General features: G+C 53.4%; 50 protein-coding genes (1 of these 50 running past the window's edge). 33 read left to right on the forward strand and 17 right to left on the reverse strand.

The window, feature by feature from the left end; translation table 11 throughout:
- Window positions 1–69 precede the first annotated feature (69 nt).
- The 4 genes from FH603_RS29095 (at window position 70) to FH603_RS11260 (ending at window position 2,504) form a co-directional block, all read left to right on the forward strand.
- Window positions 70–489 carry a class I SAM-dependent methyltransferase gene (locus tag FH603_RS29095; RefSeq protein WP_317171326.1) on the forward strand — a complete coding sequence of 140 codons (420 nt, stop codon included), beginning with the start codon at window positions 70–72 and terminating at the stop codon, window positions 487–489.
- On the forward strand, window positions 461–691 hold the full coding sequence (locus tag FH603_RS29100; protein ID WP_317171325.1) for a hypothetical protein: 231 nt from the start codon (window positions 461–463) through the stop codon (window positions 689–691). The genes FH603_RS29095 and FH603_RS29100 overlap by 29 nt, the downstream gene beginning before the upstream one ends.
- 329 nt (window positions 692–1,020) lie before the next feature.
- The gene (locus FH603_RS11255) at window positions 1,021–1,206 is read left to right on the forward strand and encodes a hypothetical protein (RefSeq protein WP_186737600.1); all 186 of its coding nucleotides are present in this window, start codon (window positions 1,021–1,023) and stop codon (window positions 1,204–1,206) included.
- A 152-nt stretch (window positions 1,207–1,358) separates the two neighbouring features.
- A complete protein-coding gene (locus FH603_RS11260; protein WP_235985589.1) occupies window positions 1,359–2,504 on the forward strand; it encodes a PA14 domain-containing protein in 1,146 nt (381 codons plus the stop codon).
- 26 nt (window positions 2,505–2,530) lie between these two features.
- Here FH603_RS11260 and FH603_RS11265 read toward each other — a convergent pair whose 3' ends face one another.
- Window positions 2,531–3,754 carry an ABC transporter permease gene (locus FH603_RS11265; protein ID WP_186737601.1) on the reverse strand — a complete coding sequence of 408 codons (1,224 nt, stop codon included), beginning with the start codon at window positions 3,752–3,754 and terminating at the stop codon, window positions 2,531–2,533.
- 285 nt (window positions 3,755–4,039) lie between these two features.
- Between FH603_RS11265 and FH603_RS11270 the strand changes: the two genes are divergently transcribed.
- The 3 genes from FH603_RS11270 to FH603_RS11280 all read left to right on the forward strand — a co-directional run bounded on the left by FH603_RS11270 (window position 4,040) and on the right by FH603_RS11280 (window position 11,598).
- Entirely contained in the window at window positions 4,040–6,478 is a 2,439-nt protein-coding gene (locus FH603_RS11270) for an ABC transporter permease (RefSeq protein WP_186737602.1), read from the forward strand.
- A 141-nt stretch (window positions 6,479–6,619) separates the two neighbouring features.
- Entirely contained in the window at window positions 6,620–9,013 is a 2,394-nt protein-coding gene (locus FH603_RS11275) for an ABC transporter permease (protein WP_186737603.1), read from the forward strand.
- Between the two features lie 131 nt (window positions 9,014–9,144).
- Window positions 9,145–11,598 (forward strand): ABC transporter permease, encoded by a 2,454-nt coding sequence (locus tag FH603_RS11280; RefSeq protein WP_186737604.1) that lies wholly within the window; start codon window positions 9,145–9,147, stop codon window positions 11,596–11,598.
- 14 nt (window positions 11,599–11,612) lie between these two features.
- On the opposite strand, the gene FH603_RS11285 is transcribed toward FH603_RS11280, so the two are convergent.
- The gene (locus tag FH603_RS11285) at window positions 11,613–12,377 is read right to left on the reverse strand and encodes an HpcH/HpaI aldolase family protein (RefSeq protein WP_186737605.1); all 765 of its coding nucleotides are present in this window, start codon (window positions 12,375–12,377) and stop codon (window positions 11,613–11,615) included.
- Between the two features lie 54 nt (window positions 12,378–12,431).
- Window positions 12,432–12,983: a sugar O-acetyltransferase gene (locus FH603_RS11290; RefSeq protein WP_186737606.1), complete on the reverse strand. Its 552-nt coding sequence runs from the start codon at window positions 12,981–12,983 to the stop codon at window positions 12,432–12,434.
- A 223-nt stretch (window positions 12,984–13,206) separates the two neighbouring features.
- Between FH603_RS11290 and FH603_RS11295 the strand changes: the two genes are divergently transcribed.
- The 15 genes from FH603_RS11295 (at window position 13,207) to FH603_RS11365 (ending at window position 32,856) form a co-directional block, all read left to right on the forward strand.
- Window positions 13,207–15,582 (forward strand): ABC transporter permease, encoded by a 2,376-nt coding sequence (locus FH603_RS11295; RefSeq protein ID WP_186737607.1) that lies wholly within the window; start codon window positions 13,207–13,209, stop codon window positions 15,580–15,582.
- Between the two features lie 12 nt (window positions 15,583–15,594).
- Window positions 15,595–15,933 (forward strand): hypothetical protein, encoded by a 339-nt coding sequence (locus FH603_RS11300; protein WP_186737608.1) that lies wholly within the window; start codon window positions 15,595–15,597, stop codon window positions 15,931–15,933.
- 225 nt (window positions 15,934–16,158) lie between these two features.
- Window positions 16,159–16,689, forward strand: coding sequence for an RNA polymerase sigma factor (locus tag FH603_RS11305; RefSeq protein ID WP_186737768.1), 531 nt, complete (start codon window positions 16,159–16,161; stop codon window positions 16,687–16,689).
- On the forward strand, window positions 16,673–17,515 hold the full coding sequence (locus tag FH603_RS11310) for a zf-HC2 domain-containing protein (RefSeq protein WP_317171324.1): 843 nt from the start codon (window positions 16,673–16,675) through the stop codon (window positions 17,513–17,515). Before FH603_RS11305 ends, FH603_RS11310 begins: the two co-directional genes overlap by 17 nt.
- A 128-nt stretch (window positions 17,516–17,643) precedes the next feature.
- Complete coding sequence (locus FH603_RS11315; RefSeq protein ID WP_186737609.1) at window positions 17,644–18,507, forward strand: DUF4097 family beta strand repeat-containing protein; 864 nt, start codon at window positions 17,644–17,646, stop codon at window positions 18,505–18,507.
- A 4-nt stretch (window positions 18,508–18,511) separates the two neighbouring features.
- A complete protein-coding gene (locus tag FH603_RS11320; protein ID WP_186737610.1) occupies window positions 18,512–19,333 on the forward strand; it encodes a DUF4097 family beta strand repeat-containing protein in 822 nt (273 codons plus the stop codon).
- 87 nt (window positions 19,334–19,420) lie between these two features.
- Window positions 19,421–21,778, forward strand: coding sequence for an ABC transporter permease (locus FH603_RS11325; RefSeq protein ID WP_186737611.1), 2,358 nt, complete (start codon window positions 19,421–19,423; stop codon window positions 21,776–21,778).
- Between the two features lie 103 nt (window positions 21,779–21,881).
- Window positions 21,882–24,302 (forward strand): ABC transporter permease, encoded by a 2,421-nt coding sequence (locus tag FH603_RS11330; RefSeq protein WP_186737612.1) that lies wholly within the window; start codon window positions 21,882–21,884, stop codon window positions 24,300–24,302.
- A gap of 181 nt (window positions 24,303–24,483) precedes the next feature.
- A complete protein-coding gene (locus FH603_RS11335) occupies window positions 24,484–26,880 on the forward strand; it encodes an ABC transporter permease (protein ID WP_186737613.1) in 2,397 nt (798 codons plus the stop codon).
- Window positions 26,881–27,085: 205 nt separating this feature from the next.
- Window positions 27,086–28,642 carry a sensor histidine kinase gene (locus FH603_RS11340; RefSeq protein WP_186737614.1) on the forward strand — a complete coding sequence of 519 codons (1,557 nt, stop codon included), beginning with the start codon at window positions 27,086–27,088 and terminating at the stop codon, window positions 28,640–28,642.
- A 46-nt stretch (window positions 28,643–28,688) separates the two neighbouring features.
- On the forward strand, window positions 28,689–30,152 hold the full coding sequence (locus tag FH603_RS11345) for a serine hydrolase domain-containing protein (protein ID WP_186737615.1): 1,464 nt from the start codon (window positions 28,689–28,691) through the stop codon (window positions 30,150–30,152).
- Between the two features lie 5 nt (window positions 30,153–30,157).
- A complete protein-coding gene (locus FH603_RS11350; RefSeq protein WP_186737616.1) occupies window positions 30,158–30,850 on the forward strand; it encodes a LytR/AlgR family response regulator transcription factor in 693 nt (230 codons plus the stop codon).
- A gap of 181 nt (window positions 30,851–31,031) precedes the next feature.
- On the forward strand, window positions 31,032–31,442 hold the full coding sequence (locus FH603_RS11355) for a hypothetical protein (protein ID WP_186737617.1): 411 nt from the start codon (window positions 31,032–31,034) through the stop codon (window positions 31,440–31,442).
- Window positions 31,443–31,461: 19 nt separating this feature from the next.
- Window positions 31,462–31,899: a hypothetical protein gene (locus tag FH603_RS11360; protein ID WP_186737618.1), complete on the forward strand. Its 438-nt coding sequence runs from the start codon at window positions 31,462–31,464 to the stop codon at window positions 31,897–31,899.
- Window positions 31,900–31,920: 21 nt separating this feature from the next.
- Entirely contained in the window at window positions 31,921–32,856 is a 936-nt protein-coding gene (locus tag FH603_RS11365; RefSeq protein ID WP_186737619.1) for a winged helix-turn-helix domain-containing protein, read from the forward strand.
- A gap of 155 nt (window positions 32,857–33,011) precedes the next feature.
- Here the strand turns inward: FH603_RS11365 and FH603_RS11370 are convergent, their stop codons facing one another.
- From FH603_RS11370 to FH603_RS11385, 5 genes are all read right to left on the reverse strand, one after another.
- Window positions 33,012–34,028: a hypothetical protein gene (locus FH603_RS11370; RefSeq protein ID WP_186737620.1), complete on the reverse strand. Its 1,017-nt coding sequence runs from the start codon at window positions 34,026–34,028 to the stop codon at window positions 33,012–33,014.
- A 766-nt stretch (window positions 34,029–34,794) separates the two neighbouring features.
- On the reverse strand, window positions 34,795–36,498 hold the full coding sequence (locus tag FH603_RS11375) for a sodium:solute symporter family protein (RefSeq protein ID WP_186737621.1): 1,704 nt from the start codon (window positions 36,496–36,498) through the stop codon (window positions 34,795–34,797).
- Complete coding sequence (locus FH603_RS28950; protein ID WP_262891273.1) at window positions 36,495–36,620, reverse strand: hypothetical protein; 126 nt, start codon at window positions 36,618–36,620, stop codon at window positions 36,495–36,497. Before FH603_RS28950 ends, FH603_RS11375 begins: the two co-directional genes overlap by 4 nt.
- Window positions 36,621–36,698: 78 nt before the next feature.
- Complete coding sequence (locus tag FH603_RS11380) at window positions 36,699–37,598, reverse strand: hypothetical protein (RefSeq protein WP_186737622.1); 900 nt, start codon at window positions 37,596–37,598, stop codon at window positions 36,699–36,701.
- A gap of 16 nt (window positions 37,599–37,614) precedes the next feature.
- The gene (locus FH603_RS11385; RefSeq protein WP_186737623.1) at window positions 37,615–38,781 is read right to left on the reverse strand and encodes a hypothetical protein; all 1,167 of its coding nucleotides are present in this window, start codon (window positions 38,779–38,781) and stop codon (window positions 37,615–37,617) included.
- Window positions 38,782–38,827: 46 nt separating this feature from the next.
- Here FH603_RS11385 and FH603_RS11390 point away from each other — a divergent pair, with 46 nt between their 5' ends.
- Window positions 38,828–40,054: an aspartate aminotransferase family protein gene (locus tag FH603_RS11390; RefSeq protein WP_186737624.1), complete on the forward strand. Its 1,227-nt coding sequence runs from the start codon at window positions 38,828–38,830 to the stop codon at window positions 40,052–40,054.
- A 309-nt stretch (window positions 40,055–40,363) separates the two neighbouring features.
- On the opposite strand, the gene FH603_RS11395 is transcribed toward FH603_RS11390, so the two are convergent.
- The 3 genes from FH603_RS11395 to FH603_RS11405 are packed head-to-tail and all read right to left on the reverse strand — an operon-like array spanning window position 40,364 to window position 42,763.
- Window positions 40,364–40,633, reverse strand: coding sequence for a hypothetical protein (locus FH603_RS11395; RefSeq protein WP_186737625.1), 270 nt, complete (start codon window positions 40,631–40,633; stop codon window positions 40,364–40,366).
- Complete coding sequence (locus tag FH603_RS11400; protein ID WP_186737626.1) at window positions 40,630–41,169, reverse strand: nucleotidyl transferase AbiEii/AbiGii toxin family protein; 540 nt, start codon at window positions 41,167–41,169, stop codon at window positions 40,630–40,632. The genes FH603_RS11395 and FH603_RS11400 overlap by 4 nt, the downstream gene beginning before the upstream one ends.
- Window positions 41,170–41,173: 4 nt before the next feature.
- On the reverse strand, window positions 41,174–42,763 hold the full coding sequence (locus tag FH603_RS11405) for an acyl-CoA carboxylase subunit beta (protein WP_186737627.1): 1,590 nt from the start codon (window positions 42,761–42,763) through the stop codon (window positions 41,174–41,176).
- Between the two features lie 105 nt (window positions 42,764–42,868).
- On the opposite strand from FH603_RS11405, the gene FH603_RS11410 reads away from it, so the two are divergent.
- The 4 genes from FH603_RS11410 to hslU all read left to right on the forward strand — a co-directional run bounded on the left by FH603_RS11410 (window position 42,869) and on the right by hslU (window position 46,817).
- Window positions 42,869–43,597 carry a hypothetical protein gene (locus tag FH603_RS11410; protein ID WP_186737628.1) on the forward strand — a complete coding sequence of 243 codons (729 nt, stop codon included), beginning with the start codon at window positions 42,869–42,871 and terminating at the stop codon, window positions 43,595–43,597.
- Window positions 43,594–44,637 carry a type IX secretion system protein PorQ gene (gene porQ, locus FH603_RS11415; RefSeq protein ID WP_186737629.1) on the forward strand — a complete coding sequence of 348 codons (1,044 nt, stop codon included), beginning with the start codon at window positions 43,594–43,596 and terminating at the stop codon, window positions 44,635–44,637. The genes FH603_RS11410 and porQ overlap by 4 nt, the downstream gene beginning before the upstream one ends.
- A gap of 57 nt (window positions 44,638–44,694) precedes the next feature.
- Entirely contained in the window at window positions 44,695–45,243 is a 549-nt protein-coding gene (locus FH603_RS11420) for a KdsC family phosphatase (RefSeq protein WP_186737630.1), read from the forward strand.
- A 182-nt stretch (window positions 45,244–45,425) separates the two neighbouring features.
- The gene (gene hslU, locus FH603_RS11425) at window positions 45,426–46,817 is read left to right on the forward strand and encodes an ATP-dependent protease ATPase subunit HslU (protein ID WP_186737631.1); all 1,392 of its coding nucleotides are present in this window, start codon (window positions 45,426–45,428) and stop codon (window positions 46,815–46,817) included.
- A 35-nt stretch (window positions 46,818–46,852) separates the two neighbouring features.
- Here the strand turns inward: hslU and FH603_RS11430 are convergent, their stop codons facing one another.
- Complete coding sequence (locus FH603_RS11430) at window positions 46,853–47,266, reverse strand: hypothetical protein (protein WP_186737632.1); 414 nt, start codon at window positions 47,264–47,266, stop codon at window positions 46,853–46,855.
- Between the two features lie 11 nt (window positions 47,267–47,277).
- Entirely contained in the window at window positions 47,278–48,498 is a 1,221-nt protein-coding gene (locus FH603_RS11435) for an MFS transporter (protein ID WP_186737633.1), read from the reverse strand.
- Between the two features lie 335 nt (window positions 48,499–48,833).
- Between FH603_RS11435 and mltG the strand changes: the two genes are divergently transcribed.
- From mltG to FH603_RS11465, 6 genes are all read left to right on the forward strand, one after another.
- Window positions 48,834–49,871, forward strand: coding sequence for an endolytic transglycosylase MltG (gene mltG, locus FH603_RS11440; protein WP_186737634.1), 1,038 nt, complete (start codon window positions 48,834–48,836; stop codon window positions 49,869–49,871).
- 146 nt (window positions 49,872–50,017) lie between these two features.
- Window positions 50,018–50,428 carry an acyl-CoA thioesterase gene (locus FH603_RS11445; protein WP_186737635.1) on the forward strand — a complete coding sequence of 137 codons (411 nt, stop codon included), beginning with the start codon at window positions 50,018–50,020 and terminating at the stop codon, window positions 50,426–50,428.
- 119 nt (window positions 50,429–50,547) lie between these two features.
- On the forward strand, window positions 50,548–51,501 hold the full coding sequence (locus FH603_RS11450; protein ID WP_186737636.1) for a YihY/virulence factor BrkB family protein: 954 nt from the start codon (window positions 50,548–50,550) through the stop codon (window positions 51,499–51,501).
- 258 nt (window positions 51,502–51,759) lie between these two features.
- A complete protein-coding gene (locus FH603_RS11455) occupies window positions 51,760–52,803 on the forward strand; it encodes a glycosyltransferase family 2 protein (RefSeq protein WP_235985404.1) in 1,044 nt (347 codons plus the stop codon).
- Window positions 52,804–52,872: 69 nt separating this feature from the next.
- Complete coding sequence (locus tag FH603_RS11460) at window positions 52,873–53,493, forward strand: L-threonylcarbamoyladenylate synthase (RefSeq protein ID WP_186737637.1); 621 nt, start codon at window positions 52,873–52,875, stop codon at window positions 53,491–53,493.
- A 98-nt stretch (window positions 53,494–53,591) separates the two neighbouring features.
- Window positions 53,592–54,632: a hypothetical protein gene (locus tag FH603_RS11465; RefSeq protein WP_186737638.1), complete on the forward strand. Its 1,041-nt coding sequence runs from the start codon at window positions 53,592–53,594 to the stop codon at window positions 54,630–54,632.
- 89 nt (window positions 54,633–54,721) lie between these two features.
- Here the strand turns inward: FH603_RS11465 and FH603_RS11470 are convergent, their stop codons facing one another.
- The 4 genes in view from FH603_RS11470 to FH603_RS11485 are tightly spaced (at most 11 nt apart) and all read right to left on the reverse strand, a layout consistent with a single transcriptional unit that may run on beyond the window.
- Entirely contained in the window at window positions 54,722–55,678 is a 957-nt protein-coding gene (locus FH603_RS11470) for a phosphatase PAP2 family protein (RefSeq protein WP_186737639.1), read from the reverse strand.
- Window positions 55,659–56,267, reverse strand: coding sequence for a DUF4833 domain-containing protein (locus FH603_RS11475; protein ID WP_186737640.1), 609 nt, complete (start codon window positions 56,265–56,267; stop codon window positions 55,659–55,661). Before FH603_RS11475 ends, FH603_RS11470 begins: the two co-directional genes overlap by 20 nt.
- Before the next feature lie 8 nt (window positions 56,268–56,275).
- Complete coding sequence (locus FH603_RS11480; protein ID WP_186737641.1) at window positions 56,276–56,965, reverse strand: CDP-alcohol phosphatidyltransferase family protein; 690 nt, start codon at window positions 56,963–56,965, stop codon at window positions 56,276–56,278.
- Between the two features lie 11 nt (window positions 56,966–56,976).
- Window positions 56,977–57,671 carry the 3' portion of a DUF5686 and carboxypeptidase-like regulatory domain-containing protein gene (locus FH603_RS11485; protein WP_186737642.1) on the reverse strand. 1,861 nt of this gene lie beyond the right edge of the window, so the window shows 695 of its 2,556 coding nt (coding positions 1,862–2,556); its start codon lies off the right edge, out of view; it ends in the stop codon at window positions 56,977–56,979.

Below are 57,671 nucleotides of genomic sequence, written 5' to 3' on the forward strand. Positions count from 1 at the left end.
CGGCCCACTGGTAGTCGGTCAGTTTAGTAAATTGTTTGGTCACGGCTTTGTTGCTTGGTCGCTACAAAGGTGACACGACTACCAGCCTTTTTCAATTCCCCAACACGTTCTTATGGGGAACGACCTAACAAATATCTAAAAGAACAATTAGATAAATTGACTGTTGGGACAATTCTTTTTCCAGCAGAAGGAGAAGGCCGTAACGCAGTTTATGCGGCTAAACTTGGTTGGACAGTTTCTGCGTTTGACATAAGCGTTGAAGGACAAAAGAAAGCTACACAACTTGCGGAAAATAATGAGGTAAAAATAGACTATCAAGTTGGCGAATTACAGACAATGAATTATATAGCCGGCCAATTTGACGCAATAGGACTTATCTATGCTCATTTCCCAGCAGACATTAAATCTTCATATCACAAGACATTTGATAAATATTTAAAAAAAGATGGAGTAATTATTTTTGAATCTTTTAGCAAAAAAGCATATTGACTATGTTACCAAAAATGAAAATGTTGGCGGGCCAAAAGACATCGCTTCTTTGTTTTCTATTGAAGAAATAAAGTTAGACTTTCCAAATTATGACTTTGAAGAATTGGCAGAAATGGAAATTAAACTTAATGAAGGACTTTTTCATAATGGACAAGGTTCAGTAATAAGATTTGTAGGACGAAAAAAAATAAATTACCGCTAACAAGGATTTACCAAAATGGGGGTAGAATCGGAACGCCGAAGCGGTGCTAAAATGAGCATTTGGCATTCTATTGAACATTTGCGCTAAATCGAATCGCACGGGCGATCCCGGTTTGTACGTCTAATTCCCCCACTTCGGCAAGCCTCAACCTTAGCTGCCATTTGTAAAAAACCACCGCACAAACAATGGATGAATAAATCGAATACAGACTTACCCACCTACATTAGTCAACATACTTGTATAACACTTCGCTTACCGAATTTCAAATTATCTCAGATGAAATTTATACACGTGATGAAGTAGTAGGGGTCAGTGCCCTCAGTATCGTAATGCTCCTGTCGAAGGATATATTGAAGCTGGTACTCTTCGCCATTGTCATTGCTTCGCTCCTGGCCTGGTATGCCACGAACCAGTGGTTAAGCGACTTCGCCTACCGAATCGGCATTGCCTGGTGGATGTTTGCCTTATCGGGTTTGCTAACCAGGAGCATTGCGTTGATGAGGGTGAGCTTCTAGAGCGTAACAGCCGACCTGGAGGGTCGGCTGTTAAATGGCTTTATACGGCCCGGCCGTATAAACGGCACCAGGAGCGTACGATAGAAAAACAGAATCTTGCGTATGGAATAACGGAATCAATTGCATCTTTTGCCTACATACAAGGCTCCGTCATGAACACCTTCCGTCTGCTTCTATTGGCACCAATCCTGCTGGCAGGCATTCGCGGTATGGCCCAGCCCAACGCCGATCATGGCCTGAAGGGTGACTATTATACCGGGACTAACTTCGACCGGAAAGTATTCTCCCGCATCGACCCGAACCTGAATTTCAACTGGCGCGGGAGAACACCGGGAGCAGGTCTCGACCGGCAGTACTACTCCATTCGCTGGACGGGCCGACTACAGGCACCTGCGTCGGGCATGTATCGGTTTACGGTTGAGGTGGACGATGGGGTGCGGGTCTGGGTGGGAAACAAAAAAATCATTGACGCCTGGGAATTACACGATAACATTACGTTCACCGGCAGCGTGATGCTGGAAGCTGGCAAAACGTATGACCTGCGCGTGGATTATTTCAATGACATGCTGGAAGGGGAAATTAAACTCTATTGGGTAAAGCCGGATGAGTACCGTACGGCGGGAAGTTCACCGGGGTCTATCCTCACTCCGGAATTTCTGAGCTACAAACCAGCCGCCCCACCCGTTGCGATCAGACCCGTTGCGCCGGTCGTAACCAAGCCAGCGGCCCGGACGGTTGCGGCAATCAGACCACCCGTCCAGGTTACCAAACGGCCCGATCCGGTAAAGACGCCACCCTCCGCCACAGCGACCAGTCCGCTTACGGCAAAAACGACTGTACCACTGCCAGATGCGGCCCAACCAAGCACTTCCCAACCAAGCGTGGCCCGACCGAGCGCGGCCCGACCAGACATAGAAAAGCCGACAGTGGCACCGCCCGTTTTCGACAAACTAGCCACGGGCGAAACCATCATTCTGACCCATGTGCTGTTTAAACAGAGCGAATACGTGCTCCTCCCCGACTCCTACGCCGAACTCGACAAGCTGGTGCTTACCCTCAAAAATCAGCCTGCTCTCCGTATTGAAATTGGCGGGCATACCGATAACGTCGGGGATCAGCGCCTGAACCAGACGCTGTCGGAGTACCGGGCAAAAGTGGTTGCCAACTACCTGATCCAGCACGGAATTGCCGACGAGCGGGTACGGGCCAGGGGATTCGGGGGTTCGCGACCGCTGAACGGGAATGCCACCGAAGCCGAACGGATCGTTAACCGGCGGGTGGAGTTCACCGTCTGGTAAGCCTCTCACATCTGGTTCGGTTTCGGCTACTCCCGCCGGATGGCTTCGACCGGATCGAGCCGGGCGGCCCGCATGGCGGGGTAGGTACCGAATATGACGCCGATCAGCATGGCAATGACCATGATAATAATGAATGTATTCCAGGTATAGGCAACCTGAAACGGTACGTCGGTGAGGGCTTTCACGATGGGTATGAACGCCAGGGTGCTTAGCAGACCCAGCGCCAACCCCAGCAGGCTGCCCAGCGTAGAAATGGTGATGGACTCCGACAGAAACTGCCATAAAATATCCCTCCGTTTCGCCCCGAGGGCTTTCCGGACGCCAATCTCCACCGTTCGCTCGGTGACCGAGATCAGCAGGACGTTCATCACGCCAATACCACCCACCAGGACCGAGATGCCCACGATAAGGCCCATGATGAGCCGGAACAGCATGAACCCTTTGGCGGCCTGACCAACCCGCTGCTCATTGGTGACGATCGCAAAATCGGCTGTCTGGTTTTTCATGTTGGCTTTCAGCCAGTTTTCAATCTCCGTCTTCAGGGCGGGCACATCTTCAACGTTTCCCGCTTCGATCACGCCCATGGGCGGATTGGCTTTCAGGGCACTGTCGGAAAAGAAAGTAAGCGGCATCAGCAGTTGCCCCGCTTTGGCATCTTTGTCGGCTGTAATCCCAATCACGGTCAACCGCTTGTTCTGGTAAACGACCTGCCGGCCAAGCGCTGCTTTATCCGGTTGTTTACCCACCAGCTGCCGCGCCAGTTTCTGGTTGATCAGCGCCACGGATTGCCGGTTGTTCAACTCCGCTTCGGTGAAGGCCCGCCCCTGCACAAGTGTCAGGTCCGGGTGGAGTGGCAAGCCCAGCCCCGTCACGATCGTACCGATTCGGTGGGTATCGCCCGGCGCGGTTACCTCCGCGTTTTGTCGGATGTACAGATACCCGGTCGCCTGTTTGGTCAACGATGATTGCAGCTGACCGAAGGTGGTGTTGTCGAAATACCCGTAGTTTTCCTTCCGAACCTCTACGTCGTTCACTGATTTGTAAGGATTCGGAAACACCATGATGGCTTTGAGCGAGGTGGTTTTCGTGATCTGTTCCTGCGCATACTGCTCCAGCCCATCGATCAGCGACAGAATAGCGACCAGAGCCGCCACGCCAATGACGATACCCAGAATGGACAGTACCGTATGGAAGAAACGGTTGCGGATATTTTGCAGGGCAGTCGCGAAGGATATGAAGATCTTTTTCATCGGGAAGGAAGCGGCCACGGGCTGACGACCACAGCACAATATTGCGCAACCCACCAGCCACACACAATGCCTATGTGACAAGCGGCTAATCCGACTCAGAGGAAAAAGCCCCACCTTCAAGTAAAAAGCGCGGGCCGTGTCCGAAACTGAACGAAAAACCGTCCATTTGCGGACACGAACCAACCACGGCAATCAGTATATAACTGACAATTAGTGACTTAGAATTCTGGTACGTCATTTGGGCAGGTATAGTCAGCGCCAAGTTTCCATAAACATCGCGTACTCATGGTAAGAAGTTATCTTAAAATCGCCTGGCGGAATCTAACCCGCAACAAAGCGTTCTCGGCCATCAACATCATCGGGCTGGCTATTGGGCTGGCTACCTGCCTGCTCATCAGTCTCTTCGTGCTCGATGAACTGAGCTACGACCGCTTCAATGCCAAGGCTGACCAGATCGTGCGGGTTGTTTTCAAGGGAACATCGGCGGGGGGTAAGATGAACGAAGCCCACGTGATGCCACCCACCGCCCAGACGCTCAAGGCCGATTACCCTGAAGTACTGGATGCCACCCGAATCCGTCTGGGCGGCTCGCCGGTCATTACAATAGATAACAAGACGTTCCGGGATGCGACGGTTGCGTTTACCGACGCCAATTTCTTTCAGGTCTTTACGCTGCCCCTGCTGACAGGCCGGGACGCCGGACCGAACGCCAAAACGGTCCTGACCCGACCCAATACAGCCGTTATTACAAAGGCAATGGCCAGCAAGTATTTCGGCGATCAGGACCCTATTGGCAAGATCATCACCATGAAAAGCTGGCAGAGTACGTATCAGGTAACGGGGGTGATCGACAACGTGCCCACCAATTCACATTTCCACTTCGATTTGTTTCTGTCGATGTCGAGCCTGCCCGAAGCGAAGTCGACGTCGTGGCTGACGTCGGAATTTTTCACCTACCTGGTCCTGCCCGAAGGCTACGATTACAAGCGGCTGGAAGCCAAATTACCCCAGGTTGTCGAGAAATACATGGGACCGCAGTTGCAGCAGTCGATGGGTATGACGTTGGCCCAGTTCCGGCAGAAAGGCAATGACATCGGTCTATTCCTGCAACCCCTCACCGCTATTCACCTTCATTCCGATTTTGGGTTTGACCTCTCCCCCGCCGGCAACAGTCAGTATGTCTATCTCTTTGGGTCCATTGCTCTGTTTATGCTGCTGATTGCCTGCATCAACTTCATGAACCTGTCGACCGCCGGAGCCTCTAAACGCGCTAAAGAAGTGGGTATCCGGAAAGTGCTGGGGTCGATGCGGCAAAGCCTGACCGGCCAGTTTCTGGTCGAATCGCTCGTATTAACGGCGGTGGCGCTTATACTGGCCATTGGTCTCGTCTATGCCACCCTGCCTGCTTTCAACCGGCTAGCCGACAAAACCCTTACGCTTAACTTCCTGACTAATCCCTGGCTTCTGCCCGGACTACTGCTGTTCGGTTTGGCGGTGGGCGTTCTGGCGGGTAGCTATCCCGCCTTTTTCCTCTCGTCGTTCAAACCCATTCTGGTACTCAAAGGCGCTAAATTCACCGGCAACAGCAACAGTATCAGCTTACGGAGCGGGCTGGTCATCATTCAGTTCTTTATTTCCATTACCCTGATGATTGGCACAACGGTGGTTTACCGGCAGCTCGACTATATTCAGAACAAGAAGCTTGGTTACGATAAAGAGCAGGTGCTGGTACTTCCCGAAACCTGGTTACTGGGCAAGAACGAAGAGGCCTTCCGCAATCAGCTTATGCAGGATTCGCGGGTGGTCAATGTCAGCACGTCGGGTTACCTGCCCGCCGGACCCAGCAACAACAATAACTTCTTCGTCTACCCCGAATCCAATGCAACGCAGATCATCAAGACGCTCCGCTACGATGTCGATTATGCCTACATTCCAACGCTGGGGATGAAACTGGCGGCCGGACGCAATTTCTCGAAGACATACGGCACCGATTCGTCGGGAATCATCCTGAATGAAACAGCGGCCAAAACACTGGGCTGGACGAAAAATGCGTTGGGGAAGACCCTGAGCCGGGCCAACAATGAAGGCAACGTCACGACCTATCGGGTAATTGGTGTTGTGAAAGACTTTCACTTTAAATCGCTGCACGAACCGATTTCGCCCCTGGTGATGCTGCTGGGCAACAGCTCGGGGACGGTCATTGCTAAAGTAAAGACCAAAGACCTCGCCGGGTTGCTGGCTTCCCTGAAGAAGCAGTGGAATCAGTTCACGACCGATGCCCCCTTTACCTACGCCTTCCTGGATGAACGCTTCAACGCCACTTACCAGACCGAGCAGAAAACAGGTCTCATCCTGGGCATTTTTGCCGGCCTGACCATTTTCGTCGCCTGCCTGGGCCTGTTCGGTCTGGCCACGTTCATGGCTGAACAACGTACCAAAGAAATTGGCGTGCGTAAGGTGCTCGGGGCGTCGGTCGCCAGTATTGTTGGCCTGCTGTCGAAAGACTTCCTGAAGCTGGTTGCTATTGCCCTAGTCATTGCGGTGCCGGTAGCCTGGTATGGCATGAATCAGTGGCTACAGGACTTCGCCTACCGGATCGACATCGCGTGGTGGGTGTTCCTGCTGGCGGGTATGCTCGCCATTGGTATCGCCTTGCTGACCGTCAGTTTCCAAAGCATCAAAGCCGCCCTCATGAATCCTGTCAATTCGTTAAAAACCGAGTAGAGACGCGACCCTTCGCGTCTGGTACGCGTCAGCAAAAACGTTCTACACAATAGAGGTGAAAACCAAAACAGACGCGAAATAGACCAAAACAACCGCGAGACAGACCAGACGCGAAGGGTCGCGTCTCTACGAAAGAAACGTATGCTACTCAATTACATCAAAATATCCTTCCGGAATCTGGTCCGTAACAAAGCGTATACCGCTATCAACGTGCTGGGTCTGGCGCTGGGGATGAGCTGTGGAATTCTTATTTTCACGCTCGTCACCCATCACCTGAGTTTCGATAATTTCCACCCCAACCGGGACCGGATCTACCGCTTTGTGACCGAGCAGAAGCGGGAAACTACGAGCTACGCATCCAGCGTGCCGAGTCCGCTGGGCAAGGCATTCCGGAATGATTATACGTTCGGCGAGAACGTTGCCCGGATTTTTACCGCTACCGATATCCTGATCACCGTTAAAGACGGCCGCGACCTCCGGAAATTCAAAGAGGAAGAAGGGGTCGCGTTTGCCGAATCGGCGTTTTTCGATCTCTTCAACTTTCCGTTCCTCGCGGGCGACCCGGGAACAGCGCTGACTGAGCCCAACACCGCTATTCTGACCGAGCGAATGGCACGAAAGTATTTCGGCACGGCAAATCCCATCAACAAAACGCTTCGGGTAGATAACAAGATCGATCTCAGGATTACCGGCGTCCTTAAAGATCTGCCGGCCAATACCGATCGGCAGACGGAGATCTTCATTTCTTACGTCACCCTGAAGCAGTTCAATGAATGGCTGGCCAGCGACGACGCCTGGGGTGGCATGACGAGCGGTATGCAGTGCTTTGTGCGGCTCCGGCCGGGTGTTTCGCCGGAGCAGGTCGAACGGGTCTTACCGGCCTACGTTGAAAAGTATCGTCCCAACAGTAAAAACGTACACCACTACCACCTGCAAGCGTTGGCCGATATTCACTTCAACGCGCAGTATGGCGGTGTCATGACCAAAACGAATTTGTGGGTGTTGGCCCTGATCGGTTTGTTTTTGATCATTACCGCCTGCGTCAACTTCATCAATCTGGCTACGGCTCAGGCGATCAACCGGGCAAAAGAAGTAGGCGTCCGGAAAGCACTGGGTAGCCTGCGGGGACAATTATTCTGGCAATTCATCGCCGAAACCGGGCTTATCACCGTGGTGGCTATGCTACTCGCGGTGTTAGGTTCGCAGTTGGCCCTGCCCTTCGTCAACGACTGGTTTCAGTCGGGAATGCGCATCGATTTTCTGGCTAACTGGCAACTCACAGCCTTCACTGGCTTGCTGGTGGTGGTTGTCACCTTTTTTTCGGGTTCTTACCCCGGCCTCATTCTGGCCCGTTTTCAACCGGTTGTGGCCCTGAAAGGCAAACTCTCGCAGCAGTCGATCGGGGGTTTCAACACCCGCCGGACGCTCATTGTGACCCAGTTCGCCATTTCGCAGATGCTCATCATTGGCGTGATCATCATTGCCAGCCAGATGCGGTTTGCGCAACAGTCTGATCTGGGCTTCGACAAAGAGGCCGTTGTCATGGTCCCGATAGCGTCGGAATCGAAGCTTCAGACGCAGCACACGATACAAAATCGCTTTTCCAGGCTGGCCGGCGTAAAGCGGGTAGCCCTTTGCCAGGCCGCTCCCGCGTCGGATAATAACTGGAACACCTCACCCCGGTATGATAACCGTTCCGAAGACGAAAGTTTCAGTATCAACGTGCGGGCGGCCGACGATCAGTACACCTCCCTGTTTGGTCTGCAGCTGGTAGCCGGACGAAATATATACCCGGCCGACACGGTAAGGGAGTTTCTGGTCAATGAAACCTTCGCCAAAAAGCTCAACCTCAACAAGGCGCAGGAGGTAATTGGCAAGGTTATCAGTCTGAACGGCGACCGGTTGAAAGGCCCCATCGTGGGTGTCGTCAGGGATTTCCACAATCTGTCGTTCCACGAAGACATCAGTGCCGTCTGCATTGCATCGGCAACCGAACAGTACAGCTATTATGCCGTGAAGATCAACCTGGCCAACGCCCGAACGACGCTGGCGGGACTGGAAAAAGTATGGACCGAAACGCATCCCGATCAGATCTTCGAGTACCAGTTTCTGGATGAGCAGATCGCGGAGTTTTACGAAACCGAAGCACTCATGCTCAAGCTGATTCAGGCGTTTGCCGCCATTGCTCTGTTCATTGGCTGTTTGGGGTTATATGGGCTGGTGTCGTTCATGGCGGCTCAGAAAACGAAGGAAATCGGTATCCGTAAAGTGCTGGGCAGCAGCACAGGTCAGATCGTCTGGATTTTCGTGAACGAGTTTTCCCGCCTGATTCTGATTGCCTTCGTCGTAGCGGCCCCTATTGCCTGGTACGCCATGAATGCCTGGCTCAAGAACTTTGAATATAAAATTGATCTGGGCATCGGCGTATTTGCGCTGGCCATCCTGGGAACGTTCGTGGTTGCCATGCTGACTATTGGCTACCGGGCCGTCAGTGCCGCATTAATGAATCCGATCAATGCATTGAGAACGGAGTGAGGGAAGAGAGGGAGGAAGGAGTAAAGGGAGGAAGGAGTAAAGGGATTCCTCTCACCCTCCTCCCTTTCTTCCCCCTCCTCCCTCTCCTCCTCTCCTCCTTTCCTCCTTTCCTCCTTTCCTCCTTTCCTCCCATGTTTACCAACTATTTCAAGATCGCGGTACGGAATCTGCTTCGGAGTAAGTCCTTTTCGGCCATCAATATCCTGGGGCTCTCCGTTGGCCTCACCTGTTGCATGCTGTTGCTGCTGTACATCCGCAGTGAGCTTTCGTTCGACAAACACCATCAGCATGCCAGCAACCTGTATCTGGTGAGTAGCGATGCGCTGTTTTCGGCGGGCAGTTACGAAGAGGTTCCCCGGCTATCCTCCCCGTACGCAGCGGCTCTGAAATCGGAGTTTCCCGAAGTCGACCAGGTTACCCGGGTATGGGCCAACTTCATTGAAAGTAAAACGCTGTTCCAGGTGCGGGAGTCGGGCAAACCGGTTCAGGCTTTCTACGAAACGAAGGGCTACCAGATTGACCCCACGTTCTTCGATGTATTCAGTTATCAGTTCAGCGAGGGCGACCCTAAAACAGCGTTGCAGGATGCCCATTCTATCGTTTTGTCGGAACCGGTGGCCCGCAAACTATTTGGCGATGTTCCGGCGCTGAACAAGCTCATTCGCATCAATGGTGTTGCCGGTAATGGCGAGAGTTTCAAGGTGACGGGCGTATTTCGCGACGAAAGTGCCCGGTCGCATATCGACGCCCGTTTTTTCCTGCCGATGAACGCCGGCTGGGTGGGTGGTTTCCTGCGCGATCAGCCCCAGGCATTCCATACCAACAACATGTTTTACACCTACGTGCGTCTGCATGAAGGAACCAATGGCGAGCAACTGACGCGTAAACTTCCGGCCTTTGTCGAGAAATACGCCCGCAAGGATCTGGCAGCCAACGGGAAAGACAAGCGTCTTTTTCTGGTGCCCGTGCCCGGTCTTCATCTCTACTCGAAAGTCCGGGAAGTGATAACGCCAACGAACAGCACGACGTATTTATATATCCTGGCTTCCATCGCCCTGTTTACCCTGCTGATCGCCTGCATCAACTTCATGAATCTGGCTACGGCCCGATCGGCCAAACGGGCTGCCGAAGTCGGTATCCGAAAAGTGATGGGTGCCGAGCGGGGTGCGCTGATCGGGCAGTTTCTGGGCGAATCGATGGTGCTCACCCTGCTGGCGCTGGTCATTGCCTTCGGGCTCGTTGCCGGGCTGCTTCCTGTTTTCAACCAGCTGACAGAAAAACAACTGCTCTTCTCGGAACTTATAAATCCGGCTATCCTGGGCACCTTCCTGTTACTGGCTCTCGTGACGGGCCTGGTAGCGGGCAGTTACCCCGCCTTTTACCTGTCGGTGTTTAATCCCATCCAGGTGCTCAAAGGTCGATTCACCAACTCAATGTCGGCGATTGCCCTGCGCCGGGGGCTGGTCGTTTTCCAGTTTGTGATTTCGATTGGACTTGTTTTCACCACCCTGATCATTCAGCGGCAAATGGATTTCCTGCGCAACCAGCCACTGGGTTTCACGAAAGACCAGCAGCTGGTCATTCCGCTTCGCAGCGACGAATCGCACAAGGCCTACACGGCACTACGGAACGAAATAGCGCGAAACAACCAGATTCTAGGCGCAACCGGAGCCATGTACTACCCCGGCATTATCAACCCAAGCGATGTTAGTCTGTATCGCCCCGATCAGACCATCAGCCAGATTCAGACCGTTAAAACCAACTGGGTCGATCAGGGCTTCATGCAGCAGATGGGCTTCCAGCTCCTCAAGGGCCGCTTGTTTTCGCCCCAGTTTCCGGGTGATACCAGCAACCGGATGATCGTCAATGAAGCGACCCTGCGTCAGTTGGGCATCCCGCTGCAAAAAGCGATCGGCCAGAAGCTGAATCACGACGAGCAGGGTACGGTTTCGTCGGTCGAGATTGTGGGCGTTATCAGGGATTTCCATTTCGAAGACCTGCACCGACCCATCCAGCCCTACGCTTTTTTACTTAACAACCAGCCGTTCTTCAATTACCTCCTTGTTCATATCAACACCGCCGAGGTAGGCAGCGTACTCCCTTTTCTGGAGCAGAAATGGAAAGCTGTCCGCCCCGATGAGCCATTTGAATACAGTTTCCTCGATGAGGATTTCCAGCGCAACTACCAGTCCGATACCCGCACGTCGCGCATCGTCACGTATTTTACCATTATCTCCATCCTCATTTCATGCCTGGGGCTATTTGGTCTGGCCGCTTTTGCCGCGCAGCAACGAACCAAGGAAATTGGTGTTCGCAAAGTGCTCGGGGCCAGTGTGACCAGCATCGTGACGCTACTCTCTCAGGACTTCCTGAAACTGGTGGTCGTGGCCATGTTCATTGCTTCGCCCCTGGCCTGGTACGCCATGAACCGATGGCTACAGGGCTTTGCGTATAGAGTCGATATCGAGTGGTGGGTCTTTGCGCTGGCAGGGATGCTGGCAGTAGGTATCGCCCTGCTGACGGTGAGTTTCCAGAGTATCCGGGCCGCCCTGATGAATCCCGTAAAAAGTTTACGAAGCGAGTAGAACAAGCCCGATGGTCAGCGCGCTAACCCTGCCTTGAACGCGTTTACCACGTTTTGCGCACCGCTCCACACAAAAAACGTATCCGTTCCTACGGCCAGAAAGGTGGTGCCGCTGGCTATTTCCGCTTCCAGCTGATCCGGTTGTTGCAGAAATATACCAACGGGGATGTTTTTCCGGGCGCATTTGGATTTGACCTCGGCGATAGCCTCCTGAACGGGCGCACTGAACACATCGCCCAGTCGGTTCATACTGCCGGACAGATCATAGGGGCCGATGAATACGCCATCGATGCCTTCTACGGCAAGAATTTCATCCAGGTTGTTGACGGCGTCCTGATGTTCGATCTGAATGATGACCGCCAGCGTCTGGTTGGCGCGCTGAATATAATCGGCAAAGTGCAGGCCATAGTCGTGGGCACGGGCGAGGCCAACGCTGCGTTTTCCCAACGGAGGGTACCGGGCTGAAGCCACAGCCTGACGGGCCTCCTCCGCCGAGTTGACCAGCGGAACGATGATACCGTCGGCCCCGATGTCCAGCGCCTGTTTGATCAGGATAGGGTTGTTTTCGGCCACCCGAACGATGGCGTTACAGTCATTCTTTACCGCCTGCAACAGCCGCTGGGCATCTCCAATAGACAGGGGGCCATGTTCCATATCGATAAAAAGCCAGTCGAAGCCCGCCAGCGACAGGAGTTCGCTGAGTTCGGGAGACGGCAGGGAGACAATGGTTCCGAGGAGTGGTCGGCTACCCCTGAGTTTTTCGGTGAACGTCGTTTTCATAGGGCCAATGTAGCCAGAAAGAACCCTGAAATAATTCCGGCGGGCATCACTTCGTCATAAGGTTCTGATAACGCGGCAGGGATTGCCGGCGGCAAATACGCTGGCCGGGATATCCTTGGTAACGACACTGCCCGCTCCGATCGTCGTATTGTCGCCGATGGTGACGCCGGGGCAAACGATGACGCCCCCTCCCAGCCAGACATTATCACCAATGGTAATGGGTAACGCCAGTTCCGGCCCCTTGATGCGCTCGGCGGCCATCACCGGATGATAGGCCGCGTAGAGTTGCACATTGGGCGCGCATTGAAAATTGACACCAATGGTGATCCGGGCACAATCGAGAAAAATGCAGTTGAAATTGAGAAATCCGTTTGCTCCAATGCTGATGTTCGTACCGTAGTCGCAGTAGAACGGAGGCTGAATATTGAGATTATCACCCGCATGCCCCAAAAGCTGCTGAAGTAGTTTGCGCCGTTCAGGCTCGGCATCGTAGGGCGTCCGGTTGAACTCGGAGAACAGGGTACGGGCTTCTGTTCGCATGCGTACCAGAGTAGCATCGCTGGCGTCGTACAAGTCACCTGCCAGCATCTTTTCCAGTTCTGTCATCGGTTAGGTATGGTTTCATTCCTCAAATCACAAAAGAAAGAAGCCCGAAAAGCTACTTGATGTTATAAATCGGTTGTCCGCAACTGAACAAACCGCTGTCCGCTTTCGGACACAAACACTTTTCATTCATTTCCAACCTAGTGATCATCAATTAGTTGACTTAATGGTACAGCTTTTGACGTAGAAATACGTACGGTTATCGAACCCTTCACCGCAGCGGATAATGATCCAGAACTACCTTAAAATCGCATTCCGGAATCTCTGGAAAAACCGCTTGTTCAGCACGCTGAATAGTGTCGGTATGGGCGTGGGCATTGCCGCTGTAGGGCTGATGGGCCTGTATGTAGGGCATGAACTGAGCTACGACCGCTTCCATACCAACGCCGATCGGATTTTCCGGGTGGTACACTACGCCAGTTGGTCGGGCGGCAATCTTCAGCTAGCGCCAACCTCGGCTCCTTTTGCCGCTGCCCTGAAAACTGATTACCCGGAAATTGAAAAGACGGTACGCTTTCAGCCCGAAGGTGGCGGCATTATCACCTACAAAGACAAGAGACTCGATGTCAGTGACATTCTGTTCACCGAACCGACGGTATTCGACGTTTTTTCTTTCCCCTTTCTGCACGGCGATCCGGCAACCGCACTGGTTCAGCCCCAGAGTATCGTGCTGACGAAAAGCCTGGCCGAAAAGCTGTTTGGCGACGCATCCAGGGCCGTGGGGCAAACCATCGCATTCGCCAATAACTTTCCCAACCGGGTCACGGGCGTCATAGAGGACGTACCTTCAAATTCGCACCTTCAGTTCAGTGCACTCCGGTCATTGCCGACCAACTACACCAATGGCTGGCAGAATTTTGAACTCTACACGTATCTGTTGCTGAATAAAGACAGTGATGCTGAAACCCTGACGGCTAAACTGCCCAAGTTCTACCAGAAGTACCTCAGGAAAGAAATGGGCGATCTGGACTACCGTCTGGAGCTTCAGTCCCTCCCGTCGATCCACCTGCATTCGCATCTGGATTACGAAATCAGCCCGAACGGAACGATCAGCACCGTTTATACCTTTGCGTTGATTGCCGCCCTTATTCTGCTCATTGCCGGTATCAATTATGTAAATCTGTACACGGTTCGGGCCATGACACGCACGCGCGAAGTAGGCGTTCGTAAAGCCATTGGCTCCCGGCGGAGTCAGCTATTGAGTCAGTTCCTGACCGAATCGATGCTGATGGCATTCCTGGCCAGTATCGTCGGTGTTGTACTGGCGAATGCATTCTTGCCGCTCTTTAACGAACTGTCGGGCAAGTCGCTGACGCTGATGCACTACGGAACGTCGGCTACGCTGCTGGCGCTGGCGGTATTTTTGGTAGCTCTTGGACTGGCAAGCGGCCTTTACCCGGCCCTGCTCCTGTCGGGTTTCCGGCCAGTGGTGGCGCTGAAGGGCCGGGTTCAGATTGGGGGCGGTTTGTTTCGCCAGTCGCTGGTCGTGTTTCAGTTCGTGGCGGCTGTAGCCCTGATCGCTTGTTCCTGGGTCATTTACCGGCAGATAGGCTACGCCCTGCACAAGAATCTGGGGTTCAACAAGGAACAGGTGCTGACGTTTCACCTGGATGGTGACGAGGGCCGGAAACAAATCCAGGCGCTGAAAAATGAATTAAAGAAAAGCCCGCTTATCGAGCAGGTATCAGCCGCCAGCAATCCCATCGGCAACAATAATATTGGCTCAAACGGCATGATGGTCGAGCACAACGGCATCATGTCTACGGTCAGTCAGGTGATTCAAACGTTTTCGGTCGACGCCGACTACCTGCCTACGTTGCAGATCAAACTGCTCCAGGGCCGTAACTTCACCGAGTCGGTAAGCGACGGCTTAGGTGCCGTCCTGGTAAACGAAGCACTCGTCAGAAAGATGGGCTGGCAGCACCCGCTGGGTAAACGTATTCGTAAGTTGGGCAATGACGTAGCGCCCGAAGCGCGGGTGGTGGGCGTCGTGAGCGATTTCCATACCTACTCGCTGCAACATAAGATCGAGCCGCTGGTCCTGCAGATGCCTGCGCCATCGGAGAAAGACAATCTTTACGTTCGGATACGGCCCGAAAAGGTCATCGAGGCCATGGCTCATATAAAATCTGTCTATAAAACCTTCGATCCTAACGCAGAGCCAACCTTCCATTTTCTGGACGAAAACTTTTCCCGGCAGTACAAAGCGGAGCAGAAGCAAGGGCAGCTATTACTCGTTTTCTCTTTACTCGCGGTGCTGATCGCCTGTCTGGGACTGTTCGGACTGGCGGCCTTCACGGCGGAGCAGCGCACCAAAGAGATCGGTGTCCGGAAAGTGCTGGGAGCCAGTGTAACCAGTATTGTCCGCCTGCTTTCTACCGACTTCCTCAAACTGGTGCTCATCGCTATCGTGCTGGCTACTCCCCTGGCCTGGTACGCCATGAATCAATGGTTACAGAGCTTTGCCTACAAGATCGGTATTGACTGGTGGGTCTTTGCCGGGTCCGGTTTGCTCGCGCTGGCCATTGCCTTCCTCACGGTTAGTTTTCAAAGTATAAAAGCCGCCTTGATGAACCCTGTTAACTCCTTACGTAATGATTAAACCAATACCAGTATGTCCTACATCGCTATTCCCATCCCGAACCTGCCCGGTAAGCAGGACATTGAGATTGACGTGACCATCAACGGTCAGAAGCAGGCGTTACATTACCGCGTCGAGCTATTCTACTGGGGCGACTGTATCGGACTTCCTCAAAGCCCGCCCAGTTTCGAACAGGGCACACTGGGCCAGGGTACGCTCGACCGCGTTGACTGCATCCGGCAACACCTGAGCAGCTACGACAAGGACTGGGCGCTGTATTACATCGGCTCGCCCACCGATGAGTTCGTTCCTGTTACGTTCGTCAGAAAAGAAGATCTGGCCAAACAGCGGCAGCTAAGGGCCATGAGTTAAGGTAAGATCCTGAAGGGGGGGTAACCGGGTGAAGATAACGTTGCCAACGTTCTAAACGTTGGCAACGTTATCTTCACCCGGTTACCCCCCCTTCTAACGTAGCACAGGCGCATCAAAAAATAAATTCTTTTTTTTCTGTAACCTCCCCGGACTTCGGCGGTTTCCACGCCAAATTCCCTAACCTCACCTTGTAAACCGTTGAATGCACTGACAGACAATGCCCTGATGCTGCGGGTCAAGGCGGGCGATTTGAACCGGATGGGTCTGCTTTTTGAGCGGTACCACCGGGAGCTTTTCGGCTTCCTCTACCACATGAGCGGACGGCCCGATGTTAGTGAAGACATGGTTCAGACGGTGTTCTACCGGATGCTGAAATACCGGCATACGTTTACCGGCAACGGTGCCTTCAGAACCTGGATGTATCACCTGGCCCGCAACGTACTGATCGATACCGTCCAGCAGAACAAACGATCGGCCCACCACTACGACGTAGCGGATTTTGCCGACCGGATTGGGGGTGGTCTGCCCGCCGATGAATCGCTGCACAGGGAACAGGAGCTGGCGTTGCTCCGGCAGGCGCTGGCCAAACTGAGCGACGAACAGCGGGAAGTACTGGTGTTGAGCCGGTATCAGGAACTGAAGTACGACGAGATTGCCCGGATTCTGGACACCACAGAAGGTGCCGTGAAAGTACGGGTTCACCGGGCGATGAATGCCCTGAAGACGATCTACCTAACTAGTGAACACGAACGATAAACTGATGAACTGCGACGGCGTAAACGACAAACTCCCCGACTGGCTGAGCGACGAACTGTCGCTCACGGAACGGGCCGCTGTCGACGCGCACCTGGCCCAGTGCCCCGCCTGTCAGCAGGAACTGGCGGCTACCCGGCAGGTCTGGCAACGGATGGGCGCGGTAACCACACCCGAACCCAGCCCCGAAATGCGTACCCAGTTCTATACCATGCTCCATAGCTTCGATGAGGCTGAGCAGGCCGTTCGGAAAAGTACATGGGGAACCCGGATTGACAGCCTTCGGCAATGGTGGACACCGCAACTGGCTGGTCGGGTAGCGTTTAGTTTTTTGCTCCTTAGCCTTGGATTGGTTGCTGGCTACTGGCTCCCCGGTCGGCACACGCCCGACGTAGCGTACCAGCAACGAATCGACACGCTGTCGACGCAGGTGCAGGAGATGCGAGAGATGATGATGCTCTCGCTGCTTGAGAATCCGTCGGCAACGGAACGACTCCGGGCGGTGAGCTACACCAAAGACCTGAGCGACGCCAACGGCCGCGTGATCGACGCCCTGCTGACAACGCTCAACAACGACCCGAACGTTAACGTACGTCTGGTGACACTGGAAGCCCTGGCCGAACTGGCACACGACCCTCGCGTCCGGGAAGGGCTGGTTCAGTCACTGACCAGGCAGGAGTCGCCCCTGGTGCAGGTAGCCCTCGCCGATGTGATGGTGAAGCTTCAGGAAAAACGCTCACTCAAACCACTCCGGCAGATACTCCGCCAGGCAGGCGTCAACGAACTCGTCAAAAGCAAAATCGAACAAACGATCCGGGAGCTGTCGTAATGAGTGATTGAGTGAATGAGCGAATGTGTGATTGAAAAAGTCTCACGCTGTTCCGTCGCTCCGATTCTCCCAATCACTCACTCAGTCATTCACCCGATCACTCACTCACCCAATTACCCAATACCTCTATGACAAAGTACCTAATCCCCGTATTGGCGGGGCTGGTGATTTCCTGTGCCCAATCGGTGGCGCAATCGCAGGAGTCCAATGAACACATCAGGAAGGAATTTTCGGTGGCGAACGCCGGAGCCAGCGTGCTGGTCATCTACAACATCAATGGCCTGATCAACGTCGAAGGGTCGGCGGGCGACAAGGTGTCCTTCGATGTCGAGAAGCGAATCACGGCCGACGACAGGCAGGAGCTTGAGAAAGGCAAACAGGAACTTAAGCTGGCTTTCGAACAGAAAGGCGATACCATCATCGCCTACATTGCCGAGCCCTTCGACTCGCGCCCCAACCGCAACAACCGGCGCAACAATGACGACCAGCGTATCCACTATGATTTCACGCTCGACTTCACGGTGAAAATTCCGCGCGCGATGAACGTGAACGTGTCGACGGTGAACCGGGGTGATGTACGCGTGAAGGACGTGGCGGGCGACCTACGGGTGCGGAATGTGAACGGGGCTATCGCACTGACCAACGCCCGGGGTGCTACCGATGTCCATACCATCAACGGCAATGTCGATGCGAACTACCTCGCGAGCCCACCCGACAAGTCGTCCTACTACACCCTCAACGGCAACATCCGGGTGAGCTACCCGGCCAGTCTCTCGGCCGAAATGCAGTTCAAAACCTTCCAGGGTGAGTTTTACACCGATTTCCCGGAAGCTGAAATCTTACCCGTCCGGGTCGTTAAAAACCAAGAGCGAAAGGACGACAAGACCGTCTACAAGCTCAACAAAACAACCGCCATACGCGTCGGAACGGGCGGCAGGACCCTGCGCTTCGAAACCTTCAACGGCAATGTGTACATCAAAAAACAATCGTAATCCAATGAATACTGTACTGCGTATTAGTACCGCCCTGATCCTGATGGGAACAACACCCCTCTTTGCCCAGAGCGAATCCAAAGAACAACTCGTCGTTCCCCTTACCGATCCGGGCAAACCCGGCTCACTGGATATTGGCCTGATCAACGGCTTCATTCACATCACCGGCTACTCAGGTAAAGACGTCATCATCGATGCATCGACGCGCTCCACTAACCGAACCGATGACCGCAACACCGGCAGTGGAGGGATGCGTCGTATCTCGACCAACAACGCGCTGGACATATCGGCCGAAGAAAAGAACAACCGCGTCCGGGTGAGTGCCAGCAGCCACCAGAAACCGGTGAACCTCACGATTCGACTACCACAGCGGTTCTCACTCAAAATCAGCACCGTAAACGAAGGCGATATCACGGTCGAGAATGTGAATGGCGAGATGGAAATCAACAACGTCAACGGCCCTATCGAGTTGACGAACATTGGCGGCTCGGTGGTGGCCAATACGATCAACGGCGACTTGAAGGCCACCTTCCGGGAGGTTAGCCCCAACGCGCCCATGGCGTTCTCGACGCTCAACGGCCGCGTCGACGTAACCTTCCCCGCGTCAGTCAAAGCGAATGTGAAACTCAAATCCGACCGGGGCGATATCTTCAGTGATTTCGACATCGACGTCGACAAAAACCAACCCAAAGCCACCAGGTCTGCCCAGTCGGGCATGTACCGGGTCACGGTTGAAGACTGGGTTTACGGCAAGATCAACAACGGCGGTCCCGAAGTCATGATGAAAAGCATGCAGGGCAGCATTTACGTCCGAAAAGCGAAATAAGTCGTCGCAGCCGGTCGTCTCACGCAACGCAGATCGATTTCCGGTGTCCTTACGCCCGAACCCCTTCCCTCAACCCCTCCGGTCAGCATGCTTCGCAACTACATCAAGATCGCCTGGCGGAATATCGTCAAGAGCAAAACCTTCTCGTTTATCAATGTCCTCGGACTGGCGCTGGGGATGACCTGTAGTTTGCTGATTCTGCTGTGGGTGCAGGACGAGCGACGCATGAACCGGTTCCATGCCAACGGTCCGCGCATGTATCAGGTGCTGGAAAATCAGCAGTGGACGGGCAGCGAACTCAGCACGACACCCGCCACGCCCGGACCAATGGCGGCTGCCCTGAAAGCCGAAATTCCCGAGGTAAAAAAGTCGGTGAAGCTGACCTGGGAAGAAGAACACCTGCTGGCGCTGGGCACCACCGGATTTAAGGAAAAAGGGCGGTATGCCAGCCCGGATCTGTTCTCGATTTTTTCCTTTCCGTTTCTGCACGGCAACCCGAAAACGGCTATCGCCGGACCAACGTCCATCGTTATTTCGGAGGCTGTCGCCAAAAAGCTCTTTGGCCGGACGGATGTACTGGGCCGGATGGTCCGGCTCGACAATACCGACGACCGTCAGGTGACCGGCGTCATGCGCGACATTCCTAAAACCTCCTCGCTGACGTTCGATTTTGTTCTCCCTCTCGAACCGCACGAGGCTAAAAACAAGTGGCTGAACGAATGGGGCAACAACGGCATTCGGACGTTTGCGCTATTGAACCCGCTGGTCAACGTGAATCGGGTCAACGCCAAAATACGGAACATGGTCCATCGGCACGATGCGAAGGTGACGACCATCACGACGTTCCTGTTCCCGTATGAAGATACCTACCTGTACTCGAAGTTCACCAACGGCAAACCCGATGGTGGGCGCATCGAATACGTCCGGCTGTTCACGATCGTCGCTATTTTCATCCTGATCATTGCCTGTATCAACTTCATGAACCTGGCCACGGCCCGGTCGGCGAAACGGGCGAAGGAAGTAGGCATCCGGAAGGTCGTTGGCGCGGAGCGCGCTTACCTCATCGGGCAGTTTGTGGGCGAAGCTGTGCTGATGGCGGGGATGGCGCTGGGGTTTGCGATCATTCTAGTTCAGCTATTACTCAGCCCCTTCAACAAGCTCACCGACAAGCACATTGCTATCGAGTATGGTAACCCGTATTACTGGCTCACCCTGCTGGCGCTGGCGTTGGTAACAGGCATTGTGTCGGGGAGTTACCCGGCCCTGTTCCTGTCGTCCCTTCAGCCCATTCGTATCCTGAAAGGCAGTCTGCGCTTCACGGCGGGGCCCGTCCTGTTCCGGCAGGGGCTGGTGGTATTCCAGTTTTCGTTGTCGCTGCTGCTTATCATCGGAACCCTGATCGCGGGTCGGCAGGTTGAGTACATCCGAACCAAAAACCTGGGCCTCGACCGGGAGAATGTCATTTACATGGCGCTGGAAGGTGAATTGCCCAAGCGGTTCGACTCGTTCAAACAGGAGTTAGAACAGGCACCCGGTATTCAGACGGTAACCGCGTCGGGCTCCGACCCCCTCGCTGTGGGCAGCTCCACGACCGGCCTTGAGTGGAAAGGGAAAGACCCTAAAGACAAGACCTTGTTCATGCAGTTAAGCGTCAGCTATGACTTCATAAATACGATGAAGATCAGGATGCTGGAGGGGCGCGACTTCGACAAAGCGATTGTAACCGACAGCACCAACTACATCATCAATGAAGAAGCTGCCCGGCGCATGGGTATGAAAAACCCCGTTGGTCAGGACCTGAAGTTCTGGGAAAAGAACGGCAAGATTGTGGGGATGGTGAAGGACTTTCACCTCAACTCCCTGCGCGTAGCCATCGAACCGCTGATCATACGCCTGGATACGGCCAGTAACAATACGTTGCTGGTGAGAACCCGGCCCGGCCAAACCGAAAAGGCGCTGGCCAGTTTACAGCAGCTAACGAAAAAGTACAACCCGGCTTATCCCTTCGATTACGTATTCGCCGACGACAGTTTCGAGAAGCAGTACAACAGCGAAACCCTCATTGGCAAACTGGCGGATTACTTCGCCATCCTCGCCATTTTCATTGCCTGCCTGGGCCTGTTCGGGCTGGCCATGTTCACCGCCGAACAACGCACCAAAGAGATCGGCGTTCGGAAAGTGCTGGGCGCATCGGTCGTCAGCATTGTCACGCTACTGAGCAAGGACTTCGTTAGGCTGGTGTTTATTTCCATTGTCATTGCCACGCCCATTGCCTGGTACACCATGAGCAGGTGGCTACAGGATTTCGTCTACCGCATCGACATCGACTGGTGGGTCTTCGCCCTAGCGGGTCTGCTGGCCATAACCATCGCTCTATTGACAGTAAGCTTCCAGAGCATCAAAGCCGCGTTGATGGATCCTGTTAAATCATTGAGAACGGAGTAGGGCAGGAAGGGAGGAGGGAGGAAAGGAGAAAGAAAAAAACCTCTCCTCCTTTCCTCCTTTCCTCCTTTCCTCCCTCCTCCTTTCCTCCCTCTTCCCCAAAACCATGTTTCAAAACTATCTCAAAGTTGCCTGGCGGAACCTGCTCCGGCACAAGGTCTTCTCCGGTATCAACATTATCGGGCTCGCGATTGGTATGGCCGCCTGCCTGCTGATTCTGCAATACGTAGCGTTCGAACTCAGTTACGACAACTTCCACAGCAAAGGCGACCGGATCTACCGGGTGCGGCAGGACCGCTACAACGAAGGTAAGCTCAGTACCGAGTGGGTATCCGGTGCTTATGCGGCTGGCAACTCATTTAAAGACGCTTACGATGAAATCGAGGATTACGTCAAGATCGTGGGGACCGGATCGGTGGTAGCGGCCGCGGCCGATGGCGAGCAGATGAAGGTCGAAAAAGTGTATTATGCCAGTCAGGCGTTTTTCAGTATATTCTCGTACCCGTTAATCGCTGGCGATGCCCGCACTGCGCTGCTCGAACCCAACACGGTTGCGCTCTCCGAATCGGTCGCGCGGAAGCTGTTCGGAACGACCAATCCGTTGGGCAAAACCCTGCGTATCAACCGGGAGCAGGTAGTAAAAGTAACCGGGGTGTATAAAGACTTCGGGATGAACTCCCACCTGAAAGCCGACCTGCTGCGGTCCTACGCTACGTTTATCAAGAATATGGGGGCCGATAACAACCCCGAGACGGCCTGGCAATGGGACGGCTGCCTGACGTATCTGCTGCTACGTCCGGGTACCAATCCGCAGGCCCTCGAAGCTAAATTCCCGGCGGTTGTCGACCGGCTGGCCGGGGCCGACCACAAGAAGTATCATTCAGCGGCCATTTATACGCTTCAGCCGCTTCGCGACATACACCTGTATTCACATTACCTCGGCGAGACCGAACCCAACGGCGACGGCAAAACGGTGTATCTCCTGCTGGCTATTGCGTTCTTCATCGTCGTCATTGCCTGGGTCAACTACGTAAATCTGGCCACGGCGCGGGCCATCAGTCGTGCCCGCGAAGTAGGGGTTCGCAAGGCGGTTGGTTCGCAACGGAGCCAGCTTATGGGACAGTTTATGCTGGAGTCGTTTCTGCTCAACAGCCTCGCCGTTGTACTCGCCCTGGTGCTGGTCCTGATCACCATTCCGGTATTCAACAACCTGTCGGGCCAGCAGCTCTCGCTCTCGTTGCTGGGCAGCGGCCGGTTCTGGCTGGCCCTGCTGATCCTGTTCGTCGTAGGCGTGTTCTTCTCGGGTTTGTACCCCGCCTTTGTGCTGTCCGGTCTCCGGCCGGTTACGGTGCTGAAAGGCCGGATGGTCAACACGCGGCAGGGCATTCTGCTCCGCAAAGGATTGGTTGTGTTTCAGTTCGTGGCTTCGTTGTTTTTGCTCGTCGGCACGATGGCGGTCTTTCGGCAGATCGAGTTCATGCGGCAGCAGACCCTGGGCCTTTCCATCGACCAGACGCTGGTGATTCGCCCGCCTATTATCAGCAACGATTCGACTTATCTACAGCAGATGAAGGCGTTTAAAGACGAGGTATCCCGGCAGTCGGCCATCAAGAGCATTACCGCGTCGACGTCTATTCCGGGCGATGCCGTGGGCTGGAATGCAGGCGGTATCCGGATAAAAGGTACCGACGAGAGCAGGGGAAAACAATACCGCGTCATCGGCGTCGACTACGATTACCTCGATGCATACGGCCTCAGGCTGCTGGCGGGCCGGAATTTCGCCCGCGACTTTGGCACCGATCCGAAAGCGGTTGTCTTCAACAAGATGGCCCTTCAGCAGCTGGGATTCCTGCAACCCAAAGAAGCCATCGGTAAAGAGATCGATTTCTGGGGCGAAACCTTCACCATCGTCGGCGTTGTCGATAACTTCCACCAGCAGTCGTTGCGGGAAGCCTACGAGCCGCTTATTCTCCGGCTCATCCCCGATGTTCGCGGGTACTTCTCGGTGAAGATAGCCCCCGCCGAAGCAGACAGGACCATCGCCACCGTTCGAACCGCCTGGAACCAGTTCTTCCCCGGCAACCCCTTCGACTTCTTCTTTCTGGATGCCCACTTCGCCGATCAGTACCGGGCCGACCAGCGGTTTGGACAGGTCTTCGGTTTTTTCACCGGGCTGGCAATCCTGGTAGCTTGTTTAGGGCTGTTCGGGCTGGCGTCATTCACGACTACGCAGCGTACCAAAGAAATCGGCATTCGAAAAGTACTGGGCGCGTCGATAAGCGAGATCCTGCGGTTGTTATATAAGGAATTTGCCCAGTTAGTCGTCATCGCCTTTGCCATTGCAACGCCCCTGGCCTGGTTTGCGGTCACCCGCTGGCGCGAAAGCTACGCCTTCCGGGCCGACCTGAATGGCTGGCTATTTATCATGCCCTTTATTGCGGTTCTCGCCATCGCCCTGTTAACGGTCAGTTTCCAAAGCATCAAAGCCGCCCTGATGGACCCCGTAAAAAGTTTACGAAGCGAATAACGTACCATACCGTAGAGACGCAACCCTTTGCGTCTCCTGTGCGTCAGCAACCCTTCACGCCAGCAACCCTTCACGTCAGCAACCCTTCACATCTCACCAACCAAAGCCGCTTAAGTTTTTTTAACAGCCTGTCCATAAGCAATGTCCGTACCTTGATTCGCGAAACGGGTATGGACATTTTATGCTTACGAACTATCTCAAAATTGCCTGGCGGAATTTGATCACGCAGCGCAGTTACACCCTGCTTACTACCATTGGCTTATCGGTTGGTATGGCGGGCGCACTGCTCATTTTTCTATTTTTAAAACACCACCTGAGCACCGACCGGTACCACACCAACTTCGACCGGATTTTCCGAATCGACACCGATCTATATCTGGCCAACGGCTCCATCGAGTACAACCCGGAGGCACCCCTGCCAATGGCGCAGACCCTGCGCAGCCAGTATCCACAGGTGGAGCAGGCCGCGTTTCTGATGATGAACCGGGAGTTGACCGTCGGTATCAAACAGGCAGGCCAGGCCACGATCACCCGTTTTCTGGAGCATGCCGGAACCGGCCTGACCGACCCCGCCTGGTTCGATATAATGAGTTACACCTGGCTGGCAGGTAACCCCCAAACCGCCCTCCGCGAACCTAACAGCGTTGTTTTAACCCACTCCCGGGCGAAAAAATATTTCGGTGATGCCGATCCAATGGGGCGCACCATCACCCTCAACAACAAACTCGACGCAACCGTTACGGGTCTGGTTGCCGATCCGCCGGCCCCAACCGATACCAACCTGGGCCTGTTCATATCACTGGCAACTCTAAAGCAGTTCGACCCAACCTATGACGCAACCAACTGGTGGTACCTTAACAGTACGAACCGCGTCTACGTCACGCTAAAAAACCCGGCCGCTGCCGCTGCTCTTGACCAGTCGCTGACGGCGCTGGCGAAGAAACAGTACGGAGCCGATGCCAAATTCTTCAGGTTTCACACCCAGCCGATGCGGGAGTTTCATTTCGACGTAGCCCGGGGTGGCGGGGCCATTCGTCAGTCACTGCTCTGGTCGCTGGGTATCATCGGGATTCTGTTGATTGGAGCCGCCTGCATCAACTTCGTCAACCTGAGCACCGTTCAGGCACTTCGGCGCAGCAAAGAAGTGGGTATCCGAAAAACGCTGGGCAGTTCGCACCAGCAACTGGTTTTTCAGTTTTTGCTCGAAACGACACTGATTACGCTGCTGGCCACCGGTCTGGCAGCTGTATTGGTACTCACTACCCTTCCCTTGTTCAACAATTGGGTGCAGCTAAATCTGGTGTTTCGGCTCGACTGGAGCCTGGCAGGATTCATAGGTCTACTGCTCGGGAGCGTCGTTCTGCTCGCTGGCGGCTATCCGTCCCTGGTGCTGGCTGGCTTCTCGCCTTCGGCAGCGTTACGGGGTACGCTGGCCGCTACATCGACGGGTGGGTTCACGGTTCGTCGGGTACTGGTTGTGGCCCAGTTCGTAGCCTGTCAGGTCCTTATTGTTGGAGCCGTCATTGTAGCCAGCCAGATGCGCTACATCCAGCAGGCAGACCTGGGTTACCGGAAGGACAATGTGATTGTCGTCCGGTTACCGAATAAGCAGAAGTCGACGAGGGAAGCCCTCCGGCAGCAGCTTTCTCAATACGCCGATATTCAGTCGGTGAGCTTCAGTCACCGCCCGCCCGCCAGCAGCCAGTTATTTGGCGGGTCGTTCAAATTCAACGGTAGCCCGGACTGGGCCCTCTTCCCCATCCGCGACCGTTTGGCCGATGCGGAGTTTCTGGACACGTATGGGATAAAACTAGTTGCCGGGCGGAACATCATGACCAGCGATACCATCCGGGAGTATCTGATCAACGAAACCATGCTGCATCAACTGGGCTTTCGCGATCCGCAGCAGGTGTTGGGCAAGAAGATGCAATACCATTTATCGGGCGTGCCCATGCCCATTGTAGGCGTCGTGAAGGACTTCCACGAGAAATCCCTGCATGAGGCCATTGGCCCCTGTTTCATTGCCAGCTACGCCGATTGGTACGCCCGGGCCAGCATCCGACTTTCGGGCAATAACCCGACCCAGTCGCTCCAGCGCATTCGTGAGACCTGGCAGCAGCTCTATCCCGGCGAGGTATTTGAGTATGAATACTTCGGCGATCAGATCGCTACGTTCTACGAAACCGAAACCCTGGCCGCTCGATTGATCAACACGTTTACGGGCATTGCCATCCTGATCGGCTGCCTGGGCCTGTACGGTCTGATTTCACACGTGGTACTGCAGCGCACCAAAGAGATTGGCATTCGAAAAGTGCTGGGGGCATCGGTTGCCGGTATTGTCACGCTGCTCTCGAAAGACTTCATCCGGCTGGTGGTCATCGCGATTATCGTGGCCACCCCCATCGCCTGGTATGCCATGAGCAAGTGGCTGAATGACTTCGTTTACCGTATCGCTATCGAGTGGTGGATTTTCGCACTGGCTGGTGTGCTGGCCGTGAGCATCGCCCTGCTGACGATCAGTTTTCAGAGTATCAGAGCCGCGATGATGGATCCTGTTCAGAGTCTACGATCGGAATGAAGGGAGGAGGGGAAGAGGGGGAGGAAGGGGAAGAGGGGAGGAAAGGGAGGAAAGGGATTGCTGACGCCAGCGCCATCCTCCCCCTCCTCCCTCCCTTCCCTTTCCTCCCCTCCTTCAATTTCACCCCATTTTTAAGCCGGTTCAACCCATTTTCACCCTGCGCCTGGTCATGACTTATAGCTTTGATCAAAAATCAAACAGAACCATGCGGGACTTACGTGAATTTCGACGGTATGAACTGGTCTTTGTGCTGGGTACGGCTACGCTGTATGTCGTTCGCCGACTCCTGAACGAAGTCGACCGTATCGATGGCATGCTGTCGAGCGCCGAACGCAGCGATGTACCGTCAGCTACCCTCTGGCGAAATCTGGCGACGTATGACCACACGCTGAATAACAACGTCCCGCTCATTGCGGCTGTAGGCCTGTTTCTGGCAGCCTGGTATGTGTTTCACACCCTCGCTTACCCACGTATCCATGACCGCACCAACGATCGGGAAGCAGGTCTTTACCTGGGATTGACGGGTATCCTACTGCTGGTGAGCGTTTTTATATACCAGTACCTCAAGCTCTACGTCCGTTACCAGTACGATACCGCCGAAAATGTCATCGGGCTGGCCGTGTATTCCCTTTTTCGCAAACGAACTGTACTCGCCAACACCATTGGGCTGGTGGTTATGCTGGGCATCTACGAACTGGGCTTTCAGTATTACCAACTTCTGGCCCGTAAGATTGAACAGGAGTCGGAGCAGCATTTCAGACTGGTCAGCTACCTGTTGCTCGGTGGACTGGGCTTACTGGCCGTTAATCTTGTCCTGACCGGTACGTTGCCTGTCACCTTATGGCATGGCGGTACGGGCGATACATTGCTGCTATCCGGCCTGTTACTGCAAATACTGGTTCTTCAGTCGTATGTATACAGCGATGTCCTGCCTCTTTTCAGGACTGCCGAATCGACCAGAACAGTACTGTTCACTACGATTGGCACGACGGTGCTCGCGGCTATCGTTGCCACAACGGTTTTGTGGGGGGCCGTCACGAACTTCTATTACTACTCCTTCGAGCCCATCATTCCATTTACCGCAGTTGTTTTGATCGGTGCTTTCGCCATAGCGTATGTCCGGCGATGGCTCACGAAAGAGAAAACGGCATTGAAGACCGAGGTGTCGACGAAAGCGGCTGAACTGGCAAGCTTACGGGCGCAGATAAACCCGCACTTCCTGTTCAACGCACTCAACAGCTTATATGCCACCGCCCTGAACGAGAACAGCGAAAAAACGGCCGATGGCATTCAGAAACTGGGCGATATGATGCGGTTCATGTTGCAGGAAAATAACCTCGACCGTATCCCGCTCGACAAGGAAATTGAATACCTGCGAAACTACATCCAGCTTCAGCGGATGCGGATCGATGAGACGCATGACATCGATATCCGGGTTCACATCCAGGAGCCGAACCGTGCCCTGTTCATCGCCCCTATGCTGCTGACGCCCTTTGTCGAAAACGCGTTCAAGCACGGTATCAGCTTCCGAACCCCTTCCTGGATACACATTACGCTGACCCTGGACGATACCCGGCTCTACCTTAAAGTCCATAATTCCCGGCACCCCAAATCGGCCAACGATCCCGAAGAAACGAAGCCCGGCCTCGGTCTGGACAACGTCCGAAAGCGGCTCGACCTGATCTATCCCGGCCGGCACCAGCTCGACATTCAGCAGTCTGAGCAGGACTATTTCGCATCGCTGACGCTGGTCTACTGGTAAGACCACCCTCCTCATTCCCATTTTTTCACCCTAAAATTGATCGCTCATGAAATACCTTTTCATTAGTCTGCTCCTCCTGTGGCTTGTTCCGATAACGGTTGGCCAGCCGCAGCCGCCAGCGCTGACCCGTACGATTCAGCAGGTTGAAACCGGCTTACGATCCGCAGTTGAACTGGCCGGGCAACCCATCGCCACCTACTCGATCGCCGACCGGATGAAGCATTACAAAATACCCGCCGTTAGTATTGCCGTGGTGAATAATGGTCAGATCGAATGGGCGAAAGCCTATGGATTTTTGCGTGCCGACGGTACCCAAAAAGTAGATACCCAAACGCTTTTCCAGGCGGCTTCCATCAGCAAGCCCATCTCAGCACTGGGAGCATTGAGGCTGGTGGAACAGGGCAAACTCGATCTGGACACCGATGTCAACAAATACCTCACAAGCTGGAAAGTTAAACCGTCGCGGTTCACCAGCGAGAAGCCGGTTACCCTGCGTGGCCTCCTGACCCACACCGCCGGGCTGACCGTGCATGGTTTTAACGGCTACGGTCCGGGGAAAGCGGTGCCAACGCTGGTGCAGGTGCTGAATGGCGAGAAACCCGCCAACTCACCCGCTGTCATCTCCGATACCGTTCCCGGTAGTCGATGGCAGTATTCGGGCGGAGGCTATGTTATTGTTCAACAGCTGATTGAGGACATAACCGGCCAGCCCTTCGCCGACTACATGCAGCAAACGATACTGACACCGATCGGTATGTCCACACACAGCACCTTCAGGCAACCGTTGCCTGCGGAATTGCAGCAGAACACCAGCATAGCCCACGCCAATAATGGCACCCGTATTCCCGGCGACTGGCACGTCTACCCGGAACAGGCACCCGCTGGTTTATGGACAACGCCCAGCGACCTGGCCCGTTACATCATTAGCGTTCAGCAATCGCTAGCCGGTACGGCAACCCCGGTGCTTTCACAATCCATGACCCGGCAAATGCTCACCAAACATCTGGGCAATTATGGTTTAGGACCGGGTCTCGGCGGCAAAGATTCCCTGATGACCTTTGGGCACGGGGGCGGCAATGAGGGCTACCGCTGTTTTTTGTACGCTTTTCAGCAGACGGGGCAGGGCGTGGTGATCATGACCAACTCAGACAATGGTATGGATTTGATCAACGAGATGCTGCGTAGTGTCTCGCAGGTCTACGACTGGAAGGTGTTCAAACCGACGATCAAAAAGCTGGCTGTTATCCCGCCTGAGCAGCTGATGAAACTGGCAGGTCGCTACGTGGGCCAGGGCGATCGGAAGCCCGTGCTGGAAGTCACGGTGAAAGGCCGTAGTTTGCAGGTAAAACAAAGCTGGGACGGACACACGTTTACCCTGCTGCCCGAAGCGGAGCGCGCTTTTTTTCTGGAAGATGAGGGCGCTCCATTTACCTTTGACGTGGCTGCCGACGGTACGATCAACAGTTTACTGGCTTTCGGCTCGGACCGGTGGACCCGGATAAACGAATAAACACCATGCCGCTGACTGCCATTGCCATCGACGACGAACCCAAAGCGCTGGACGTGATCAAGCTCCACGCAGCCAAGGTTCCGTTTCTGGACCTGAAAGCAGTCTTCACCGACGCCTTCGATGCCATTTCGTACGTGCAAACCAACCGCGTCGACTTGCTCTTTCTCGATATCAAGATGCCGGACATCTCCGGCATTGACGTCGTAAAATGCCTGTCCAAAGTTCCGATGGTGATCTTCACGACGGCCTACTCGGACTTTGCCGTGCAGGGCTTTGAACTGGACGCTGTCGACTACCTGCTGAAACCCTTCTCGCTGGCACGTTTCCTGAAAGCTTGCACCAAAGCCCTCGACTTCCATACATTGCGGTCGGGCAGCGCCCCGGACTATCTGTTCGTCAAGACGGGCTACGAGGACGAAAAAGTACTGCTGGACGATATCCTGTACATTGAAGCGGAGGGCAATTACCTCTCGCTGGTGCTGACGAAGCGGAAGCTGCTCAGCCGCCAGACCATGGCCGACCTGCTGCAACACCTGCCCCCCGACCAGTTCGTCCGGGTGCATCGGTCATTTTGCGTGGCCGTTAACAAAATCACGAAGATGGCCCGGCAGGAAATAACCGTCGCCAACCAGACCATTCCCATTGGCGCTTCCTACGAGGAAGCAGTGGCCGCTATTCGAGCCAGGCTGGTTTTGTAAGTTGCGATTAAACAAGCGGACAAAATGCGGAGACGTCCTTGCAATCAACTGCCCTCAACCCGTTGTTTATCAGCAACAAAACATACTTTTACATTTCCTTTACAATGTTTTACCCCCGTTTCTCGGCAGACGTTCAGGACGAACGTAGGTTTGTTTCATCACAATGATAAATCACAACGCCATGAAACAAGTACTGTTCATTCTCTGCCTGCTGGGCGGCTGCATCGCATCGACTGCGAGCCGGGCCCAACAGCCGTTTTCCCATTGCTCGGCGGCTTTCGTCAGCAGCAAACTGATCGTTGACACCTACAGCCCGAAAGGGCGCTGCCGGTTACCGGCGTCCACGACGGGGTTGCTGACGGTGCAAACGGTGACGATGATGCTCACGAAAACGAAGGCCGGCAACCAGATTGGCTTTAAAATTGCCATTCGTGATAAGGCGACGGGAACCCTGCACCTGTTCTCTGGTAAAACGTATCGGCAACTGCCTGTGCAGGACGTGCTGGCTACCTGCAAAAAAGGGGATCGTATCGTGCTCCTGACCGAAGACCGGCAATACGCCCTGCCCCATAATGAAATTATCGTTTTATAGATAAACCACCCCACCACGGATGAAAAAGTCACGATTCACGCTCGCTTTGCTGACAGGTATCCTATCCGTTTGGATTATTCAGCCAGCCACGTCTCACCCCGCGCTTGTGTTGTATGACGATCCCGTCACCCTGAACGGGCATCCCGTCGATTACTTCACATTTTCGCTGCATACGCGTGGGTTCATAGGACTTCGGGAAAGTAATATGGTGTCGGAACATCAACGGCTTATTCCGTTTCGGCTCTACCTTCAACGCAAGGGGGCTATCGTCCGGCAAGTTGGATCAAGCGACGCCGGCAACGTGCATACCGTTCAACTCGACGCCATTATGCCCTTCGCCCGTTATGGTGATGAGTTGGTACTTATGCCGGTTCGTCCAACCGATATACGCTCCAAACGCGTTATCAAGCTAACCTCCTACAATCTGTTCGTATTCAGTTTTGGTCCAGGCTGCTAACCTATTTACCCTGTTGCTCGCATGAAATTCGCCCAGACACCGCTTTCCCGCATCCTGATCGGTAGCCTGGCGCTGCTGCTGGTCACGGTGTTGTTTGTCCGTTTCATACAGAGCACATCAGGGCAGGACGAAGCGCAATCGAACGATTCGCGTCAGTACAGGGCCAGGAAAATCAACCTGGCCCTGCGCCGGACGGCCCATCATCTGCTTCGGCTGGCTGGTGACTCCACGTCGCGTATCCCGGCCGTAGAACAGCCGAACCCACATACGTTTCGGGTTTCGTTCAGCCGGTCGTTCAACTACGACTCGCTGCCAGCCCTGCTGCAAGCGTCGCTCCAAATCCATGCCGTTGCCGGTCCCTATGACGTAGCGGTGCTCGACTGTGCCCGGGGCAAATTGCAACTGGGCTACAGCCATCGTGATCTGATGAGCAGTGGGCCAGTACCGTGCACCGGGCGTTCGATGACCGCCGGGTGTTATGTCCTGCAGGTCACGTTCGAACCCCTCGCGCCAGCATCACCGCCGTCCATGCGCTGGCCGCTGATAGCGCTGGCCGGGCTGCTGACAGGCGTAGCATTCATCATGTGGCGCCGGTCGGCGCAGACCAGCGAACCAGAAGTTCAACCCGTTTCATCGATGGATAGCGCCATTCGGTTTGGACAGTCGCAGCTCGACGTGGCCAGCCAGCGACTCATGTCTGGTTCCAGTCTGCATAACCTGACGTATCGCGAAACGAAGCTGCTACGGCTGCTGGTGAGCCATCCTAACGAATTGCTGGAACGCAACCAGATATTAAAGCTGGTGTGGGAGGACGAAGGAATTACGGTAGGCCGGAGCGTCGATGTATTTATATCAAGGCTCCGCAAGCTGCTCCAAAACGACCCCACCATCCGGATTGCGGCTGTCCACGGCGTTGGCTACCGACTGGAGGTTTTATCCGAAGCCAACCCAAAATAGGCCACTACTTGACCACTGGCAAGTTTCCGTCGCGGCAAGGATAAGTGGGGCGTGTTGTCGCGCTATAGCTCACCAAACTGTCGATGAATTTATAGCGGGCCTGATGCTAGTTGATCCTGCTTCAAAATCGGGGCAGCTGATAATTATCGGCAAACTTAATTTCTGGTATATACAGCAAACCTGCCATCATAAAATGAGAGCCGGTAGAAAGGTATTTGTTTTGTGTTCGGCTTTGGATGAAAATACTCGGGGCGGTATTTGTAATCGAATAAAATAAAGCCAACGTTTTTTTTATGGGACCAGTTGGTTATCTCTTTAACCGGATCACTGGAATGCGTGTCGTAATACCCATAATTTTCGTGATTCAACAAGTTAGGGTAGTGTTCATACTCGTTGAAAAAGAACGTAATGGGAACGAGCCCCAGTTCATTGACAGGGATATGTCCACGCAGTTTTGTATAGGCCTGGGGCAGGTAGTCTAAACTCAGATTTTTATAAATAATCTGTGCCATCCCATACGTTCCTATTATAAAATAAATAATCAAAACGCCCTTAAGTTTTTTGTTGACAAAGGGTTTCAGCCGATACAATTCATAAAGTATAAGCAGCATGAACGGTATAAACAAAATCATGTAGTAAGCTGTGTTTCTTTTCGTTATCAGCCAAAAGGCAACGAAAAGACATACAGCGTAAATACGTAAATCAACGGGTAGTTCCAAAATGTATTTACGCTGCTGCCAGAGCATAAACACAAAAAGCAGTGAAAGGGCCAGATTCTCCAGCGGTATAAAAAATACTTTCAGGTACGTCAGCATGACGAACAACTTTGGCCAAAGACCAAACGTACTTTGTGTAGCGGGATCATTCCTAAACTGGTAGTACCATACAGATAGTCCGTTTTCGGCCTGTAGCACATCAATAAAATAAGCGGATGCCGTTAGCCCCCCGATCAGGGCAAAAATGACCGCTTGCCGGTATTGTTTCAGGTAAATGAGCGTCGCTACACCAGCAATCAAATAAATAACTCCATTCAAGTGAGCAAGCACCGCTAATCCCGCCAGTATAGCGGCCAGGACTATTTTCCAGTTTTTATTTTTAGCGGTATAAATACACAGGAAAGACCAGAGGCCGAGCGATGCCAGCATCATTTCCGGGCGATTTTCAAAGCTCATTTTGATCAGAAGCCGATTCGAGAAGATCAGAATAAGTATGAGAAGTATATACCACGAGGAAAATTCAGCGTCGGTAGACCGGATATATACTATGACTCCGCCAATCAGTGCATAGAAAAACAATAACCCTACAAACTGAAGTACGGGAAGATGAAAGCCAAATAATTTAATCAATCCCGCACCAAAGAGCAAAAACAGTTTATGACTAACCAGAAGTTGTTTTTCCCAACCCAGGATACCCGCAAAAAAATCAGATCGTATTATTCCCTCTCTATAAAACCAGTACGACTGCTCGCCAAACCAGGCATCGTCATTAGTTGGATTACGATGAAAGTACGTTAAACCGGCCGCTATAAATAGAAATAATAAAAAACCAGTAAGCTTATCTTTCGTTGAGTTCGAAAAAATCATTCGCCAATAAAAGCAACAGCGTTAGCAACATACTAACATACAAAATTATACTTAATCATGTGGTTAAATAGATTGATAAGAAAAAATAATAAAAAAAGCGGATTATGGAACGGTAATTTTTAGCTGATATCTGTATTTGGAATAAACGAAGACACCTAATGGGCTCCTTAGCGTAAAACAGTAGGCGCAAGCACTGTCGGCCCTGACTATGGATAAGCCATTACAGCCTTAATCCACGATCGTTGAATGCCGGTTAAGCTGATTTCTATAAATTGGAGCAGGCCAGAAACCCACCAAAAAGCCCGCCCAGGCCTACCTGGGTGTTGAGATAACAACACTATGGGAGAGGTGAAAACTACTGCGGTTGGGCTTTAGGGGTAGACCCCATCATCCTTTGCAGCACCCACGCGATGCCAACGACCAGCAAACAGCCAATTACGTTTAGCCACAAAAAAGCCGTCAGATCCAGGGACCAGCTAATGACAACGAATACTTCGGCAATGATCGTAGCCCAGAAGGTGGCCCGGCCGCCAATGGATTTAACGTAGAATGCCACGACGAACACCCCCAGAATGACCCCGTAGAAGAGCGACCCCAGAATATTGACAGCCTCGATCATACTGCCCAGCCGGTTGGCAAACTGCGCCACGACGATGCAGAATACCCCCCACCCGACTGTTGCCCAGCGCGAGGCCAGCAGGTAGTGGGCGTCGTCGGCTTCGGTACGGACAAGGCGTTTGTAAACATCCACGACCGTCGTCGACGCCAGCGAGTTGTAGGCCGACGCAATGGAGCCCATAGAGGCACTGAAAATAACGGCAATCAGCAGCCCGATCAGACCGTGGGGCAGGTAGTCGAGCACGAACCGCAGGAATACGTAGTTAACATCGCTGGTGTCGGCAGCAGGGTTGTTCTTCTGGATGAGTTTGACCACATCGGCTTTGACCACGTTGAGCGCTTTATCGGTTTCGCGCAGCACCACCCCGGCCGCATCCTGCCCGGCCTCGTTGTCGGCTTCGAGGGCTACCTGCATGTCGGCCACGGCCTTCTGACGCTGAGCGGCTAAATTTTGGTGCTTTATTTCGGCTACTTGATAAGCCCCGGCATACTGGCTTTGTTTGAGCTTGTCGGTTTCCTGTTTATTGAAAAAAGTGGGGGCTGGATTGAACTGGTAAAAGACAAATACCAGAACGCCTACCAGCAGAATCAGAAACTGCATGGGCACTTTGAGCAGCCCATTCATGAGCAGTCCGAGCCGCGACTGCCCGATCGTTTCGCCCGTCAGGTAGCGGCCCACCTGCGACTGATCGGTACCGAAATAGGAGAGCTGAAGAAAGAAACCACCAATCAGGCCCGACCAGAGGTTATAGCGACTGTCGGGGTCGAAATTCAGGTCGATCAGGTTCATACGGCCCGCCTTACCCGCTACGTGCAGCGCATCGACAAACCCCACGCCCTCGGGCAGCATTCGAACCGTCAGAAAACCCGCCAGTGCCATCGCAAACGTAACAATGGCCATTTGCTGTAGATGGGTGTAGGATATGGCTTTTGTGCCTCCTGTAACGGTATAGGCCAGTACGATACCGCCCATGAGCAGGTTCGTCCAGTAGATATTCCAGCCCAGGATCGTCGACAAAATAATGGCTGGCGCATAGATCGACAGGCCGGTAGATAGGCCCCGCTGGATCAGGAAAAGCCCCGATGTCAGCGTACGAACCCGAACGTCGAAGCGGTTCTCCAGAAACTCGTAGGCCGTAAATACTTTCAGCTTGTGAAACATCGGCACGAAGGTCACCGACAGAACGACCATGGCGAGTGGCAGTCCGAAATAGAACTGCACGAACCGCATACCGTCGGCAAAGCCCTGCCCCGGTGCCGATAAAAACGTAACGGCACTAGCCTGCGTAGCCATGACGGACAACCCGACGTGATACCACGGCAACGACTGCCCCGCCAGCAGATAATCGTCCATACTGCGGCTACCCCGGCTGCGGATGACCCCGTAAGCGATCACTCCCACTAAGGTAAAGACCAGAACCCCCCAGTCGATCGAACTCATGACAGCCAGCGCATTAACGCGTAAAACAGCCCGATTTCAGCAACCAGACAACCAAGGACAATGGCGTAAAGCTGACGCCAGGAACGAATAAAGGAAGGTAAACCGGAAGGATTTTCGGGCATAGAAACGGTGAGTTGTCTGACTACAACGGCGAAATTAGGTTAAATCGTCGTACCGAATCCGATAATAACCCGATTATGTCACTGACCGATACGCAGATGGTAGCTGCCGTAAGGGATAAAGGTAATGGGCGTATCAATATTTGGGCCAAAGACAAGCGGGATGTAAGCTGCCAGATCGAATGCATGTCGCCGACGATCGAAGCGAACGCCCCCCGACAGCACCCCGGCAAAATCCACAGACCGGTTGACACCACTACCGAACAGCACGAAGTTTTCGCTGATGAACGTCAGTTTGGGACTCACTTTCCGGACCAGCCCGAACGTACCGACCAGGTTGCTCGATACGCGCCCGTTCGATACCGTTGCGCCCAAACCATAGGTCGTGTTGTTGCGCCGGTCGCCGGTCGTGACAATTCCCTGCACGTAGCCTATCCCTTCTATAAACCGGTTGAACCGGACAGCCGCATACTGTGCATTGATCCCCAGCCGAACCCGGCTGCTCACCGGCAGCGACACTTTGGTAGTAAGGCTGAACAGGTTTGTTGGCAGAAACGAATAAAATGTTGCCCCTACGCTCCAGTTATCGTTGACCCCGTACTCGAACTGGCTAATGTAGAGGTAATAATTCCGGTAATAGAGCCGGCCTTTCTCTGCCGAGAAAGCCGTCGGGGCAATTCGCATCGTTTGCGGAAACAGGTTGGCATAGGTTCCGCCCGGTTCCCGGCTATCCTGTCGTTCGATCCGGATGATCTGATCGGCTTTCAACCGGACTTCGCCCAGATTGCGCGTCCGGATAACGGCTTCGGTACTATCCTGACGCAGAATTTCGCCCCGTAGCTCGGTGCCATCCCTGAGCACTATGATATATGTGGGCGGGGGCGGTTGTTTGGTAGACTGGCCGGGTTTGGGGTAATACTCATCCTGCGCCATTACGGCAACAGGCAGCACAAACAACAAAAGAAAAAGGTAGTAATTCATTGGGGCCGGTGGATAGTTAGTCGTGCCCAATAAGCAAATTATAGCCGATATACGGAAATAGCTGCGTGGTGCGGCCATCCCACAGGTAAGGATACTGATGGATCAGGGTGAACACCCCCAGATCGAACGCATGGCGACGGCGATCGATGCGCAGGGCGGCCGATACCGATGCCTTCGAATCCGCGTAATAGCCATATCTCCGGCCCAGATTCAGGGTATTGTCGCTAACGAACGACAGGCGGGGCGACAGTTTCTGGATAATGCCCAGCGACAGGAACGATTGATCAGGCACCCGGAAAAAGGAATACTGTTTCAGTCCCTGATTGGCCTGCATTCGACGCCCGTAGCCCAGGGTGACGTTGTGCTGACTGCTACCTACCGAAGCCAGCGCCTGGAATGTCCAGACGTCGCGACCGCGGGTATAGGTAAACTGTTGGCCCGACTGATACGAGGCCTGAACTCCCAACCGAAAGCGGTCACCGATGGGGGCGCTCAATTTGGTGACGAGCCGGGAGTTGTTGGTCGCAAACTGGCCGCTTCCCAGGTAGGTGTCGGAGTAAATCAGGTAGGGTATGGGCGTAGCGAAATTAACACCGATACTCCAGTTGCGGGTAATGCCGTACTGGAATTCATTGAGCAGCAGCCACGTATTCCGGTAATAGAACCGCCCTTTGTCGGGGTTGTATGCGGTTGGTCCCATCAGTAGCCAGGGCGCAAACCGGCCCGGGAAGTTCCGGTCTGAATCGAAACGGGCTTCGACTTGAACCGTGTCCATGCGGGCAAGTAGTTCCGGCTCAAAGTAGGTTAACTGACCATTTCGTTTTCGCACCGTAATCATAGCGCTATCGCGTCGCACAAACTGCCCTTCTACCTGCGTACCGTCTTTGAACACAAAGACCCGAACGGGCCCAACGGTGCGAACCGGAACCAGGTTGAGCGGCACGTCGGGCCGGTTAGCCATGACCCGAACGAGTTGATCGGCTTCAATGAAGGTCAGTTGCCGGTTGCGTTTCCGAACCGTAATAAGGCTGCTATCCTGCCGGATTACCTGCCCGCGCACCACCGAACTGTCCCGCATGATCAGGTACGATTGCCTGCGCTGTACGTCGGCGGGCGTTATTTTAGTCGATTGCGACCAACCCGCAACGGGTCCAAGCAGGAGTAGTACCAGAACTGTTTTCATGGTTGGGGGTGTTGCTTTGCTGACGAACATTATTCAACGACGTATTATGCAGACGGTCACGCACCGGCAGTTATTTTTCCAGCACGTAGCACAGACCTCGGATTTCCCTTTAGCGTTGGAAATTGAGCGGGCCGAAGGTGTATTTATTTATTCAGCGGGGGACGCATCGAATCAGCCAACACGCTTTATGGACCTGATCTCAGGCATTGGCGTAAGTAATGTTGGCCACCGCCACCCCAGAGTGATCGACGCGATCCAGCAGCAACTGGACAAATACCTGCACCTGATGGTGTACGGCGAGTACGTTCAGACGCCCCAGACCCAGTTGGCCCAAGCGTTGGCGAGCACCCTGCCCGTCGGGCTCGACAATGTCTACTTTACCAACTCCGGAACGGAAGCCGTGGAAGGAGCCATGAAACTGGCCAAGCGGTATACGGGTCGTACCGAAATCATCTCGTGCATCAACGCTTACCATGGCGCTACGCAGGGAGCACTGTCGCTCTCGGGCGACGAGAATTTCAAACGTAACTACCGTCCGCTCCTCCCCGACATCCGCCACATCCGGCACGGCGTACAGGCCGATATCGATCAGATCACCGAAAAAACGGCGGCTGTCGTGATGGAGGTCATTACGGCCGAAGCGGGCATCCGCGTGCCGGAGCCCGGCTATTTGCAGGCCGTTCGTCAGCGGTGTACCGAGGTGGGTGCGTTATTGATTTTCGATGAGATCCAGACCGGGTTTGGCCGGACGGGCACCTTCTGGGCGTTTGAAGCCTTCGGTGCGAACGGTGGCCCGGTTGTTCCCGACATTCTCCTGTGTGCCAAGGGAATGGGGGGCGGCATGCCTGTGGGCGCGTTCATCAGCTCGGCTGAGATCATGAGCGTGTTCAAGAATAATCCCATCCTGGGCCATATCACTACATTTGGCGGGCACCCGGTTTCCTGCGCGGCCTCGTTAGCCACGTTACAGGTTATTCAGGACGAAAAGCTCTACGAACAGGCCGAAGCCAAGGGTCAGTTGTTCCGGCAGTTGCTGGTTCATCCGGCCATCAAAGCTATTCGCGGAAAGGGGTTGATGCTGGCCGTTGAGTTCGAGTCGTTTGCGGTTCTGAAACCCATCATCGACCGGGCCATTGCCAAAGGCGTCATCACCGACTGGTTCCTGTTCTGCGACAACTCCATGCGAATTGCGCCACCGCTGATCATCACCGAAGACCAGATCCGCGACGCCTGCGCAGTAATTCTGGGGGCAATTCAAACTGAACCTGTATAGTTTTACGGGTAACAAGGGGCTGGCGTATCCTGGACGGCTACGTCCGGGTGTAAAATTCTGTTCACCCGGACGTAGCCGTCCAAGATACGCCAGCCCCCTTGCTGAGGTAGAACTCAATCCAAAGTAAACTTCTGAATAGTATCATTAACACGAATGCCATTACTCCAGGTAATGGCATTCGTTGTTCGTCAGGGAAACATCACCGTCAGCGTTCCCAGGATCAGGGCCAGTCCAAAGATGATCAGCAGGCCAATTAGTATAGTTCTGAGCAGGCTGCCCGGTTTCTTCGGTGTTGGGGTTGTCATAGGCTCAGTCTTTTTTTTGGTCATGAAACATAACCATGGCCTCCATGATGCGATTCATTTCATCGGCAGAGAAATCAGTGCGGTAAATACGTTCAAAAACGGCGGCCTTCAACTGGCCAACAGACCAGTTGGGGTGCTGCCTTATTAAATTCATTTCTACCATTTTCTGCCCCGTATCAGCCATTTCAAAGCCCATGTTGAAGCGATCAATATCCGATTTTTGCATGATAAAATCGGCGTAAATACGTCTCACATGGTTTGGTGTATCGCTCATAAAAAAGCCAATCTAAAATCATTCAACTGCAATTTTTTAATCCATTGCTTAACATAAATAATATCCAGATTTGGACAATCATGGATCAGGTTCTTTATATCGTCAAGCTGCTGCTGGCTAAAGAGTTTCTGGATCCATAGAAGCTTTGCAACAATCAAATCTTCTGGCGATATGACCCAGCAGGTAACATCAGGCAATATTTCTCTACGCTGTCTTCTGTCAAATTCCATTCGTTGAAAATCATCATTTTTTCGAACAATGAAATCAATCTTCATTCCGGATTTCCAGTCAATAATATTAAACATTCCCTCTCTGCTAACTTCCTCTTTGGCGCTCTCCTTATGAAAATAGCATTCCCGTTCGGCAAACAGTTCTGCAAACTGAGTAAAGTTTTCCGAGCGTAACTCAATCACGATATCAATATCACGGGTATACCGAGGAATGGAGTAAGCGTTCAGTGCTATACTCCCTGACAGCATGTAATCAATTTGTCGGCTTTCCAATTGCCCGCAGATAAACGTCAACAGCTCTTCCACAAGGCTACAGCGGAATGTTACCGTGTTTTTTCTTCGGCATCGTCGCTACTTTGTTTTCCAGCATCTTAAACGCCCGGATGAGTTTGTGGCGGGTCTGGTCGGGCATGATCACCTCGTCGATATAGCCCCGGTGGGCAGCCCGGTAGGGGTTGGCAAACTTCTCGGTATAGTCCAGGACTTTCTCCTGTAACTTGGCCTGCGGGTCGTCGGCTTCGGCAATTTCACGTTTGAAGATGATCTCAGCCGCTCCCGATGCGCCCATGACCGCAATTTCGGCACTCGGCCAGGCGTAATTCATGTCGGCCCCAATATGTTTAGAGTTCATCACGTCATACGCGCCACCATATGCTTTGCGGGTAATGACCGTTACGCGGGGCACCGTGGCTTCACAGAACGCATACAGCAGCTTGGCTCCGTTGGTGATGATCCCGTTCCATTCCTGATCGGTACCGGGCAGGAAACCCGGCACATCTTCCAGTACGAGCAACGGGACATTGAAGCAGTCGCAGAAGCGTACGAACCGGGCGGCTTTGGTACTGGCGTTGATGTCCAGAACCCCCGCCAGTACCGCTGGCTGGTTGCCCACAACACCGATGCTCCGGCCACCAATCCGGGCAAATCCAACAACAATATTTTCGGCGAAGTTGGTATGAACTTCCATGAACGTATCTGCATCGACCAGTTCACTGATCACCCCGCGCATATCGTAGGGCTGATTCGGATTATCGGGAATGATGCTGTTCAGCGCAGGCCGCATTTCATCACCACCTGCGTCATAGGCCAGCATCGGGGGCTCGTCCTCGCAATTCTGCGGGATGTAGCTGAGCAGCTGTTTCAGATTCTGAATGCAGGCAAGTTCGTTGGCGCAGGAGAAGTGCGTCACGCCCGACTTCGTGCTGTGGGTACTGGCACCACCCAGTTCTTCAGCGGTCACACTTTCATGGGTCACGGTCTTGACCACGTTGGGGCCCGTTACGAACATGTAGCTCGTATTTTCGACCATAAAAATAAAATCGGTGATGGCCGGGCTGTATACGGCCCCCCCGGCACACGGCCCCATGACAGCCGACAGTTGCGGAATGACGCCCGAAGCCCGCGTGTTGCGGTAAAAAATATCGGCATATCCGGCCAGTGACAACACACCCTCCTGAATACGGGCACCCCCGGAGTCGTTCAGGCCAATGATCGGTGCTCCATTTTGCAGAGCCAGATCCATGAGCTTGCAAATCTTTTCGGCATGGGTTTCGGACAGTGCCCCGCCAAAGACCGTGAAGTCCTGCGCAAACACATAAATAAGCCGACCGTCGACCGTACCGTAACCCGTTACGACGCCATCGCCGAGGTAATGTTCTTTGTCCATGCCGAAGTCGCGGGTCCGGTGCATGACAAACTTACCAATCTCTTCAAATGACCCTTCGTCCAGCAACAGCGCAATCCGTTCCCGGGCAGTTAGTTTACCTTTTTTATGTTGGGCATCGATCCGTTTTTGACCACCGCCCAATTCAGCTTCGGCATTTTTCTGATCCAGGAGCTGCGTTTTCGATGGTTTGCTGAGGTTAGCGTGGTTAGCGCCGGGACTTGTTTCGGTTTGCATCAGAAATGGTCGGTAGGGTTGTGTGAGGGCAAAGTTAATTATTCATGACAATTCCAACGGTCCCGATTGTTTTTGTATCATCGTGTTCAAAAAGACGGACCTCACATGAAGCTGCTCTACCTCATTGGCTTACTGGTCATTACTTCAGCCGCAGCGGCTCAGGATTCTACCATTGCCCTGCGTAAGCCGGCTCGTGTCGTGATCAAATTCGCGCCACTGTCGCTCCTGTTCGATCAGGATGCCACCCTTCAGGGCGCTCTGGAATTCAGGACCGGCATTCGAACAGCGGTGCAGGCCGAGTTTGGCTACGGCTGGCGAACGCTCTCCCCATTCGACAGCGACCTGAAAGATTTTGTCGACGCCGAGGTTTGGCGGGGCCGGGCCGAAGTTCGTTTCTACACCAACCGCTACCGCACGAACCGGCGGCAGGGCATTGCTATCCGGAGTGATTTCCCGTTGGGTAACTACTGGGCCATCGACGGCCTGTTCAAACAAATCAATGTCGTTGACCGGGATTATGCCTATCAGCCCGTCTTCGACAGTGCCGCCCCCCGGTACCATGGGTTGGCACGAACCAGCCGCTATGCGCTGGGCTCCCACCTCAAAATAGGTCGTCAATTTGCGTTTTACGATCCGCACAACCGCCTTTTTTCCCGAACATTGATCGATATTTACATCGGAGCCGGTGTTCGGTGGGCCATCAACGACCGTCGGTCTGCCAGCCAGAACCCGTCGCTGACCTGTGGATGTGGCATTGGACGTTCGTTTACGGCAACCGATGGTCAGTGGACACCGAGCCTGGCGGCCGGACTGAAAGTAGGATTTGCGCGTTGAGACACTATATACTCGTTTTCTTTTTTATCCTTGGGTTACAACCCGGACAGGCACAGTCCCCTGGTGGACAGCGCGTTTTTTCGTTCCTGAACCTACCGACGCATGCCCGTGTGGCCGCCCTTGGCGGGCAGGTGGCCACGGCTACGCGACCCGACGGTGCTTATCATCTTAACAACCCGGCTCTGGCCGATTCGATTCCTCCCAATCAGCTCTCGATAAGCCTGATGCCCTATCTGGCGACGGCCAGCTACTATACGCTTCAGTACGGCCTGCCAATAAAATCCAACGATCCCGACCGGCATGCGGCCTGGGCGCTGGGGTTGCAGTACCTCAGTTATGGTGCGTTTGAACTGACCGACCCGGCCGGTAACGCCATTGGCACGTTCACGGCCAACGACTATGCGCTAAGCCTGACCCATGCCCGCACGGAAGGTAATTTCACCCTTGGCGGTACGCTCAAAGCGGTTGGCTCATCCATCGAGACCTACTCCGCTTTTGGTATACTGGCCGATCTGGGCGGTGTCTGGCGCCACCCAAAGCAGGAACTGACCGTTGGCCTGGTGGCTAAAAATATTGGCTATCTGGTTAAGAACTACGGGCCCGTCGACGCTGATTTGCCGTTCGACCTACAGGCTGGTGTCACGCTCAAACCCAGGTACGCGCCAATTCGGGTGACGCTGACAGCTCATCACCTTCAACGTTTTGATATAACCTACAATGACCCCAACCTGAACGTCCGGTATGACCTCGATGGCAATCCAATTCCACAGCCGGTGGGTGTGGTCGAGAAAGTTGCCCGGCATCTGAGTGTTGGAGCCGAACTCCTTATTAGTCGGAATGTCAATTTACTGGTCGGTTATAACCACCAGAGACGGCAGGAAGGTAAACTGACGACCGGCGGCTTTGGCGCGGGGTTCTCGTTCGGGGCATCGGTGCAGGCCCGGGGCTTTCAGCTTACCTACGGGCGGTTTTCATCGGTCCCTACCGCGGGCACGAGCCAGCTTTCACTGCGTATCGATCTCGACCGCTGGCTTCGCTGAGTCGTTAACGAGGTGACCACCTCATCCATCAATCGGGGCAACCCACTAATTCTTTCTATGAATCCACTCATTCAATCTAAGGCAGCCCGCATTAAACTGGTGCTCACCGACTGCGACGGCGTTCTGACCGACGGGGGCGTTTACTACGGCGAATCGGGCGAAGTATTCAAACGATTCAACATCCGCGACGGGATGGGTGTTGTCCGGCTGCGCGAGTTGGTAAACGTCCAGACAGGCATCGTTACGGGCGAAACCTCCCCCTCTGTCGTGACGCGGGCTGCAAAACTGAAGATTACCGAACTACACCTGGGGGCCAGCGATAAGGCATCGCTATTGGGGGGCATTCTCAGCCGACTGGGTCTGAATGCGTCGGAGGTTGCTTTTCTTGGGGACGACGTCAATGACATCGGGATACTACAGGCGGTGGGCTTGTCGGCCTGTCCCGCCGATGCTACCCGCCAGAACAAAGCGGTAGTCGATTATTGCTGCGAAACCAACGGGGGGCAGGGCTGTTTCCGCGAGTTGGCCGAACTGATCATCGAAGCAAAACTGGAGCAAACACCCCCTGCCGAACCCGTCGACGTACCGGGTGATGGCGTCTCGTAACGCGGACTTCCAGTCCGCCATGATAAAACAGTAACCTGTCTACATCATCCATCAGCTACTTCAATCAGCAAACCCAGTGCTCGCAACGTAGCCAGCCACCAAATTTAAGCCCTCCTTTCGCACATTTTCCCGTTTCCGTTGTTTCTTACTCAAGGGGCCTCCTACCAGCCTCCGTTTTTTCAATGACCCAACTACTTAAAGACCTTACTCCCCGGCAGATCGTTGCCGAACTGGATCAATACATTATCGGCCAGCATGATGCCAAACGCAACGTGGCCATTGCCCTCCGCAATCGCTGGCGCCGGATGAACAGCACGGCTGATATGCAGCGTGAGATCACGCCCAACAACATCCTGATGATTGGTGCCACGGGGGTCGGTAAAACCGAAATTGCCCGGCGGCTTGCCAAAATCGCCGACGCCCCCTTTATCAAGGTAGAAGCGTCCAAATTTACCGAAGTCGGCTACGTCGGCCGCGACGTGGAAAGTATGGTCCGCGACCTCGTCGAGCAGGCGGTGAACATGGTCCGGTCGGCCAAAAAAGAAGCCGTTCAGGTTCGGGCACAGCAACTCGTTGAGGATGCCATCCTGGATATTCTGATCCCACCGGTCAAACCCACCAACGGGCAGTCAGGGGTGGGATTCGAAAACGCGTCGGCGGACCCCGATGCTGAACTGAATGAGCGGACGCGGGAACGCTTCCGCGAGAAGATACGCTCCGGCGAAATGGACGATCGCAAAATCGATATCGATGTGCAGCAAAGCCAGGCACCTAATATTGGCATCATGGGTGGTTCGGTCGATGACCTGTCGATGATGAATATTCAGGAGATGATTGGCGGTATGATGCCCAAACGCGGCAAGAAGCGTAAGGTAACCATCGCTGAAGCCCGCGTCATTCTGCTCGAAGAAGAAGCGGCTAAACTCATCGATATGGACGAGGTAAAGGAGGAAGCCATCCGTAAAGCCGAAGATGCCGGCATTATCTTCATCGATGAAATCGACAAGGTAGCCTCTGCCCGTTCGGGTAACGGCGGGGGCGGTCCGGATGTAAGCCGGGAAGGCGTTCAGCGCGATCTGCTTCCGATCGTGGAAGGGAGCGCGGTGAATACGAAGTACGGCGTCATCCATACCGATCATATTCTGTTCATCGCGGCCGGGGCTTTCCACGTGGCCAAGCCCAGCGATCTGATTCCTGAATTACAGGGACGTTTCCCGATTCGGGTCGAGTTGCAGAGCCTGTCGGAAGACGATTTCTACCAGATCCTGAAAGAGCCCAAAAACGCCCTCACCAAGCAGTATGTGGCGATGCTGCAAACCGAAGATGTCAGCCTGACCTTCCAGGACGATGCCCTGCGCGAACTGGCCCGGATTGCGTTCGAAGTAAACGGCGATGTCGAAAATATTGGCGCGCGTCGCCTGCAAACCGTGCTGAGCCATTTGATGAACGATTTCATGTTCGACATCCCGGATGTTATCGGTGCCAATGCCCACGTTGTCGTAACCAAAGAACTGGTGGGCGAAAAGTTGAACGGTCTGGTAAAAAACCGGGATTTGAGCCAGTTTATTTTATAGAAACGTACCGCGGACTTCAGACCGTTTTTTTTAAATTAGACGGCCTGAAGTCCGCGGTACGATAATACGGCCACCAATCGCTCTACGGCCCAGTCGATATCACGTCGCTTCCGATCGGGTGCGTCGAACCGATTGAACGGATGCAGTTCGATAACGTACGTACTATCGACCTCATCATCGAGGGGCGTAAACAGTTTATAGCCGATCACACGCACGGGCATCAGTCCGTGCTTTTTTTTGTAGCTCATCAGCCACTGCCCCAACGCATCTTCGACAGCCCCCGCCGACACCCCGGCTGCGGGAAGGAACCGAACATAGGCTAAATTACGGTCGGCCATCTTCTGCTCATCAGCCCCGAAATGCCCCTCGCAACTCGAAAACGTCACGACCAGGCCGGTAGCGTTCAGGGCGTCGACCAGTGGCCGGATACGTGGTTCGATAGCATCCATAGTCCCCGCGGTTACGATTGTCTGGCCAGGTTCAACCGGCTTTTATACCACAACCAGCCCAGGTAGGCCGTTGCCACCCAGGCCAGCAGCGACGACATGGCAAAGGACGCCGTGATTCCTGCATCGCCAACGATGTGGTTCAGGAGCCAGCCCGACCCCAGAGCGCCAAGCCCAATACCGGCTTCGAGCGCAATGTACATGGTCGCCATGGCCCGGCCCCGCGTGGCTTCATCGGCCAGATCGGCCGTCCAGGCCTGCACCGTCGGGGAGTTCATGCCGCTGGAAAATCCATAGAGCAAAGCAGCGGTCCAGAATATTACCGGCGTTTGCGCTACAATCAACAGGAGCATCGCTATAGCCAGCAAGGCAGTCGAAAGGGTCAGTACCGGCACCCGCCCATAACGATCCGACGACCGGCTGAAGACCAGCCGCACACCCAGCGAGGCCAGCGTATACACCGTGAAGAACAATCCTTTATTGGTAATGCCCAGCGATGTACTCAGGGTAGAAATCAGCGTTAGTACGACCCCGTAACCAACCGACTGGAGCAGGAGTACGATAAATGGCGGCAACGCTTGTGTATCAAAAACTTCGTCTTTTTTTAACCGAAGCAGCCCAAACCGAAAGGGCTGCGTATTGGCCAGTGTCTCGGGCATCCGGAGCAGGATACCGATAGACAACAGCGCGAACGCCGACGACGTCCAGAACATGACGTTCATGGAATAGGCATGAGCCAGCCAGCTCCCAATAGCTGGTCCGAGCGACATCCCCATCGCCGTAAACAGGCCCAGTGTTCCCATTGCTTCACCCCGGCGGTTGGCAGGGACGACATCGGCGACGTAGGCAGCGGTGGCGGTAGGTTTGGTCCCGGTAGAAAAGCCATGAATGAGCCGCAGCAACAGAAACCCCCAAACGGTAAGCAGATACGGATACAGAAATCCGCAGACAAAACAGACGATCGAGCCAAAGGCCATCACCGGTACCCGCCCAACCGTATCGGTGATTTTGCCGCTGAAAGGCCGCGACAGGCCCGCTGTCAGCGTAAAGAGCGCAATGATCAGCCCTACATATTCCCGCCCGCCCAGGCCCGTCAGGTAGTCGGGCAGCTCGGGAATCATCATCGAGAAACTGGCCGAAAATAGAAAGTTGCTAGTACTCAGCAACCAGAACGAGAGCGTATAAAGCGAAGGAGAGCCGGTATTCCGGCGGGCAAACAACGAGCGAACGACCAAAACAAGTTGATTTTGTTCGCCCAAATTTACAATCTATTTAGCGAAAAGCCGGATCAACTTACCCGCCGGTTCACAATTCACCGGAAGCCCCCGTACCGGCGTACGACTTGGCCGGGGTAGTCGTGACAACCGGCACCAGCCACGGATAAATAGGCCGGCCGGTCGTCTGTAGGTTATGAGCGGTTGACGAACGGGACGGGTTTTGACGTAAATTTGCGCACTAATGAACGATGTCCAGTGTAAGCAAAAAGCGTCTGTCGGTTCATCTAACCAATGAACCGCTGTAATTCAGCCTATTGGTTGGCCTTCGTTGTTCCGTATTCATTCCTTAAGTTATGTCACGCAATCTTAAAATCGGTCTGTTCCTCACCGTTTCTATTTTACTGACCACCTTTACGTTTTACTTCTGGCAGATTTTCAGGAGCCCTAATCTCCAGACTCAGGAAAACGATAAGACCTTTGCGCTGCTCATACCGCGCGGAGCCACCTTTGAGTCGGTGGTCGATACACTCAAGAAAAACGATGTGCTCAATGACGAGCTGTCGTTTCGATTCCTGGCCAAGCTCATGAAATACCCGGAGCGCGTCAAAGAAGGCCAGTATGAAATAAAGCCGCGCATGGGCAACCGCGAAGCGCTGGTCAAACTCCGCAGCGGCAGTCAGGATGCGATGCCCGTCACCTTCAACAGCATGCGTCAAAAGAGCGACCTGATCCAGCGGCTCGGCAGCAAGTTTGAATTTGGTCCTTCGGCCCTGGGTACGTTACTCAATGACCCGGCCGTCTGTCAGAAATACGGGTTTGACACGACGACCATCGTTTGCCTGTTTTTGCCCAACACCTACGAATTTTTCTGGACCATCAAGCCCGAAGCGCTGCTGGAACGGATGGGTAATGAATACAAAAAATTCTGGACACCCGAACGACAGGCGAAAGCCAAAGCCCTTGGTCTGTCGCAAACCCAGACGCAGGTACTAGCCTCCATCGTAGCAGCAGAGACCAACAAACGCGACGAGCAGCCGCGTGTAGCGGGTGTTTACCTGAACCGGCTGAAACGTGGCATCAAACTCGAAGCCGACCCAACGGTAATTTTTGCCCTGCGCGATTTCACCATTCGGCGTCTTCTTACGCGGCAGCTGGCGGTCGACTCTCCCTACAACACCTACCGCTATACGGGTTTACCTCCGGGGCCCATCAACCTGCCAGCCCCCGCCACCATCGATGCCGTTCTGAACGCCGAGCAGCATGACTACCTGTTCTTTGTGGTCGATGCCCGCTTCAATGGATACCATACCTTCTCCAAAACACTATCGGAGCATTTGGCTAACGCCCGCCTGTATCAGCAGGCCCTTACCCGAATGAAAATTATGAAGTGAAAACAGTTAGTCAGTCGGTGAGTCGATCAGTCAGTCAGTTGGTGAGTTAGTCAGTCGGTGAGTCAGTGACTGATTAACTCACCAACTGATTGACTGATCGACTCACCAACTGATCGACTCACTGACTGACTCACTCACCAACTGCTATGCTGACTTACGACGTCACTAACATCCGGGTACGCTACTACGATACCGATCAGATGGGTATTGTCTACTACGGTAACTATGCCCGTTTTTATGAGATTGGCCGTGTTGAAACGATGCGCTATTTGGGTTTAAACTACAAAGAGCTGGAGGAACGGGGCTTTTCGTTACCCGTGTACGACCTCAACTCGCGGTTTATCCGGCCGGCCAGGTACGACGACCTGCTCACTATTCGGGTTACGATTCCGCAACTGCCCAAAACCCGGTTTATGTTCACCTATGAGATCTTCAATCAGGATGGACAGCTGCTCAACACGGGGCAGACGACCCTGGTTTTCGTTCGTACCAGCACCGGTCGTCCCTGTACAGCTCCGGACGATCTGATTGAGGCTGCGAAGCCCTTTTTCTCATAGCTACAATCGGATAATCGAACAGTTGAGCAGTCTGATAGTTGGTCAATTGAATAGCTGGATACCATTTACACTACGTTTAACAAGTATCCAGATCCGCTACTGACCAACTATACCGCGCTATGTTCGATAAATTGATGAGCTTCGATGCACTACAGGGTACGCGCATCTGGCTAAGAGACCATCACCCGTTCAAGTCCAAAACGACCTGGTACGAGTTTTTGAAGAAGATGACGGTGAAAATCACCGAGAACGATACAAGTGAGCGCGCAGCCTCGGTATCGTATAGCCTGATTCTGGCCGTTTTTCCAACGGTTATTTTCCTCTTCACGCTCATTCCCTATATCCCAATCCCTAATCTGGATGTGCAGATCATGGGCTTTTTCAAGCGCGTTCTTCCGGGCGACACGTATAGTTCGGTCGACACAACCATCCGGGATATCATTAGCCGACCACGCGGGGGCGTTTTATCATTGGGTTTTGTATTGGCTCTTTACTCGGCCACAAGTGGCCTGGTTGCATTGATGAGTGCCTTTAATTCGTCGCATAAATCGGAAGACCAACGCGGTTTCTTCAAAATTCGTGGTATTGCTTTAGGACTGACGTTTACGCTGGCCTTTGCTTTGTTTTTAGCGATTTTGGGCCTTATTGTAGGCGGTATTGTTAGTGATTACCTGTTGCGATTTGGCATCCTGAATAATGTGGTTGTCGTCTATCTGTTATCCATTGCCCGCTATCTGGTCGTTTTCGCGGTATTTGTGGCAGCGGTTTCGATTATTTACCGGTTTGGCCCTGATGTGAACATGAAATGGACTTTTGTAACTGCGGGTTCCGTTATGGCATCCCTTCTAATTGTGCTCACAACACTGGCTTTTTCGTACTATGTTTCAAATTTCGGTTCTTATAATAAAGTTTATGGGTCAATTGGCACGCTCATTGCTCTAATGATTTGGATCAACCTCATTTCCTTGCTTTTGATTTTGGGATTTGAGATGAACGTGGCGCTATATAACCTGGAGGGCGACAAAAACCCTGATTTAGCGCAAAAAACAACAAATGTCACCTCAAACTCGTGAAGTGACATTTGCAAATCTAACCCATAAATGTAGCGGAACCGCCTACTGATTGGCGAATACGACCGGTACAAACTATTTGTAGTAAAAACCGTGCCAATCTGACTGGAACCAGTTCAAGCCTTCTCTTTTATTTCCGTTCACTCAAAATAAAACGTTTACAATAGCGGTATAAGCTACCTTTAGCGTATCAATACGCAATTACTGTTTACAAGTGCTCTTCCTCTTAACTGGGTCCCCTCCTACTGAGCCAGACTGCCTATGAAGTCCGTTACTGACCAATCCCATACGCTTCCGATGAGTCAGTATCTCAATCGTATCAAGCCCTGGGTTACAGTCATTTGCATTTGTTACAACCACGAAGATTATATCAATCAGGCGTTACGGTCCGTAACCAGTCAAACCTATCCTAACGTAGAGCTGATTGTTATCAACAATGGTAGTACCGACCGATCGGCTGAGTGTATCGAGCGGTTTTTGCTCTCCCATCCATTTGTTCAGTTTATCAATAACCCCTGTAACCTGGGACTTAACCGGGCCTTCAATCAAGGACTGGCCCTGGCAGGCGGGCGGTATATGATCGACCTATCGGCCGACGATCTATTGCTACCCGATCGAATTGCTCACCAGGTAGACCTGTTCGAAAGACTGTCTGGTCCCTATGCTGTCGTATTTTCCAATGCAGCCTACATCGACGAGCAAGGCGCTGAGACAGCTCTTCATTACCCGGTCGACAACCAGGGCCGATCACTGCATAAGGTGCCCTCGGGCGATGTGTTCCAGCCTATACTGGAATCGTATTTTATCTGCACCCCCACGATGATGATGCGTCGGGATGTACTGAACGAGCTGGGTGGGTACGATGAAAACCTGGTGTACGAAGACTTTGATTTTTGGGTTCGTTCCTCGCGGCTGTACCGGTACGCTTACCTGGACGAAGTACTGACGCTCAAACGCCAGTTGCCCAATTCGCTATCCGCCCAGATCATACTGCCCGACAACCGACTGCTCCAATCTACACTGGTCGTATGCCACAAAGCGTTTGAGCGTTGCCTTACCCCCGGCGAGTACCAGACCCTGGCCCGACGAATCCGTACCTTCATCCGTAAAGCCTTCTACGCGGAACAATTCGACCTGGCGCTACAGTTTGGGAAGCTGCTCTACCGAATCGAAAGGCCGGGTTTGCCAACGGGTATGATCCTTAGATTAAGCCGTCTGCATTTACCCGTCAACCGGATTTACAGACAGTACCTCAAGTACAACTGTATGGGCCGGTCGCAACACCAGCAGGTGAAATTGGTTTAGGTAGTTTGTACGGCGTACTTTACGCCTAATGCCATCTACCCAAACGATACACCTTAAACGATTTCCGGTATGCCAGCCGAATTCCTCAAACTTTACCCTCAAAATCCGGATCCCCGTCGCATTGAACATATTGTACAGGCACTTCGCAGTGGAGCTGTGATCATTTACCCGACCGATACGGTATATGGTATGGGCTGTGACATCCATAATGCCCGGGCCGTTGAGCGCGTAGCGCGTATCAAGGGCATAAAACCAACAAAGAATGACTTTTCGTTTATCTGCTACGACCTTAGCCACATTGCCGACTACGCCCGGGTCAGTAACCAAGCCTTTAAATTGATGAAACGGGTACTTCCAGGTCCGTTTACATTTATTCTTGAAGCCAGTGGCAATGTCCCAAAACTGGTCAATACCAATAAAAAGACGGTGGGTATCCGGGTACCGGATCACGACATTCCCCGGCAGATTGTCCGGCTGTTAGGCAACCCGATCATTACAACGTCCATCCGCGACGAAGATGAAGTCGTCGAATACTCGACCGATCCGGAACTCATCTTCGAAAAATTTCAACATCAGGTCGATATCATCATCGACGGCGGGTACGGTGGAAACATCGCTTCAACGATCGTTGATGCTACCGACGACGATTTTTCGATAGTTCGTCAGGGGCTGGGTGAATTAATGCTTTGAAAAGTTGACGCCAAACTCTATACTTGCACTGTAGGGTTAATACTCCTCTGGAGTTTAGCCCTCTTTTTTTGCAATGGTCTCTAACTTAGTCCCACAGTATGCGTTTTTCGTTAGCCGCTTTATCAGTTCTGGCCCTGAGCCAACTTGCCGGCTGTTCAAGTACCCAATCCAAACAGGAGGAAGCTTCACAAACAGGTAAAATTACCGCCGAAGCGTCAGCCAACCCTGTTCGTAGTACATCGGCCAGCGCTGATTCTGCCGAAAAACCGGCTGCCTCTGAGCGAGCGGTTACCTCTACCCGCTCGGTATCTACTGGTGACTCTACGCTCGATTCGCTAACCTATGCACCTACCGGTGCGATTCTGCCCAAGCACCGCATCTTTGCTTATTATGGTAACCCACACTCAAAGAAAATGGGGATTCTGGGTAAATATGAGAAAGCGGAAATGCTTCGTCGGCTGGATCAGGAAATAAAAAACTGGCAGGCTGCCGACCCGGCAACGCCTATCCAGCCTGCCTTACATTTAGTGGCTACGTCGGCCCAGGGTGCTCCTGGCAAAGATGGTGGTTACCGGATGCGGATGTCGGACAAAACGATAAAGAAGGTGCTGAAATGGGGAAACGAACATAAAGCCCTCGTCTTTCTGGACATTCAGCGCGGTCATGCTCCCCTTGGGCCCGAAATGGCGCATATGGAAAAATACCTCAAACTGCCTTTCGTTCACCTGGGTATCGATCCTGAGTTTTCGATGGTGACGGGTGCCAAACCCGGCACGAAAATCGGCTCCTACGATGCGGCCGATGTCAATCAGGCCGTGCAGTTCCTGAGCCGTGTCGTCAAGGAAAACAACCTGCCGCCCAAAGTGCTGGTGGTGCACCGGTTTACACAGGGTATGATCAAGAATTACAAAAATATCAAGCTCGATCCGAACGTTCAGATCGTCATGGACATGGATGGCTGGGGCCCTCCGGTACTTAAGAAAGACTCTTACAAGGCCTACATTCAGAAAGAACCCGTTCAGTATACAGGTTTCAAACTGTTTTACGACAACGACTTCCGCAAACCAGGCTCCCGCATCATGACACCCGCTGAAGTACTGGCACTGGACCCAAAACCGATGTATATCCAATACCAGTAAAAACAATTACCTGCCTAAACAAAATGAGCGACCCGGCCGGGTCGCTCATTTTGTTTAGGCGGACTACGACAAATAACAGTCTGGTGGTTTCACTGGATACCGAGAACAAACCGACGGAACCAGTTCCGGCCAAACGAACTGGTGATCAGCCACTCCCATAGCGTAACCCCAATCAAGGCACAGGCGATTCCCGCCAGCACATCCAGCATGTAATGGTGGCTGGTATAAACGGCCGCCAGCCAGATACCCACCGCAAACAGGACTGCCCCAATCCGAACGGGCCACCCGCCCGCCCGCATAACATAATAGCCAACCACAACCGGATAAGCCGAATGCAGCGATGGCATGGCCGCAAATACATTTGAGTTCTTGGCGTAAATGCCTTTGAAGAGGTCAACACCTAACCAGGCATCGAAACGACTAAGCCCAGCCGTACTACCGGGTGTTTGCGGGATGAAATCAAAGCCGTGCTGAGCAACATACCAGGGCGGAGCCGCGGGGTAGAGGTAATAGGCCACAAATCCCAGCAGATTGACAAATACGAACGCCCCCACAAACCGGGCATACCGTTCTTTATTTGTCAGAAACCAGTAAGTAGCTACCAGCAGCGGAATGGGTACCCACCCCAGGTACCAGAATCCACTCAACACATCGAAGACAGGGAGAGCGTGGGTACTCAGCCATTCGTTCGGCGTTTGCCGAAGCAGGCCAGTACCAATACCGAATAGCTGCTTCTCTGCTTCGTACAAGCTGGCTATGTGAACGTCCCCCACGGCGTAGTTAGGCATAATACGCAGCGAGTCGTAAATAATCCAGTAAGCAACAAGCGGGCTCAACGCCAGCAACAGGCGCCGTCCCCAGCGCGAACTCCAATACAGAAACAGCAGTATACCGTAGAGTACAACATGTTCGGGACGAAGACCAACCAGCCCCACAAACCAGGCGAAATACAGCCCGGTTGCGACGAACGTGCTCAGCAACCGGGCGCTGATCGAGGTCGTTGGTTTATCAATCGGTGGCGTTGGGTTAGGGAATAAATCGTTCATAAATCGGCTTTCCGGTTTGCGTATCCTGCCCAAAAATATCGACGTGGGCAATCTTACTGATTCCCATGGGCCCTGCCCCTTCCCGTATCTGAACAAACACATGGTGTAACTGAGCCACCCGGCCATTGATCTGTATTTGCGCCATCGGCTTTCCGCCCTGGTCAACGAGCAGCCTTAACTTCCGTTTCCGGTAGCTGACGACATTGGTAACCAAACCACTGGCCCCTTTCTTTTCAGGATCGGCAATGCCATACGCCAGCGTTCGCTGTATCCAGGAGAGCTCCTGCCGCTGTCCTTGCTCAGCCAGCCGAAGCCAGTAAACAGAAACCGGCTCCTGCGGGTCAAACTGACCATTCTTTCGCAGCTGCGCATCATACATGATGGTGTTGGCGTTTGAACTGCGCTGAATGTAAAACAGGCGGTTGGGACCAGCAGGAGGCACTGGCCATCCCTCTTCCACTTCCCATTTCAGTTCCGAAGGGTAGTAGGAACCAGGGGGTTCAAGCGCTTTGATCGGGTGATTTTCGCTTGTTCGTATCCCGAACGGGATGAGCCCAGCCCAGCCCAGTAGCAGTACCCAGTAATACATAGGTTATTTTATTGTTCGAGTAGACGACGGCAGTGATTCAGGCGAACAACGGCCGTATAGTTGGCCAGTACCGCCACCACAAATAGCGGCAGCGATAGAACGATGCTGGCGTCGATTCGGAAGGGTTGGGCAAACACACCTTCCATCAGTACCAGATCGCTTGGGAAAGTGGGCGCAATCAGGCCACAGATCAGGGCCGCGCCACCCACCAGTACGATGCGCTCAGGCCGTTGCATGATCCCGACGGAACAGGACAGGCCCAGCCCTTCGGCCCGTGCCCGGACGTAGCTCACCATCATGGACCCCACCAGCGCCAGAAACGCCATGAACGAGCTGAGCAGGTAATCATGGGCGATCAGATACCAGCCGATACCCAGGAACATAACCAGCTCGCTGTACCGGTCCAGCACCGAATCGAACAGGGCACCGTAAACGCTCGACTGACCACTAACGCGGGCCAGGCGGCCATCGAGCATGTCGAAAAGACCAGCCAGTAATATCAGACCGCCCCCCCACCCGACATACTCGAAATCGCCCCGTTCGCCCAGTTCACCACCCATAATGAACACACCGGCGGCTACTATATTAATGCCAAAGCCAATGGTCGTTACCAGGTTGGGCGTCATTCCAATGGTCATCATACCCCGAATGACGGGGTGAACCACCGTATAAATCAATTGTTGAGCCTGTTCTTTCATAGTCGCTATGATCAAAAATCAAATTTAAACCGGCCCCGAATGCCATAAGCGCTCACATTCGGTTGGTCGAGGTAGGTTAACCGGCGAACCAGATCCAGCCGAAAAATCTTGAAAATATTCGAAACGCCAACGCTAACTTCCATATACGGTTTATTTCCCAATGCATAGGTAGCGGGACGGCCATCGGCTGTTCTTAGAAACTGAATATCGTTGGCATCGGCTGACGACGGACGGTTATTCTTTCCTAAACCGCCCCATAAGGCTTTCATCGTAATCACTTCCCTGAATTTCAGTTTTTTGATCAACGGTAACTTGTTGAAAATAAATCCATTGAAATAATGGTCGACAAACGCTGCTGCGTATCGATCACTGACAAACTCCAGGTAGTTCATCAAATTGTAGGATTCAAGCTGGTAGGAGTACGACTGATTGGCGCGGTGGATAATCAATAACGGGTAAGGAACAGTACCAAACAGCCGACCGCCTTCGGCCGTAAAGTCAGTGAACCCAACCGGTGATACGTAGAATCGCTTGTTAAACCGACCCGTTAAACTCTGGAAATCATATTGCCCCCCAAACAACCCACTAACGCCTGCCGTATAACGCAACTGCATGATAGGATACTGATTGACAATGGGAATCCGGTAGTTCTTACCCTGAAAGAATTTCTCGTTGGGGGCGTAGCGCAGGCTTACGCTGAATTCGG

It is taken from the genome of Spirosoma utsteinense (assembly GCF_014282275.1).
Classification (GTDB): Bacteria; Bacteroidota; Bacteroidia; order Cytophagales; family Spirosomataceae; genus Spirosoma; species Spirosoma utsteinense.

Bases quoted from the DNA above. Each gene is read 5' to 3' on its own strand.
- FH603_RS11390 (WP_186737624.1), top strand. From the start codon at position 38,828: ATGCAGACGGTCACGCACCGGCAGTTATTTTTCCAGCACGTAGCACAG.
- FH603_RS11380 (WP_186737622.1), bottom strand. From the start codon at position 37,598: ATGAATTACTACCTTTTTCTTTTGTTGTTTGTGCTGCCTGTTGCCGTA.
- FH603_RS11375 (WP_186737621.1), bottom strand. From the start codon at position 36,498: ATGAGTTCGATCGACTGGGGGGTTCTGGTCTTTACCTTAGTGGGAGTG.
- FH603_RS11370 (WP_186737620.1), bottom strand. From the start codon at position 34,028: ATGAGCTTTGAAAATCGCCCGGAAATGATGCTGGCATCGCTCGGCCTC.
- FH603_RS11355 (WP_186737617.1), top strand. From the start codon at position 31,032: ATGAAACAAGTACTGTTCATTCTCTGCCTGCTGGGCGGCTGCATCGCA.
- FH603_RS11265 (WP_186737601.1), bottom strand. From the start codon at position 3,754: ATGAAAAAGATCTTCATATCCTTCGCGACTGCCCTGCAAAATATCCGC.
- FH603_RS11475 (WP_186737640.1), bottom strand. From the start codon at position 56,267: ATGTATTACTGGGTACTGCTACTGGGCTGGGCTGGGCTCATCCCGTTC.
- FH603_RS28950 (WP_262891273.1), bottom strand. From the start codon at position 36,620: ATGCCCGAAAATCCTTCCGGTTTACCTTCCTTTATTCGTTCCTGGCGT.
- FH603_RS11405 (WP_186737627.1), bottom strand. From the start codon at position 42,763: ATGCAAACCGAAACAAGTCCCGGCGCTAACCACGCTAACCTCAGCAAA.
- FH603_RS11345 (WP_186737615.1), top strand. From the start codon at position 28,689: ATGAAATACCTTTTCATTAGTCTGCTCCTCCTGTGGCTTGTTCCGATA.
- FH603_RS11280 (WP_186737604.1), top strand. From the start codon at position 9,145: ATGTTTACCAACTATTTCAAGATCGCGGTACGGAATCTGCTTCGGAGT.
- FH603_RS11255 (WP_186737600.1), top strand. From the start codon at position 1,021: ATGCTCCTGTCGAAGGATATATTGAAGCTGGTACTCTTCGCCATTGTC.
- FH603_RS11460 (WP_186737637.1), top strand. From the start codon at position 52,873: ATGCCAGCCGAATTCCTCAAACTTTACCCTCAAAATCCGGATCCCCGT.
- hslU (WP_186737631.1), top strand. From the start codon at position 45,426: ATGACCCAACTACTTAAAGACCTTACTCCCCGGCAGATCGTTGCCGAA.
- FH603_RS11385 (WP_186737623.1), bottom strand. From the start codon at position 38,781: ATGAAAACAGTTCTGGTACTACTCCTGCTTGGACCCGTTGCGGGTTGG.
- FH603_RS11455 (WP_235985404.1), top strand. From the start codon at position 51,760: ATGAAGTCCGTTACTGACCAATCCCATACGCTTCCGATGAGTCAGTAT.
- FH603_RS11285 (WP_186737605.1), bottom strand. From the start codon at position 12,377: ATGAAAACGACGTTCACCGAAAAACTCAGGGGTAGCCGACCACTCCTC.
- FH603_RS11295 (WP_186737607.1), top strand. From the start codon at position 13,207: ATGATCCAGAACTACCTTAAAATCGCATTCCGGAATCTCTGGAAAAAC.
- FH603_RS11320 (WP_186737610.1), top strand. From the start codon at position 18,512: ATGAATACTGTACTGCGTATTAGTACCGCCCTGATCCTGATGGGAACA.
- FH603_RS11410 (WP_186737628.1), top strand. From the start codon at position 42,869: ATGAAGCTGCTCTACCTCATTGGCTTACTGGTCATTACTTCAGCCGCA.
- mltG (WP_186737634.1), top strand. From the start codon at position 48,834: ATGTCACGCAATCTTAAAATCGGTCTGTTCCTCACCGTTTCTATTTTA.
- FH603_RS11470 (WP_186737639.1), bottom strand. From the start codon at position 55,678: ATGAACGATTTATTCCCTAACCCAACGCCACCGATTGATAAACCAACG.
- FH603_RS11330 (WP_186737612.1), top strand. From the start codon at position 21,882: ATGTTTCAAAACTATCTCAAAGTTGCCTGGCGGAACCTGCTCCGGCAC.
- FH603_RS11430 (WP_186737632.1), bottom strand. From the start codon at position 47,266: ATGGATGCTATCGAACCACGTATCCGGCCACTGGTCGACGCCCTGAAC.
- FH603_RS11305 (WP_186737768.1), top strand. From the start codon at position 16,159: ATGCTGCGGGTCAAGGCGGGCGATTTGAACCGGATGGGTCTGCTTTTT.
- FH603_RS11315 (WP_186737609.1), top strand. From the start codon at position 17,644: ATGACAAAGTACCTAATCCCCGTATTGGCGGGGCTGGTGATTTCCTGT.
- FH603_RS11270 (WP_186737602.1), top strand. From the start codon at position 4,040: ATGGTAAGAAGTTATCTTAAAATCGCCTGGCGGAATCTAACCCGCAAC.
- FH603_RS11275 (WP_186737603.1), top strand. From the start codon at position 6,620: ATGCTACTCAATTACATCAAAATATCCTTCCGGAATCTGGTCCGTAAC.
- FH603_RS11465 (WP_186737638.1), top strand. From the start codon at position 53,592: ATGCGTTTTTCGTTAGCCGCTTTATCAGTTCTGGCCCTGAGCCAACTT.
- FH603_RS11300 (WP_186737608.1), top strand. From the start codon at position 15,595: ATGTCCTACATCGCTATTCCCATCCCGAACCTGCCCGGTAAGCAGGAC.
- FH603_RS11420 (WP_186737630.1), top strand. From the start codon at position 44,695: ATGAATCCACTCATTCAATCTAAGGCAGCCCGCATTAAACTGGTGCTC.
- FH603_RS11395 (WP_186737625.1), bottom strand. From the start codon at position 40,633: ATGAGCGATACACCAAACCATGTGAGACGTATTTACGCCGATTTTATC.
- FH603_RS11325 (WP_186737611.1), top strand. From the start codon at position 19,421: ATGCTTCGCAACTACATCAAGATCGCCTGGCGGAATATCGTCAAGAGC.
- FH603_RS11360 (WP_186737618.1), top strand. From the start codon at position 31,462: ATGAAAAAGTCACGATTCACGCTCGCTTTGCTGACAGGTATCCTATCC.
- FH603_RS11340 (WP_186737614.1), top strand. From the start codon at position 27,086: ATGCGGGACTTACGTGAATTTCGACGGTATGAACTGGTCTTTGTGCTG.
- FH603_RS11350 (WP_186737616.1), top strand. From the start codon at position 30,158: ATGCCGCTGACTGCCATTGCCATCGACGACGAACCCAAAGCGCTGGAC.
- FH603_RS11365 (WP_186737619.1), top strand. From the start codon at position 31,921: ATGAAATTCGCCCAGACACCGCTTTCCCGCATCCTGATCGGTAGCCTG.
- FH603_RS11260 (WP_235985589.1), top strand. From the start codon at position 1,359: ATGAACACCTTCCGTCTGCTTCTATTGGCACCAATCCTGCTGGCAGGC.
- FH603_RS11445 (WP_186737635.1), top strand. From the start codon at position 50,018: ATGCTGACTTACGACGTCACTAACATCCGGGTACGCTACTACGATACC.
- FH603_RS11290 (WP_186737606.1), bottom strand. From the start codon at position 12,983: ATGACAGAACTGGAAAAGATGCTGGCAGGTGACTTGTACGACGCCAGC.
- FH603_RS11450 (WP_186737636.1), top strand. From the start codon at position 50,548: ATGTTCGATAAATTGATGAGCTTCGATGCACTACAGGGTACGCGCATC.
- FH603_RS11480 (WP_186737641.1), bottom strand. From the start codon at position 56,965: ATGAAAGAACAGGCTCAACAATTGATTTATACGGTGGTTCACCCCGTC.
- FH603_RS11335 (WP_186737613.1), top strand. From the start codon at position 24,484: ATGCTTACGAACTATCTCAAAATTGCCTGGCGGAATTTGATCACGCAG.